Origin of the sequence: Roseibium sediminis (genome assembly GCF_008711325.1) — a bacterium.
Classification (GTDB): Bacteria; Pseudomonadota; Alphaproteobacteria; order Rhizobiales; family Stappiaceae; genus Roseibium; species Roseibium sediminis.
Genome location: NZ_VXDB01000022.1, coordinates 1 through 56,988, shown reverse-complemented (window position 1 = coordinate 56,988; position 56,988 = coordinate 1). Strand labels below are relative to the sequence as shown.

The following is a 56,988-nucleotide window of genomic DNA, read 5'->3' as shown; positions in this document are numbered from 1 at the left end:
CCATCGTGTTCTTGTAGTGCCGCTCCAGGCGAACGGACATCGTGCGCAGGCCTCGCAGCGCCAGATAGACGTCGTCAGGGGCCACATGCACCCCCATCGCGCCGTGCAGGGAGTTCAAGCCCGGCCATGCCTTGGCGCTGGCGGCAATCGTTCCCAGCATGACATCCGAGTGTCCGACAATGTACTTTGTGCCAGCTTGAATGGAGAGGTCGACACCCAGTTCCAGTGGCTTGCAATAGAGCGGGCTTGCCCAGGTGTTGTCCATCAGGACGGTCGCCCCGATTCCCTTCGCTGCATCGGCAATGGCCGGAATATCTTGCATTTCAAAGGTTAGGGACCCGGGGGCCTCGACAAATACTGCCGTCGTGTTGGGACGGAAGAGTGAACGTATGTTCTCGCCAAGCGCCGGGTCGTAATACTCGACAACAACATTCAGATTCGGCAGGACCGTATCGGCAAAATGCCGTGTCGGGCCGTAGGCCGTATCCGGAATAAGGAAATGGTCGCCCGCCTTCAGGCAGGAGAGACAGGCAAGGGCAACAGCGTTGAGACCGGAATTGGCAAGCCGCGAACCGGCTGCTCCCTCAAGCTCGGTGATTGCATTCTCAAGGGCTTCGGTTGTCGGAGTGCCACGGCGCCCGTAGGAATACCGCTGCCCACCTGACGCCATTGTCTCAACGTCCGGATAAAGAACCGTGGATGCATGAACGACGGGTGGATTTACAAACCCGTGGAAGTCACCCGGATCGCGTCCGGTATGGGCCAGAACTGTATCGGGCTGGAGGTTTTTTCCAGACGTTTTTTTCTGCATGAGGTCCATCTTGGCATCAGGAGAGAGGGAAGGGCGGTTAGGCTGTCGAAAGCGGCCAAAGAATAGTCGCCGATTGCCAAACGTCAATCCGGACCATTTTGAAGTTCAGTGCGCCTGTCGGTGGTGCTTCGAGGGTGAGTGTTCTTGGGGTTGTTGTCTGCGCAACAAGATTGCGTTTGTTCCCTTTTTGTGCGGTCATTGATGTCCCCGGAAAAGGGACAGAATGATCAAATAATTCCATTCCCCTTCAGTAACCTCTTGACCCGTCCGCATAAATGCCATCGTATGGGGCCTGTTGGGACGGAGGCCCAATGTCCGGAGGAACCGACCTTTGTATAGGGTCGGACGCAGCCCTGTAAGCGGTGTCAAAACCGGCTGGCGGGGTAGCGTGGAGGACAGAGCCTTGATGTCCCGACACACAAAAACAATGTGGGTAACAATAAAGGCTGCATATCCATGTCGAAAAAATTTCTTCCGCTGGTCCTTGGCGCTGCAATGGGCGTCGCTGCGACGAGCGCATCCGCTGCAACGCTGGACGACGTTAAAGCCAAGGGCTTTGTTCAGTGCGGCGTGAGCCAGGGTCTTCCTGGTTTCTCCAACCCGGATGCACAGGGCAACTGGTCCGGCCTCGACGTTGACTTCTGCCGCGCAATGGCAGCGTCGATCTTCGACGATGCGAACGCTGTAAAGTTCACTCCGCTGTCTGCAAAAGAGCGTTTCACCGCCCTGCAGTCCGGTGAAATCGACGTTCTGTCCCGTAACACCACCTGGACCATGACCCGCGACACGTCGCTGGGCCTGAACTTTGCCGGCGTGAACTACTACGACGGTCAGGGCTTCATGGTTCGCAAGGACCTCGGTGTGACCTCCGCTCTGGAACTTTCCGGCGCTTCCGTCTGCACCAACACCGGTACCACCACCGAGCTGAACGTTGCTGACTATTTCCGTGCGAACAACATGCCGTACGAAATCGTCGCATTCGAAAAGGCTGACGAAGTTGTGGCTGCTTATGACGCAGGTCGTTGCGATGTTTACACCACGGACGCTTCCGGTCTCTATGCTCAGCGCCTGAAGCTGACCAACCCGGGCGACCACATGGTTCTGCCGGAAATCATTTCCAAGGAGCCTCTCGGCCCGGTTGTCCGTCAGGGCGACGATCAGTGGTTCAACATCGCAAAGTGGACCCTGAACGCAATGATCAACGCTGAAGAACTCGGCGTGACCAAGGCAAACGTTGAAGAGATGATGAAGTCCGAAAACCCGGACGTGAAGCGTCTTCTCGGTTCTGAAGGTGCATACGGCGAAGCTCTCGGCCTGTCCAACGACTGGGCACTGCGCATCGTCAAGCACGTTGGCAACTACGGCGAAAGCTTCGATGCAAACGTCGGTCCGGACACTCCGCTCGGTATCGCTCGTGGCGTCAACGCCCTGTGGTCCAAGGGTGGCGTTCTGTACGCTCCGCCGATCCGCTAATCAGCCGAACGGTTAGAATGCTGGGCCTCGGTGACGTTTGTCACCGAGGCTCTAAAAAAGAAGCTCGGGGGCAGGGAGCAGGAAAATGCACCGCCGCCCAAGCTAAATTGAGGGTGGCTGTTTCCGCCGACGGGGAAAACCGCAGAGCAAACATGCGGGTCAAATTTGGGAAACAGCTTGGCTAGCAGCTCAAGCCAGCTTGAAAACTGGCTGGCCCGATAGCTGCAGCAAAATCGGGCGAGGACTTTATGTCAGACACGGCAGACGCGCCACCGCGCGCATCGCTGTTGAATGATCCAAAAGCTCGGGGATTGTTTTATCAGGGCCTCCTGATCGCTATCCTTGTTGCTGTCGGATACTTCATCGTAACAAACACGATCGCCAACCTGGAACGGCAGAACATCTCCTCAGGTTGGGGCTTTCTTGAAAACACAGCTGGCTTCGGCATTATCCAGGCACTGGTTCCCTATGCGGAAACATCCAGTTATGGTCGTGCGATCTATGTCGGATTCCTGAACACGTTGCTCGTTGCGGCAATCGGCATTTTCATCGCCACGATCCTCGGATTCGTGATGGGTATTGCCCGTTTGTCGAACAACTGGGTGATCAATCGGATCGCCTATTGGTATGTCGAGTTCATCCGCAACGTCCCGCTGCTTCTGCAGATCTTCTTCTGGTACTTTGCGGTTCTTCGTGCTGTTCCGGACAAGCGGAGCAAGTGGTCGCTCTTCGACACGTTCCATCTGAACATCGCAGGCCTGCGTGGCCCGGCCCCGATTTACGAACCAGGTTCGGAAGTCATTGGTTGGGCACTGGTTATCGGTTTGATTGCGACTTTTGTGATCAAACGCTGGGCAAAAATCCGGCAGGACGCGACGGGTCAGCAGTTTCCGATGTTCTGGACCGGACTTGGACTGATTGTCGGTTTGCCTGTGCTTGCGTTTTTCGTGATGGGCGGCCCGATCAGTTTGGAATATCCGGTCTTCAACGAAACGGGGCCGATGCTGCGCCGCGGCTTCGAACTTGGTACGGGCTTCAACCTCATCCCCGAGTTCCTTGCACTTACGCTTGCATTGTCGATCTACACGGCCGCCTTCATCGCGGAAATCGTCCGTGCCGGCATCCAGGCGGTGGCTCACGGGCAAACCGAAGCTGCAAATGCGCTTGGATTGAGAAAAGGACCGACATTGCGTCTGGTGATTATCCCGCAGGCAATGCGCGTGATCATCCCGCCGCTGACAAGTCAATACCTGAACCTGACCAAGAACTCCTCGCTGGCTGTGGCCATCGCGTTTCCGGATCTTGTATCCGTTGGCGGTACGGTGCTCAACCAGACCGGTCAGGCCGTCGAGATCATCGCGATCTGGATGATGGTCTACCTGTCACTCAGCCTGCTCACCTCGATGTTCATGAACTGGTACAACCAGCGCATGGCTCTGGTGGAAAGATAAGGAGGCGTGAACATGGCTAATGTTGATATTTTCCAGGTTCGCACGCATGAAGCGCCGCTTCTGCCAGCTCCTGTCTCCACCACCGGCGCCATCGGATGGATGCGTCAGAACCTGTTCTCGTCGGTTGGCAATACCCTGCTGACATTCTTCGGGATGTATCTGGCTTACTCGATCATCATGCCGTTCATCCAGTTTGCGTTTATTGATGCGATCTGGACGGGTGACAATCGTGAGGCCTGCCTTGCGACGGATCCGAACACACATGCCGGTGCCTGCTGGGCTTATGTGAAAGCGTATCTCCCGCAGTTTATCTACGGCCGGTATCCGGAAATGGAACGCTACCGGGTGGATATCGTCTACGCGATGTTCGTCCTCCTGCTGGTGCCATTGCTGATGCCGAGTGCTCCACAAAAGACACTCAATGCCATTCTGTTCCTCGTGGTCTTCCCGATCGTTGCCTATTTTCTGCTGACAGGCCTCGAAATCGGTGACTTCGTGGTGTTCCCGATCGTGGAAACAGCTCAGTGGGGCGGTCTTCTGGTCACTCTGGTGATCGCCGTCACGGGGATCGTGGCATCCTTGCCGTTGGGTATCGCCCTTGCGCTCGGTCGTCGGTCCCAGATGCCGATCATCAAGCTGGTCTCGATCATCTTCATCGAGTTCTGGCGAGGCGTTCCGCTCATCACGGTTCTCTTCATGTCTTCCGTGATGCTGCCACTCTTCCTGCCGGAAGGGGTAACCTTCGACAAGCTTCTGCGCGTCCTCATCGGCGTGACGCTGTTCTCCTCGGCCTACATGGCAGAGGTGGTCCGCGGTGGTTTGCAGGCTATCCCGAAAGGACAGTATGAAGGCGCTATGGCGCTTGGGCTGCGCTTCTGGCCGATGATGTATCTCATCATTCTGCCGCAGGCACTCAAGCTCGTGATCCCGGGCATCGTGAACACCTTCATCGGGCTGTTCAAGGACACGACCCTGGTTCTGATCGTCGGCATGTTCGACCTTCTTGGCCAGATCCAGTCCTCGTTCTCTGACCCGAACTGGTCGACACCGACACAGGGGCACACCGGCTATCTCTTTGCCGCGATCGTGTTCTTCGTGTTCTGCTTCGGCATGTCGCGCTACTCCATCTTCATGGAGAACAAGCTGCACACCGGGCACAAGCGCTAAACGGATTGGCACACCGGGCGCCCCCGAGCGGCGCCCGGTCCCCAGAAAAGACTTCGGAGTTGATACTCATGACAAACGCGACAAACATGGGCGAAGACTACACGCCGGATCGCACGAAAATGCAGATCTCCGACACCGATGTGGCTGTCGAGATCAAGTCGATGAACAAGTGGTATGGTGATTTCCACGTGCTGCGCGACGTGAACCTGAAGGTCATGCGCGGCGAGCGGATCGTCATCTGCGGACCGTCCGGTTCGGGCAAGTCCACCATGATCCGCTGCATCAACCGGCTGGAAGAACATCAGGCCGGTCAGATCATCGTCGATGGCATCGAACTGACTGATGACCTGAAGAAGATCGATGAAATCCGCCGGGAAGTGGGCATGTGCTTCCAGCACTTCAACCTGTTCCCGCACCTGACCATTCTGGAAAACTGCACGCTGGCGCCGATCTGGGTTCGCAAGATGCCCAAGAAGCAGGCCGAGGAAATCGCGATGCACTATCTGGAGCGCGTGAAGATCCCTGAGCAGGCCCTGAAATATCCGGGTCAGCTTTCCGGTGGCCAGCAGCAGCGTGTGGCGATTGCCCGCTCGCTCTGCATGAACCCGAAGATCATGCTGTTCGATGAGCCGACCTCTGCTCTCGATCCGGAAATGATCAAGGAAGTTCTGGACGTTATGGTCGGTCTCGCCGAAGAAGGCATGACCATGCTTTGCGTGACGCACGAAATGGGCTTCGCCCGCAAGGTCGCCAACCGCGTGATCTTCATGGACGCAGGCCAGATCGTCGAGCAGAACGAGCCGGAGCCGTTCTTCACCAATCCGCAGCACGAGCGCACCAAGCTCTTCCTCAGCCAGATCCTGCATCACTGAGGACATGCGCCCGCCGAAACGTCCCGGGATTGTTCGGCGGGGTGCGTCCCTATGTGCGGCTATCTTGCTGCTGATCGTCTTGGCAATTGGCCTTGGAACACTCGTTCCAAGGCCTTTTCCGTCAGGCGATACCCAAAGGGCCGAAGGCGAACGGCGGCGGATACTCGTCCTATCCAATCCGATCCATACGGACATTGCCTTGCCAGCGGATTCGGACGTCCTTTCTGCGTTCGGTTTCGTATCCGCAGGTGGACTTGATCTGGACTTCCCGGGTGTTGAATGGATCGTGTTCGGATGGGGAGGGCGTTCGTTCTATCTCGAAACGCGTACCTGGGACGACTTGAAATTCGGCCCGGTATTCGCTGCGTTGACGGTGGACCAATCAGTCATGCATGTAGAGCGAGCAGGGGCGATTTCTGAAGACCGGCCTTCAGTCCAGGCCATAGATCTCTCACCTGAAGAATTCCGCAAACTGGTCGCAGGGATTGCGGCAACTTTCCAGAAAAGCCCGGATGGCATGGCCTCAGCAATCGAGGGTGCAGCCTATCATGAGCACGATGCCTTCTTTCCCGCGAACGGCACCTTCAATGCGTTCCTGGGATGCAACATCTGGACGGCCGCACGCCTGCGCGATGCCGGATTGACAACCGGAACATGGACGCCTCTTCCGGTATTTCTGGACTGGTCCCTGTCTCTTCATAACGAAGGTTCAGGGCAGGCCGACAAGTAGCAGAAACCTCAATTGGCCTGAAACTGCTGCTTGAGTTCCTGAAGGGGCGCGGCGTCCGGATTATGGCCAAGGGCCTGCTGAAGGGCGAATTGGGCACCACCCATGTCACCCGTCGCCAACAGCGTCCTGATCAGGAACGTCCACGCATCGACCATCTGCGGATCGAGAACCGTGACCTCCCGAAAGGCAGATATGGCGGCACGTGTATTGCGCAAGGTGAGGGCGGTTCCCCCTAGGACCATATGCGTTTCGGGAAAATCGGACTTGGCGGCGAGGGAAGCCTGCCACTCGCCGGTTCCCTTGCGAACATCTGCCAGCGCCGCTTCGTTCAGCGGGGACAATCGGGTGCCGATGATTTGGCGCGCGGCGGCAATGCGCACGGCCTTCATCGGATCGCCAAGCGCCCCAACCAGCACAGCGAGACGCTCAGCTTCTGGCAGTTTCCCCGCAAGCGCCACTGCAGCTTCGCGCACAACTGGATGTTCATCATCTACAAGAGCGGCGGCACGCGTCAGAATGTCGACGGATTGTTCGCGGGCCAGCAATTCCAGGGCAGTTGCCCTGACAATGGCCGGGTAGGTCTTTGTCGATGCAAGGGCAAACAGGTCTTCCCCCATTCTGCCTGGTTCATTGCGGGCTGCGGAAAACACATCGCCATAATGCGCACCACGATGAACGCTGTCCGGGTATCTCCGTTCGATCTCGGCAGCGGCCCATTCGGCTGTCTGATCCTTGTGACAATCCGTACAGGCGTTCGGAGTTCCGATCCGCACCGAAATGTCCGACCTTGGAACGCGGAACGAATGATCGCGGCGACCATCAACGCCCATATATGTGCGTTCGATCATGTGACACGATTTGCAGTCTGAACCGGGTTCGCCGGGAGTGTGGAAGTGGTGGGACGGATCGTCATACTCGCGCTTTGCAAGCGTCGGAAATTCCGGGTTGCCAGCGGGCGAGTGGCATTGGGTACAAATGCCGTTGCCTTCGGCTTTCAGTGTCGTGCCATGCGGATTATGGCAGTCGGAGCAAGTGACCCCTTTGGCATACATCTTTGACTGCAAAAACGAGCCATATACATAGACCTCGTCCAGTATCTGTCCGTCAGGATGATACAGCCCCTCCCGCAACAGGCTCAGGCGATAGCTGTCATGATACGGTGTGCCCGGCAATGGATTGCCCTCGCCAAACGGCTCCCGGCGTGAATGACACCCCGCGCATTGCTGCATCTCGGTCTCGGCAGACCCTTCCGCGAAACTGAGGAGCAGTCCCTTCTCGTCGGTGCCCGGAAAGGGACTTTGAGCAGTTGACTCTCCGCGCTCAGCCCAGACCACATGGGCTTCTCCCGGACCGTGGCAGGCTTCGCATCCAACGCCGATCTCCGCCTGGGTGCTGGAATAGGTCCGGGTCCGTGGGCTGTAGTTCTTCTGGTAGTCCGTGGCATGGCATTCTGCGCAGCGGCCATTCCAGTTCTTGTAAGGTCCCGTCCAGTGAAAGGCGTCTTCAGGCGGAAGAAGCTGGTCCGGGTAAAGGTGGTACCACTCCTTCTTCATCACATCCCAGACGATATCGAACGATTGCAGGCGTCCGCCATCCGTCTTGACGAGATATTGTTGAAGCGGGGTGAACCCGGCGACGCCGACGATCTTGAGCACTTTCGGTCCATTCACGACATCGCTTGTCTCAACGAAATAGGAACCGTCTTTTTTAAAAAAGCGGCTTGTGCGTCCGTTACGGGTGAAAGTGCTGTTGTCGAAATCCGCTTCAACGGTTGTTTCGCTCGGTTCGGTCCAGGCTTTGGCGTGGTGCGAAGTCTTCCAGTCCGCCACTTCATCGACGTGGCATTGGGCACATACTTGCGTTCCCACATAGGCTGGGGAGGCCGTAGCCGGAGTGAGACCCATTGGGAAACCGGCAAGGTATCCAATCGCAACTGTGAACAGAATTGGAAGTCTCATACATTGTTTCCGGGGTTGAGCGGCGGCAGGTCGCTGCGGGATCGATGTCCGGCGTCTGTCTTCAAGCGCCGCTTACGCAAGACCTGAAGGTGCTCTTTCAATTCGCGCCACGCGTCATCGCTGACTTTTTTAGTGGCTTTGCCATAGAGTGACTGGCCAATACGAGCGAGGGAGACTTCCACGGCCTGTGATTGTTGTTGGGCAGGTATATGGCCGGAGCGGTCATCCCACAAGGCAAGGGCCTTCAGGGCCCGGTCAAGGTCTTGAGCGGAAACTGCACGCAGCACCGTCTTGAAGGCATAGTCCTCCGAGGCGTGCCATTTCTCGCGCGCGGCATCCAGTCGTTCGCGCCAGTCGGGATAAAAGTGAACGCCCAGCCGGATGAGCGTTGACAGCCCCAAAAGGACGCCAAAGGCTTTAAAGACGATATTGCGAATGTCGTCTCTCTTTGACGCAGGAGGCGGCACTTCGCCGCGAACCGTCAGTTCAAAGCCGTCCAAGCTTGTCTGTTCGACTTCGCCGGTTTTGAGATTGTACCATTTGATGGTGACGGGCGGTGCCTGAAACCGGCCTCCATGGCTCGGAACATAGGTGAGGGTTTCCTCCCGCGTTCCGGAAAGGACGCCGCGATTATCGCTTTCCGACAGCACCGGTTCCCTGGCATAAACGGAGAGACCTTCCTGTTCGGGCACGGTCAGGATCGACGGCAAGAACATGGGTGAAACACCGCCAACCTTGGCAATGACCTTTCGGCTTACGGCATCACCAGGAGACAGGGTGTCCGGCGTCCCGTCAATGATCTGTTCAAGCGACAGGCTCTCTGCGGCAATGAAGGGAACGACATCCCGCGCGTTGTCAGGGATAAGGCCGGAAAAGCGAACCTCTTCCGTTTCCAGAGAGAACGGGATCGGAGCGCGGGTATCAGGGTCGGCATAAGTCAGGGAAATCGGCTGCGCAGGGATCACAAACTGACCGCCGGTCATCGGATAGAGCCGGTAAGCCCTGCTGACCCCGGACCAGGTTTCGCCATCAACCCTTTCGCTAACCGAGGTCGAAGCTCGCGAGGGCAGGCGAACCAGCACATTTGGCACTTCGAAGCTTGGAAAGACCGGCGGTTGGGGCATCCATGTCGGGACCAGAACCGTGATGCGTAGCGTCAATGGTTGGCCGGGAATGGCCGTTGTCTCCGTGAACTCTGTCCGAACGATCGGCTTGGACGGCACATCGGCATAGCCGGTCTGAGGCAGGAAACTATAAAAAACGAACAACAGAAAAACATGGCGCAAGAATATCAATCTCCGCTCCCCCTTGCGGCTTCCAGGGCAAATCTGGACCTCAGGAAATCGGACGTGCGCGTGTCCACGGTGCGCATCCACTGGTCCGCAGTTTCGGGAAGAACTTCGCCACTCCCGTGCTCCCGCGTTGTTTCTGCGCCCTTGGCCGCCTCGTTGTCGTAAACAACGTCGTCAGCGCCAATTCCCTTCTCCTCACCAGTATCGGATTGTTCGCGCACCCGCTCAATATAAATGACGATGTGTTTGGCAAGTTCCAGGTTATAGGCGGCATCAGGGTAATCGGGATCGCGATCAAGGGCCTTTTCAAAGGCGCGCACACCGTCGCGATAGGCCCTGGAGCGCATATGGGCAACACCTTCGGCAAAGGCAGCATCGGCGGAGGGAAGAGTGGCATAGACCTTGGCTGCTTCTTCGTATTTGCCTGCCCGCGCAAGAGCATGCCCCCGCCACATCGGGTCATCGAACAGATCTGCAGCCTTCGCAAACTCCTTGGCATCATAGGCAAGGCGGCCTTGTTGGTCCGGTGTCAGGAACCAGTCCTTCCAGCCGTCCGCCCGAGCTTCGCGACTTCCCGCAGAGGCGCTCATCAAGACCAGCAAAAGCGACAGGCGGAGGACCCATCCGCGCCGGAACCAGAACAGCATCAACGCAGCTGCAGGCCAGGCAAGAATCCAGCCCTTGTCATCCCATGCTTGCCGGTTGTCCTGATTGAGTTCATCGCGGAACTGGGCTGCAATGCGCCGCTCGATTACGGTGAGATCAGAAGCGTCTGGCGATAGCTGAACGACCGTCGCTCCGGGGACCTGCTCAAGCACGCTGTTTGGCTGCCCGTCGGGTTTGGCGACGAGGAATACAGCCTCTTTGCCAGTTTCTTCCAGATATTGGCGAAAGGCTGGCAGGTCAGCGCTGTCAAAGTCATCGAGAACAAACAGCACAGAGCCGCGCACGTCGCTGGTGTCGAGGGTCTCCCGAGCAAGTTTCAGCGCAGCAGTAGCGTTGCTACCGTTCGTTGGCATGATGGCGGGGGCAAGCCCTTCAAGGAACGGTTTCACCACCGCAGGGTCTTCCGTGAGGGGGACCACTCGGTGGGTGGTGCCCGCATAGGCAATGAGGGCGGTTCTCGCTCCGGCCCGGCGGTCCAGCAGGTCGAGGATCTTGTGTTTGGCGCGTTCCAGCCGCGAGGGAGCAAGATCAGTTCGCTCCATGCTGCTGGAGACCTTCAGGGCAATGGCAAGTGGAGCAGTATCAGAGACAAGCGGATTTGGAATTCGAGACCATGTCGGCCCGGCTGCAGCAACGAAAAGCAGGATCAGAACCACTGCTACACCGTCAATTGGCTGGAAGCGTCGCTGCCGGTTTTGTCCAACCATCAATGCCTGGGCCAGATGCGGCGCGATTTCCCGTGGTTCATGGCCGGTTGACCGGTTGCTGTGGTTGCGGGAAATCCACCAGACGAGCAGAACAGGAGCAATCAGGAAGAGTGGCCACAAGCGTATGAACTGAAAATTCGCCAGATTATCAAACAGAAGGTTCATGCGGCTTGCCTCCTGTTCGCCCACAAGAGAGTACCTGCCAAACCGAGAAATCCGAGGCAGGCGGCAAGAGCGAGCAGAATATGACCAAGCGGTTCGCGCGGTCGAAAACTCAGCGTCTCCACGGTCCTTGGCGTCAGCTCCTCGATCCGGTCGTAGACTTCGGTAAGCCCGGTCTCATCCGAAGCCAGAAACGAGCTGCCGCCAGTCCTGTTTGCAATTTCGCTCAAGGTCTTGGTGTCAACGCGCAAGTCTCCGTTTGCCTGCGGGTCTCCTACGGCGATGGTATGGATTTCAACGCCATTGTTTCCGGCAATCGCGGCAGCGTTGATGGGTGTCATTCGGCTGCCTGTGTCCGCACCATCGGACAGGACGATAAGGAGCCGTTGGTCGATCTCGCTTGCCTGAAACATGCGGATGGACAGGCCGATGGCATCGCCGATGACCGTATGGGGTCCGGCCATGCCGACCTGAACTTCATCCATCAGGGCGCGGACCGTCGCAAGGTCTTCCGTAAAGGGGGACTGGATGAAGGCACGTGAGCCGAAGACGACAAGCGCTATCCGGTCGCCCTCGCGTTCTTCAATAAATTTGCCGACGACGCGCTTGACCACTTCAAGCCGTTGCAATCGTTCTCCGTCGGCGCTGGACATGTCGTGTTCGTCCATTGAACCGGAAATGTCGATGGCAAGGACAACGTCTCGGGCAGACTTCTCGATTTCAATCGGCTCGCCAACGCGTTCCGGGCGGGCAAGCGCGAGTACCACCAATCCCCAGATGAGCGCAGCAAGCAGCATTTGCAGACGGCCTCTGGAGAGAACAACGGAACCAGCCCGTGGCTGAACTCCGGCAGATTCAGCGAGTTTCAGGAAAAACGGCGAGCGAAGGGCTTTGACTTCCTGCCGTTGTGGACGAACGAGGAAGTGAACCAAAAGCGGTAGCGGAAGCAGCAATAGGGCCCAGGGAAAAGCGAAATCGATCATAAGCTACCTCGCTCGTCATGACGAGGGCCGGTTTTGTGCGTTCTGATCCATGTCAGAACCAGAGCAGTGGCGTTCGGGTCTGAGTTTGCCTTCTGATAGGGTGCCACTGTCAGGATGCTGCCCGAACCGCTGGAAAAACCGGTTCCACCATAGCTCTTGTCGAGAAATGCCAGCCAGTCTGCCCCGTGAAGGCGTGCCACCTCGGTGCGAGGATAGGCGGCGAGGGCTGTACGGCGGAGAATTTCTGCAAGCCGTGCCGGGTCATCATTACACTGCGCAACTTCGCTCAAGGCCTGGCGTCTGTAGGCATTCGCCCTGTAGCGCGCATAGGCATTCCAGAGCATCCAACCTGCCAATGCAAGCAACACGGCCCCAACCACGAGCCAGCCGACAGTTTGCGGAAAGAGGGACACGGGCTGCGGTTCAGGTACAGGCTTCAGGAGCCCGAGCAAGCCGACAAGATCAAGGCCTGACAGATCCTCGGTCAACGTCTGCCTCCCTCATGACCAAGAAGCCGCCTTATCTGCGGCAGCGTCTCTTCTCCTGCACTCAGCGGCATGATCGACAGACGGCATTCCTTCTGCCAATTCAAGAACTCGTCTAATCGACCTCTGGAAAAGGCCTCAAGCCCAAGCTTGATCTGGTCGCGGGCGGTATCAAGTTCTGCCTGTTGCTCTCCGTCCGACACCGTGACCTTCAGGTTCGCTGGCAGTACATGGGCGACCGGATCAGTCACAGGACACATGATCACATCATTGTGGCGGGCAATTCCCGAGACCAGCCTTTTGGTGTCTGCGTCAATGCCGTCAAAGTCGCTGATCAGGAATATCAGGTGATCCCGGCGCGCAAGCCTTGCGACCGCCCGCAGTGGTTCATTGAGCAGCATCGGTCGCGAGTTGGGCGCATTGGCATGCAGTCTTGAATTTGCGGTTTCCAGAGCCTTGAGCAGGCGATCCAGCGCCATTCTGCTGCGCTGGGGGCGGATCTCCGCGACATGATCATCACCAAAGACAATTCCACCAACACGGTCCCCCTGATCCAGTATCCGGAAGGCGGCAAGGGCAGCGGCTTCCGCCGCAGTAACCGATTTCATGGCATGCTGAGTGCCGAAGAACATCGACATGCGCTGGTCGACCACCAAGAGAGCAGGGCGGTCCCGTTCTTCCGTATAGACGCGGATATGCGGTGTTCCGGTGCGCGCCGTAACTTTCCAGTCAATCGTGCGGGTGTCGTCACCGGGCAGATAGTTCCGCAGTTCCTCGAAATTCAGCCCGCGTCCACGCAGCCGGGAGGCATGGCGTCCGTTGAGCACGCTGGCAGCGGGTTGGCGCGGTAAAAAGGAGAGGTGACGGGCAGCGTTTTCAAGAGAGCGAAGGTGTTCAAGGGTGACATGCACGCGCGGATCCGTTGCAGGCTCCGGTGAGGCCTGTTTCTCAAGCCCGGTTCTGGCTCTGGCTCTGCGGTCTTGCATGGCGTTCCCCGGCAGGCAGTGTAATCAGGTCAGCGAAACCTGACGCAGAATTTCCTCTGTCACTCCATCGGCCGACAAACCGTCACCCTGTGCCTCGTAGCTCAGGGTGATCCTGTGACGAAGGACATCGGGAACAATTGCCTGAACATCCTGCGGGTCGACATAGTCGCGCCCGCGCAGCCAGGCGTGGGTACGTCCACATTTGTCGAGCGCAATGGATGCACGCGGGCTTGCGCCGATATCGATCCAGCGGGCCAGGTTCGGCGAGTAGGCCTCCGGCGTTCGCGTCGCGTAGACGAGATCTGCCATATAGCGTTCCATCGCCTCGGAGACATGAATGGCGGCTATTTCCCGTCGGGCGTTGAATATCGTTTCCTGGGAAATCGGGTCCGGGCGTTGGGATTTTGTTGCGGTGTCGGTCTCGTTCTTGGGTGTATGGGCGGCGGCTTCCTCATTTCGCACAAGGCGGATGACTTCAACCTCATCCTCGATCGGCGGATAGCTGATGAGGACATGCATCAGGAAACGGTCCATCTGTGCCTCCGGCAGCGGATAGGTGCCTTCTTGCTCCACCGGGTTCTGGGTCGCCATCACCATGAAGAGTGGTTCCATCTTGTGCGTTTGTCCGGCAACCGTGACCTGTCGCTCTTCCATGGCCTCCAGCAGGGCAGCCTGAACCTTTGCCGGGGCCCGGTTGATTTCGTCGGCAAGCACGAGATTGGCAAAGATCGGGCCGGGCTCGAAGCGAAAGCTCCCCGAGCCGTCCACCTGATGGTAGACCTCTGTGCCTGTTACATCCGAGGGCAGAAGGTCGGGCGTGAACTGGATTCGGCTGAACTTGGCATCAAGATTTTTGGCCATGGCCTTGATCGCCCGTGTCTTGGCAAGACCAGGCAGACCTTCGACGAGCAGATTGCCGTTCGCCAGAAGCCCGATGATGAGTCGTTCGACAACGCTTTCCTGCCCGATGATGGATTGCCCGATGCGGCTTTTCAGTTCGCCGATCAGTGCATGTGCTTCTGTCGTCATCTGACGTTCCGATCTACTGGTCAGTCCTGCGCAGCCTGATCCGGCAGGCTGCGCTGCAATAGGGAGTTCAAAACGGACGCCTGCGGACCCCAATGGTGGTAGCAGGCGGGTCGAAAAGGGTTCAGTCGCCGGTTGCTTCGCTCAACACCTGACCACGAGCGCCGCTTGGAGCCTTGATCCGGAGGTAGGCGGAAATGGTGGGAGCCAGGTCGACAGTCTCGACACGTCTGCTGATCCGTTGAGCTTCGATGCCACGGCCAACCAGAATGATCGGCACATGGGTATCGTAGGTCCAGGGGGAGCCATGCGCGCCGGCAACCGTCAAGCCATCCATGTCGCCAATGAACCAGTGCGGCTCGAAGACGACATAGATGTCGCCTGATCTTGAGGCATGGAAATTCGCGAGAACCGCATCGGCAACCGGTGTTCTGGCAATGTCGCCGTTTCTAAGGTCGTCGCTCGACAAGGCGAATGCGATCCCCGGTAACTGTTGCAGCTCTTCAGCAACTCTGCGAGCGACGAGCGTTTTATCGAGCCCGTTCGCAGTGATGACCTCATCGTCGAGATAAACGTAAGGGTTGGAGAAGCTCTTCACGAGCTTTTCGGCAATCCCGAATTCTGCCCGCAATCTTGCAATGCTCGGCTGCAGGTCAACGACGTCAAAATCGAAATAATGGGCGTCTATTCCAATGGATCGCAAATAGCCGGGAACTTCTGCTGCACCGTGGTCAGCCGACAGAACGACCAAAGTGTTCTCAAGGCCGATCTTCTGATCGACGTAAGTTAGAAAGTCGGTCAGCGTGTCATCCAAATGGCGCAGATTGTCCTCGGTTTCCAGGCTGGACGGGCCGAAGATGTGGCCGACATAATCGGTCGATGAAAAGCTCACCGCCAGATAATCCGTTATACTATCTTCGCCAATGCCCTCTGCTGCGATCAATTCCTTTGCAAAGGATGCGGTCAGCGAATCTCCCGCAGGGCCAAGCGTCAGCCTCGTTGTGAAGTATTTGTCGTCTGCGGCTCCATAGGGATGGGGAAACACACGGCCATAGCCCGGAAAGTCGGTTTCCCACTCCATGTCGTCCATCGAGCGGAAGCGATAGGTTTCAACCGGGTCGGCGAGTGACCACGTCGTTCCGCCATAGGCCGATACGTGGCCAGCGGTATTCCAGCCGTCGACCCACGCCGGATAGGCATCCATGTAGTAACTCGAACTGATGAAACGCCCCTCGCTCTTGGAGAACCAATAGGCGGTCCCGACATGGCCTGCCATGGATATGGCGCCTCGGTCCTTGATCGATACGCCAAATATCTTGGCTACCTGTCCAATCCCGATAGCTATCTCGTCGGACAGTGTTGATGACAGGATGGCGTTGGGCGAGCGTCCGTCCGTTGTGGCGGCCCTTTGGGTGGGGTCAAGTTCGGTTGACTTGTCTACACCACCGGCTCCAACGAGCGGAAAATCTGCATCCTGAACATTGTAGTTCGGTGCGCCGGTCTTTCGGTCAAACCAGATATTCGCCACCATACCGTGAACCGCCGGGTCAGTCCCGGTGGCAAGCGTTGTATGTCCGACAATGGTTTCGGTGTTGGCGTGGCGGTGGTGGGCATTCGTGTAGAACGCACCGTTTTCCATCAAAAGGCGGAAGCCAGATGGTCCGAAGTGCCGTGCATTTCGATCCAGAAGGTCGCCACGCAGCTGGTCTACCGTGATCTGAAGAACGAGTTTTGGCTTCGGATGCTCGACGACGTCAGCCAATGCCATATGTGTCGAACCGAAAAGCGCAATACACGCAAGGCTCCGTGCTACCGGCTTCTGCATGGATGCCGTGCTCCCTGAATAACAAAAACAAAACATGGAAGTGATGCGGCGGGAGAGCCCGCCGCATCGACGTCATCAATTGGACGACGGATTGTTCTGCAGCGTCTCAAGAACCTGATTCAGGTTGAAGCTGCCCGGTGCCTGACGCGGCGGGAACTCCTGATAGGTCGCAAGGTGACGAGCGACATAATCAACGGCCGGCAGGACGAGGAAGGCCCGGTCGAAACGCCACATGTCGTAGTTGGACGATTCGATGTCTGCACGCTCGAACGGATCACCGCGCATGTCGAACAGTTTCGGCAAGCGAAGGGTCACCAGCGGCTCCTGCCAAACGTTGAAGCCGATTGCGCGCTGCTCCATGAAGACCATCTTCCAGCGGTCGTAGCGAAGGTTCGCCAGCTGACCGTCGTCGGTCCAGTAGAAGAACTCCTTGCGCGGAGCTTCGTCGGTTTCACCCTTGAAATACGGCATCAGGTTGTAGCCATCGAGGTGAACCTTGTAGTTCCGGCCAATGGCTTCATGACCTGTCAGCAGCTTTTCCTTGATATCGGGTTCGCCGGCGGCAGCCAGAAGGGTCGGAAGCATGTCCTCGTGGGAAAACACGTCGTTATAGATCGTTCCCGGCTCGATCACACCCGGCCACTTGATGAGCGTGGGAACGCGATAGCCGCCGTCCCAGTTGGAGTTTTTCTCGTTGCGGAACGGCGTGGTGCCGCCATCCGGCCAGGAGAATACTTCCGCGCCATTGTCGGAGGAGTACATGATGATCGTGTTGTCGGCGATGCCCAGCTCGTCAAGCTTGTCGAGAATCTGACCAACGTGACCGTCGTGTTCCACCATGCCATCTGCGTAGATGCCAAGGCCGGTAACTCCATCGGATTCCGGCTTGAGGTGGGTATTCACATGCATGCGGGTGGCGTTCCACCAAAGGAAGAACGGCTTGTCGGACGCCGTGGCGCGTTCCATGAAGTCTATGGCACCCGCGGTGATTTCCTCATCAACGGTTTCCATGCGCTTCTTGGTCAGCGGACCGGTATCCTCGATGGAACCGTCAGCGCTCGACTTGATCACGCCACGCGGGCCAAAACGCTCGCGGAATTCGGCGCTCTTCGGGTAATCCGGGTGCTCCGGCTCTTCCTCGGCATTCAGATGATAGAGGTTTCCGAAGAACTCATCAAAGCCGTGGTTGGTCGGCAGATGCTCATCCAGATCGCCCAGATGGTTTTTGCCGTATTGTCCCGTCATGTAGCCGTGGTTCTTGAGGAGGCCGGCAATGGTGGGGTCCAGTTCGGACAAACCTTCCTTGGCGCCTGGCAGGCCAACCTTGAGCAGGCCGGTACGGAACGGGCTCTGGCCCGTAATGAAGGCTGCACGACCTGCGGTGCAACTTTGCTGGCCATACCAGTCGGTAAACAGCGCACCTTCAGATGCAATACGGTCGATGTTTGGGGTTCTGTACCCCATCATGCCGCGGTTATAGGCGCTGGCGTTGGCCCAGCCCACATCGTCACCCCAAATGACGAGGATGTTTGGTTTGTCGGCGGCAAAGCCGCTGCCAACCATGAGTAGAGTTCCCAAGGCAGCGCCGGCGAGTGTTCGCCCGACGAATGTGCTGGCCTAGGATAAGGCCTTCCAATGCATACCATGACTCCCAATGGTCAAATTAAAAAACAGAACGGCGAAAACTTAGAATAGTTGGTTGGGGGCGTCCATCTGAATTGCATAAATAGTACGGGATGGTGCCAATGTTCATGTTGAATTGTCATTATATGCAATTTTTCGGAAAAATAGCGATGTAAATTCTGGCGATAAGACCTGTTGTGGTTGGTGAAAATAGCAATGCGCAAAGTAGTGTAGAGTGTTGTGGGGATTTTGTCTTGAAATTGATTAAAAACGGAGGCAAGGTCTGACAGGTATCATCAATTGAATGCGGCGATCGTCAGCTGGATAACAATCCAGATCAATGTACGTATAGGTAGAAATGCCTCTGCGAGCTCTCGATGACAACAATGGCTTGGTGCAGGTTTTTGAATTTTCTTGCGCATCTCTCAGGTTGTAGACTGCCTCGCATCTTGAACAGATGAAGCGCGTACTGTCAGCCGGGTCCTGTCAATCGCACCGAGGTATAGGGCTTGCCATAAGGATGCCGTCTTTCCCGACGTAATCTGCATATGGAAAGGCCGTTGCCTATTTTTCGAAAACAAGCAGGATCGGGTTTCAAGTCTATGGAAAAAGGTGTTTTCAGCTGGGTTGCAGTACCTGCCGTTTTGGCAGTAGTCGGGTTCGCAATGGCGCTCCCTAATGCGCAAGCGGCGCAACGGGCTCCAGTGGTACTCATCGGATCGTGGCAAGCCACGGAAATCGGCGGGTCCCCGGCGAACGGTGCCGTCGATTCGAATCTGACGGTCGAAAACGACGGAAGTGTTTTCGGGTCTGCCGGCTGCAATCGTGTGATGGGCAGACTGAAGGGAGACCGGGAAAAGGTCAGCTTTGCCCCCCTGGCCACAACGAAGAAACTGTGCCCGGAAGATGTGATGAAGCAGGAGCAGGCCTTCCTTGCTGCCTTGGGTGCGGCAAAGGCCTATGTGGCCAACAAGGTGTCGCTTGAGCTGATGGATGACCATGGCAAGGTTCTGGTCAAAATGACCCGTCAGTAAGACGCGAAAAGCTACGCTAACGTAACGCCGCCAGATTTCTGGCGGCGTTTTTTAATGTCGTTACGACGCCGGTCCGGTATCGATCGGCGTGTCACTGCGGCCGCCCCATTCGCTCCAGGAACCGTCGTAAAGCCGAAGGTTTTTGGCACCGATCATTGTCAGGCCAAGCGTCAGAACGGCAGCGGTGACACCCGAGCCGCAGGAGGTGATCACCGGCTGTTCCGGATCTATTCCCGCATCCTTCATCAGGGCTGCGATCTGGTCAGCAGGCTTTATGGTCCCGTCTTCTTGCATCAGCATGTTGAAGGGCAGATTGCGAGCGCCCGGCATGTGACCGGAGCGCATGCCGGCGCGGGGCTCGGGATCTGCGCCGGTAAAGCGACCAGCCGGGCGTGCATCGAGGATCTGCGCGCTGCCCGATTGCACGACCTTCATGACGTCATCGATATCGGCCAGGGCAAGGTTATTCAACCGGGCGGTAAAATGCCGCTCCGGGCGTCGCACAGGCAGATCTTCCAACGGACGTTCTTCGGCTTTCCACTTGCGCATTCCGCCGTCCAGAATGAAGACGTCCTCCACGCCCATGACCCGGAACATCCACCAGACGCGCGGCGCGGAAAACAGTCCTATCCCGTCATAGACAACGATCCGCTGACCATCGCCGATGCCAAGCCGACGCATCTTGGAGGCAAAGACATGAGGAGCGGGTAGGGTGTGCGGCAGTCCTGACGACGGATCGCTGACATCGTCAATATCGAAGCGAATGGCACCGGGAATATGGCCTTCCATATATTCTGCGTCCGCATTTCGTCCCATCTGCGGCAGATACCAAGAGGCATCGACAACAACGAGATCAGGAGCCGATAGATTGGCTGCCAGCCAGTCCGTGGAAACGATGGGTGAGGGTGCAGTCATCAGGTCTCGCCTTCCTTCAGTCCGTGAAGTTTGTGCCAGTCATCTATGGAATGCTCCGGATACTGGTCAAAATGTTTGTGATTTTCGCCGTCCGGGACGTCCACCCACTCGGCCTTGGATGCGAGCATCAGATGGACCGTTTCCGGGGTCTTGGGTAACGGGGTGTCGATGGCGGCAGCAAGCGGGTGAATCAGGTCAGGCCAGCGCGGGTCCCATAACCACAGATGCGAGCCGCAATTGCCGCAAAAGTGTCGCTCTGCCGGGCTCTCCTTGCCATCAGTGATGGCGTGATAGAGCTTTTTGCGGCCATGAGGGTCTTCAAATTCAAGAGACCCAGCGTCGGCCATCAGATTGATTGCATATCCACCGGCACCCGTCGTCTTACGACAGATGGAGCAGTAGCAGCGGTTGAAGGGATAATAGGTCTTGCTGTCCAGCGAAAACCTTATCGAGCCGCAATGGCAACTTCCTGACAGGCGCATGTGTTTCCCTCAGTTTGCGAGTCGGCCCTCAGTCTGCTAGCCGGATACGTACCCGCCGGTTCTGCTTGCCCTTTTTCCCGGTCTTGCCGAGTTCCAGCGCTCCGATCTCCGAAGTTCTTGAAACGTGCGTTCCGCCACAGGGCTGCAGATCGACATCGCCGCCGATCCGCACAAGGCGAACCTTGCCCGAGCCCCTTGGCGGTTGCACCGACATGGTCTTCACCAGACCGGGATTGGCGTCCAATTCTTCATCGGTGATCCATTCGGTTGTCACTTCATGGTCGCCGGCAACAAGGTCTGACAGTTTTGCCAGCACCGCATCCTTGTCGAGCGTCTCGTCGCCCATATCAAAATCAAGGCGTCCTTCGGGATCCCCAATTTGGCCGCCTGTGACGGGGTAGGGCAAGGCGACGGAAAGGAGGTGCAAGGCTGTATGCATGCGCATTAGGCGATAGCGACGTTTCCAGTCCAGATGTGCGGTAACTGCGGTCCCCGCGGACGGGAGGACGCCGCCCTCTGCAGCAACATGGACGATCCGGGTGCGGTCCTCGTCATAGACCGTCGTTGCAATCGCGATTTGATCGCCGTTTTCAAGTTCAAGAAACCCCGAGTCGCCCGGTTGCCCGCCGCCAGACGCATAGAAAATCGTCCGATCAAGAATGATCCCGCCGCGTTCGTTCACCTCAACCACGTGTGCCTCGCAGGTTCGCAAATAGGCGTCATCGCGAAAGAGAGTGGTCGTCATCTGCGGGGCTCCGAACAGTCAAGTTTGGGCCACTTGAACAGGTCAGACGCGGTCGTGCAAGGGCGCGCGATGCGGAAATGTTCGGATGTTTCAATTTGCGATGGCGCGGGCAGCCAGCAGCTTTACGGCAAAAGTCCCCATGATCCCCGCAAAGGCCCAGTCAAAGGCACGCATCGCCTTGGGCGAAGACTTCATGGCTTTTTGAAAGGCGCTCGCACCGAGGACAAGCGCAATGCCGATCGGAATGCTGAGGACCACGAAATAAAAGCCAAGAAACAGCAGTTTGCCCGCCGCGTCAGGATCGGACATGGAAATGAACTGCGGCAGGAAGGTCACGAAAAACAGCACCACCTTTGGGTTCAGCATGTTGGTCGTCAACGCCTGCCCGAACACCGCCGCAAGCGGTGCCCGAACCACCTTCGTTTCCTCCAGATTGAGCGCAGAGCCATGGCGGATAGCCTGAATGCCGAGCCAGACCAGATAACCGGCCCCCAAGAGCTTGAGCGCGAAGAAGGCGGTCGGCGAAGCGGCGAGAAGGGCGGAAATGCCAACGGCCGCCAGAATGGAGTGGAGTATGCACCCGGTCAGCGCACCTGCGACACACACCAGCCCTGCCAATCGCCCAAGCGTCAGGGTCTTGCCAAGAAACAGCGTCATGTCCGGACCGGGAGTGATGATCAGAACGAGGGCCGCAGCGGTAAAGGTGAGCAGAACGCCGATATCTGGAACGAACGACATGGAAGCTCCACAGAGGGAAGATCGAATAGGAAAACTGTCAGCTGGATAGGCTTATTGCGTGATTGGCGCAATAGTCCGCCGCCAAGTCAAATCACTTCGCTTTTCACATCGAAATCAAGGGGCACTCAAAGGATGGGCGAGAACAGGCTCGCGCCTTGTGCCAGAACGCGGAAGGCATAACTGCGGTTCTCCAGATCATCGGGACCTGTTTGACGTGCGCCCTGAAAATCCTTTTCCAGCATGGCTCGGACATTCTCCACCATGCGCGGGTGGGTGAACCACAGCGTGATTTCGAAGTTGATGCGGAAGGACCGGTTGTCGAAGTTGACGGTCCCGATCGAGCAGAGCTCATCATCAACCAGTGTGATCTTCTGGTGCAGGAAACCGTCCATATAGCGGAACACCTTGACGCCGCGATTGACCATCAAGTCCGCATGGGAGTGGCTGGCGAGCCAAACGGTCCAATGGTCGGCTTTCTCCGGCAACAGGATGCGCACGTCGACCCCGCGCATGGCCGCAGCATAAAGGGCCGTTTGCACATCGATGGAGGGCACGAAATAGGGCGTTGCGATCCATAGGCGCTGCCGGGCGCGCGCCGCTGCCTCGGCAAAGGCAATGGAGCACTCTTCCAGTTCATCCGCCGGGCCGGTTGGCATCACAAGAACAGGTTCGTCCCCCGGCCGTTCAAGCCCGTGTCCACTTGGAAGCTTGAGTTCAGTGCCATTTGCCCAAAGCCAGTCTTCAGAAAACGAGAGCGCGCAGGCCATGGCCGCCGGACCCGAGACCTTCACATGGGTGTCCCGCCAGTGACCGAATTTCCTTGATTTTCCAACATACTGGTCGGAGACGTTGTGACCGCCGACCCAGGTGTGTTCGAAATCCGTGACCACGATCTTCCGGTGGTTGCGGTAGTTCAGTCGCATTGGTCCGAGCAAACGCAGGTAGCGGTGGTTTTCGTTGAAACCGGTCACCTTCACACCCGCCGCTTTCAGCCGGTTCACATAGCGATGGGTGAGCGTTCGGCTGCCAACATCGTCGTAGAGAAGGTAGACCTCAACGCCGGCCTGAGCCCGTTCGACGAGGGCATCGGCAAGGCGGTTGCCAAGTTCATCGTCCGCGATTGTGAAGAACTGAACCAGCACGGATTTCTGTGCCGCAGAAATCCCGGCAATGATCGAGTTGAACGTCTCCGGCCCGTCGATCAGAAGCTCGCACTTGTTACCCGCCAGAAAGGGAAGGCTGGCAATGCGCGAAAGAACCTTCCAGTCTTCTGTTTCGTGCTGGTCGGCCAGTTGCATGTCGTCTGCGCGGCGGCTGCGCTGCAACCGGCCCAGCCTGTGCTGGATATGGGTGTAGTCGGAGAAAGCCTTCCAGCCGAAGACGAAATAGAGTGGGACAGTGACATAGGGAATGAAGAACAGGGACAGCAGCCATGCAATCGTACCCTGGGACGTCCTGCTGTTCATGATCTCGCGGACGGCGCAAATGGCTGCCGTGACATAAATGGCGAGGAAAACCAGGGCTACGAGGCCAAGGTTGTTCGCCATCATGTCCAGAAAGGTCGCATCCTGAATGACCGTGCGAAACAACGAACGCCCGGGCAGAAGGTCGTCAGGCCCGGGCACCGGTTGGACAGTCATGATCGCAAGGTCCTGCTCAGGCGAATGGCGCTTTCAGCGTCGTTTTACGCTCCAGCCATGCCGGAACCGGCAGGTCCTTGGACCGCAGGAATTCCGGATTGTACAGCTTCGACTGATAGCGTGTTCCGTGGTCGCACAGGATGGTCACAATCGTATGGCCGGGGCCCATTTCCTTTGCAAGACGCCGTGCGCCAGCCAGATTGATGGCGGAAGAGCCCCCAAGCAGAATGCCCTCCTTCTCGGCAAGGTCAAACACCAGCGGCAGAGCTTCCTGATCGGATATTGTCCATGCGTGATCCACCTGAGCGGCTTCCACGATAGGCGTGGAACGGGCGAGGCCGATGCCCTCGGACACAGAACCACCCTCACTGGCCTTGGCTTCGCCGGTCGTGAACAGGCTGGTCATGGCTGCCCCGTGCGGATCAGCGCAACCGATGACGACGCCGGGCTTCTTGTCCTTCAGATAGGCAGATACGCCAGACAACGTTCCGCCGGTTCCAACGGCACAAATGAAGCCGTCCACTTTACCACCGGTCTGTTCCAGAATTTCCGGGCCAGTAGTCAAGAGATGGGCCTTGCGGTTGTCCATGTTGTTCCACTGGTCGGCGAAAAGAACGCCGTTCTGCTCGGTTTTTGCCAGATCTTCGGCAAGACGGCGGGCAACATGCTGGTAGTTGTTGGGGTTCTTGAACGGTAGGGCCGGAACTTCCAGAAGCTCTGCGCCACACAGGCGGAGCATGTCCTTCTTTTCCTGGCTCTGTGTTTCCGGAATCACAATGACAGTCCGGTAGCCACGAGCGCTCGCAACCAGCGCCAGACCAATGCCGGTATTTCCGGCTGTGCCCTCGACGATCAGCCCGCCTGGCTGAAGATCACCGCGCTGTTCCGCTTCAAGGATCATCTGCCGACCGGCCCGATCCTTCACCGATTGCCCCGGATTCATGAACTCGGCCTTGCCCAGAATCTCGCAGCCCGTTTCCTCGGACAAAGCATTGAGGCGGATAAGAGGAGTATTTCCGATGGCATCAACGACGGATGTGCGCACAGACATATAATCAAGGGTCCCGATTTGCGTAAGAATTGGTTTCGCAGACGCTAATCGGCCTTTGATCCGGGATCAAGCAGAACCGGGAATGACTCACGCCCTTTGCATTGAAAGTTGCCTTTCTGTTATTCCGTTCCGCATATGGATTGTCGCGGGAATTGAACTAAAATAAAACAAGCGGAAATTTGATCCGGTTTCGTGTGCCTTGCGTATTCGATGTGACAGGAGTTTTCCTGGCAGGCATGGGGAGTGAGCCGGTTGGCTGGAACGAGTGTTGATATGGAACGAAATGTAACGGGGATGGACGAGTTGCTGGCAGGTTACGCCGCAGGCACGCTTGCCGCTCCGGCGCATGCTCTTGTTGGCGCTCATCTCGAGATTTCGGGAAACAACCGAAATTACGTCGCGTGTCTGGAAGCTCTTGGCGGGCATGCGCTTGAAGGTGCCAGCCCTGTAGCCTTTTCCGACCGCGATGCGGCGCTGAGCGCCATCTTTGCGGATGAAGGGATCTCCTTGCCGCGCTCACAAAAGATTGCGACCTCTCCGGAACTTCCGGACAGTCTTCGTTGCATAGTGGGGAACTCTCTGGACAGCCTTCCCTGGAAAACCCTCTTGCCGGGTGTTCGTGAGGTGAAATTCGGTGAGATCGACGGCTGCAACGTCAACCTCCTCTGGGTTCGTCGGGGCAGGGCCATGCCGTCCCACACGCACCATGGAACCGAATTGACGCTCGTCCTCAAAGGCGGGTTCAAGGATGCAGATGGTCATTTCGTTCGCGGCGACATTGCCTTCGCCGATCACGATGTCGACCACAAGCCTGTTGCTGATGATGACGGCGAGGATTGCATCTGCTTTGCGGTGACAGAAGGCCGCTTGCAGTTGACCGGTTTGATGGGACGTCTGATCAACCCCTTTGTTCGGAACTGACCAATCCGGAAGCCCCTGTTTTGTCGTATAGACTACGAACAGAACGGAGGGCCTTGTGTCTCAATTCCCTGATAAGAAAAACGCATTTGTCGCTACACCGGAGCACGGCTGTGCGTGGATCACAGGTGCCAGCTCCGGCATCGGTCATGAGCTGGCGCTGACGCTGGCAAGGTCCGGTTGGACGGTCGCTGTTACGGCGCGGTCGGAAGCTGCCCTCAAGGCCATGGAAACAGCGGTTGGTGAAGCGGATGGCTCATCCTCGGGTCGGATCGAGGCCTTTCCCGGTGACGTCAGCAACGCGGAAGCAATGAAGGCGACGGCTTCTGCGATCGAAAGCAAATGCGGTCCGATCGCCCTGTTGGTGGCCAATGCAGGGATTTACATTTCTCAAGATGGTCTCGACAGCAGCCCGGATGACTGGAAACGGACTTTCGATGTCAATCTCGGCGGGACGGTGAATGTTCTTCTGCCGGTCATTGCGTCGATGAAAGCGAAGGGGCGGGGGCAGATCGGAGTGGTTGCTTCTGTCGCCGGGTATCGCGGCCTACCGACATCCCCCGCCTACGGGGCGACAAAAGCCGGCCTCATCAACATGGCTGAATCGCTGAAATTCGATCTCGACCGAGCAGGAATACGCATTCAGGTCATCAACCCCGGTTTCGTTGACACCCCGGCCACGAAAACAAATCCGTTCTCCATGCCCTATCTGATGACGCCGCAAGAGGCGGCAACCGCGATCATCAAGGGCCTCACCGATCCAAAGGCATTTGAAATTGCGTTTCCCAAACCCTTCGTCCGGCAATTGAAGCTGCTGCGCCTGCTGCCGTATCGGTGGTATTTTAAACTGGTGGCGAAAAACACCGGTTGGGACAAGAAGACATAAGCGAAAAGACAATAAAAAACCGGCCCTTGGGCCGGTTTTATGATTCAATATGTCAGGATTTTGCGTAGACCAGTTGCCGAACGTCTATGTTTCCGGAGCGAAAGCCTGCCTCGCAATAGTGGAAGTAGAATTCCCAAAGGCGCTTGAAGCGATCATCGAAACCGAGTGGCCGGATACGCGGCCAAGCCTCGTGGAACCGTTCACGCCAGTCTGCGAGGGTACGGGCATAGTCTTGGCCGAAAATGCGCTCGGCAGAAAGCGACAGACCTTGCTGACGCCCCATGTCGTTCAGCTTGCCCGGAGGCGGCAGCATGCCACCGGGGAAAATGTGGCGTTGGATGAAGTCCGTCCCGCGCCGGTAGTCTTCGAACATGCTGTCCTGGATCGTGACGATCTGCAGACCGGCGCGCCCTTTCGGCTTCAAACAGGACGCGAGCTTCTCGAAATAGGTCGGCCAGTACCGTTCACCCACCGCTTCGAACATCTCGATTGAGGCAATCCGATCATATCGGCCTGTCTCGTCACGATAGTCCTGAAAGCAGATTTCGATCTTCTCGTTGAGGCCCGCCTTGTGGATCCTCTGGCAGGCAAAATCATATTGTTCGCGCGAAATGGTCAGCGCCTTGACCTTCGCGCCAACTTCCTTGCCGACGAATTCAGCGAAGCCACCCCAACCGCAGCCGATTTCCAGAACACTGTGATGCGGCTGGATATCGGTGTCTTTCACCAGCGCCGCATATTTCGCATGCTGGGCCGCCTCAAGTGACTGCGCGCCTTCCTGATACAGCGCCGAGGAGTAGGTCATCGTCTCGTCCAGCCACTCGCGGTAGAACTGGTTGCCGAGGTCATAGTGAGCAGAGATGTTTCGCTTGGAACCGCGTTTGGTATTGGCGTTCAGCCAATGGCGCAGCGACAGAAGGAACCGCATGATTGGCCGTCCCTTGAGCGCTTCAAGGGTCGCTTCCCGGTTGACGCAGAAGAGTTCCAGAAAGGTCGTGACATCCGGAGAGGACCAGTAGCCTGCGGTATAGGCTTCGCCGACGCCGACGTCGCCCGACTGCACCACCATCTTCGCAAATCGGAAATCGTGGATGGTCAGGTCCGCGTCCGGACCGGCCTGTTCGCCTCTGATCAGATAGCTCTTGCCGTTCGGCAAGCGCACCGTCAAGGACCCGTATTTCAACGACATGATGAGGTTGAGCCCCAGCCGGGCCATGCGCGGCAACCCGGCCAGTTCATGGCGGGCATTGTCGCGGCGAAGCCAAATCGGATGGTGGTGTTCAAAGCTATCAATAACGCTCATTTGCTTATCCGGTCATGATCTGACTGTTGGGCGTGTTTTCGGGCTGAACCTGCCCGGAAACTGATTTTGCTCTGGAGTGGAACTTGATGCGCTTGCTCCAGAGTTTCAGGGCTTCCCAATGGATCGCTGCCATCACCTTCAGCGTGAGCAACGGTATCGAGAAGAAAAGCTTCAGAAACTGGGACGTCTTGAACGGCTGCCGCGTGCCGGAAAATGTCGCCGCCAGAATGGGGCCGTCGCCGTCCGTTTCCAGAATGCGCACGCGAACCTCATCTGCGGGGGGCAGCATCCGGAAATGATAGGTCTGGTTCATGTCCAGGAACGGCGAGACGTAGAAGACCTTGCGTTGGACCTGACGAACTCCTGCGTCGGACATCTCCCCGGCCAGCACCGGGCGAACATAGGTGTGCAGGTCGCCGAACGTGTTGCGGACCTCATAGATGATGGCAATCAGGCGGTCCGATGCATCATGACAGTAATAGACGCTCAGGGGATTGAACACGTAGCCGAGTACCCTCGGGTAGGCGAGCAGCAGAACGCGGGCGGGGGCCTCGATGCCCTCTTTCGCCAAAAGACCGTCTACGTGATCCCTTAACGAACTGCCGTCCCGGAGCCCGTGATCCTTTGCCGAAAAGGAAAACAGGTTGAAGCCTTCGACGGAGAACACCCGGCTTAACCGGTCAGCCTCGTCCAGCCTGTCGAGATCAAGCAGGATATTGAAGACGGAGTAGGTGAAGCGGTGCTCCTTCGGCTTCATTCTGTGATGCATCACCTTGCCAACAAACAGGCTGCCAGCGGCCTGCGGAGGGCGCTGGTTCCGTGTCGGGCATATGGGTGAGCGCTCTGTCATTCGGCAGCTTCCAGAACAGGTGTCGCTTGAACGGTTTCCCACGGGGCGACAGCACCGAGGGCTCGTGCAACCGTCAATCCGGAGCGAATGCCGTCCTCGTGAAAGCCGCTGCCGGACCATGCTCCGCAGAACCAGGTGTTGTTGACGCCTTGTATTTTTTGCAGCTGTTCGCGAGCAGAAAGAGCAGCGGCATCAAATTGCGGGTGGTCATACACAAACTGGGCGAACGTCTTGTCTTCTGCCGGAGGTTCCGCCGGATTGAGGGTTACAAACAGCGGCTTGGCCGGATCTATGCCCTGCAATCGGTTCATCCAGTAGCTGACCGTCACATCTGCGGTCTCTCCGGACTGACTGTCCGCCATGAAGTTCCATGACGACCAGACGCTTTTGCGCTTGGGCATCAGGCGTTCGTCGCGGTGCAGGTAAACCGTATTGGGGCGATAGCGCATTTGCGACAGGAGGCTGTGCTCGTCCTCGCTGGGATCTTCCAGCGCTGTAAGGCTTTGGTCCGTGTGGCTTGCGAGAATGACGTGGTCGAAAGTGTCGACCGACCCGGTGATGTCGCGGATATGGACCTGATTACTCTCGCGCCGAATGCCCACGACTTCCGCGCCTAGGCGCAGCTTTTCGCCGAAAGGCGCCAGCAGTTTGCTGACATAGTTGCGGCTGCCACCCTTGATTGTGCGCCAGACCGGACGGTCGAAATGCATCAGGCGATGATTTTCGAAAAAGGACACAAAACTGGTCGCCGGGTAGGCTTTCATCTCCTCGATCGGGGTAGACCAGATCGCGGCTCCCATGGGCAGGAGATACTGGTTGGCGAACGTCTCCGAGTAGCGATTTTGCGCAAGATAGTCGCCGAGCGACAGATTGCCGAGCGCTCCGGCATGAAGATCAATCGGAGCCTGCTTGTTGAAGCGCAGGATCTCGCGGATCATTTTCAGGAAACTCGGCGAAAGAAGATTGCGGCGCTGCGCAAAAATGGTGCTCAGCGAGCTTCCTGCCCATTCCAGACGGCCATTGTCAGCGGAGAACCCGAAGCTCATGTCACTGGCTTCGGTTTCGACACCCAGATAGTCCAGCATCGCGGTGAAGTTCGGATAGTTCAGCTCATTATAGACAATGAAGCCGGTGTCCACGCTGATCGGTGTGCCGTCATAATCAATGTCTACCGTGGCACTATGCCCGCCAGCGCGTGTGCGCTTTTCATAGATTGTGACATCGTGCTGCGCACTGAGCGATCTGGCTGCAATGTTGCCGGAAATCCCGGCGCCGACGACGGCAATCCGCATGGCAAGTCCCTGTTCTCGTGTTCTCAAGACATATGGGCGCGAAAGTCTCCTTAACTTTCAGGCCTGTACGCTCAACTCGCAACAGATACGCATGGGTTTTGCAGTCAGATCATGGAAAAGTTGTGTGTTTGAGATTTGGGTGGCCACTAAGCAAAAAAAGGCCTGCCGGACGACAGGCCTTTCAGCGCATGGCGTTACAAGATTTGTTTCGCGTAACCGGCCTGATCAGGCCCGTCTGGTCTCGAAGATCCAGCTCCACGCAACCTGCACGCGGCTGGCAGCGGAGGTGAAGAACCCCATGACCGACGCCCAGAGGCTTTCGCCAAAACGGGCCGCTTTCAGCAAGGCCGATTCTTGTGGCGCCTCGTCATTGGTATCCAGAAACTCGATCGAGGTCGCGTTGGCACCTTCCTGAATGATCCGCCGCGATACCGTTCTCGGTGCATCCGTTTCCAGTCGGGCCGTCTCGGTCTTCAGGATCCGGGTTGCCGGGTCGTTTGACTTGACAACAACCGCTCTGCCATCGGGCAGAAGGTGCGTTTCATTCGGGAAGATTTCGGCTTCGTAGATGACTTCGCCGTAAGTGTCGATCAGTTCCACCCAAAGGGCGGGACGACCGTCGTGGGTTTCGATCTCGCCAACCCAGATACTCAATTCTCCGTCTAGCGGAGCGGGCATTATGTCCGTTGTCGCTGCAACGGATACCAGCATGCCATCATAGGGTGAGCGCTCGTTTTCCTGCATGTACTGAAAAGCCGCAGCAAATGTTGGCAGGAACATCAGGCAAGCCGCAGCCAGTCCGGTGGTTTTGATACTCTGGTGCATTTCACGCCTCCCAAGGCCAATACAACCAAGAACCCGGGGCTAAAAAGGCGCGGAAATCGCTCTTAACGGCGTATGTCCGGATGCACTTTGTGGCCTCGGTATCGCCACTATTGCACCACATTTATTACTGTCCGTGTAATTTTTTGGACAATTCCACGTATAATTGTCCTTTCATGCTTAATGTCATTGTCTGATTGTTAAATGTGTCAGTAAAAATTGAAGCAAGGTCTTAAGGGTCAATAATAGTGACGTAGATGTGCTTGGCGGCCATTTCTGACGGAACGAAAAAAGCGCACCCGGAGATCCGGATGCGCCGTCTTGATTGACCGTGAAGCGGCTGAAAGAGGGTCAGTCTCCGTCGGCCACGCCTTCTGCTCTCAGACGTGCCCGCCGAGCCCGATAGGCCGGGAGAACGACCAGCACAACGGCCAGCAGCAGCAGACCAAGGGTCATCGGACGTTCGAGAATGAAGCCGATACCGTCATAAAGCTGCATGGAGCGGGCAAAGTTGTCCTCAAGCATCCGACCGAGAATGAACCCGATCAAAAGTGGCGCGAGGGGATAGTCTGCAAATCTGAGAACCGTTGCGCAGATACCGAAACCAACGAGGATCAGCAGTTCCGTGGAGTTGTTCTGCCCGATATAGGCACCCATCAGCGTGAAGAAGAGGATGAACGGGATCAGATATGTTCTCGGGACCGTCAGAACCTTGGCGATATAGGGGATCAGCGGCAGGTTCAGGATCAGCAGGACCACATTACCGATATACATGGAGATGATCACCGCCCAGAAGATCTCCGGAGCATCGACCATGAGGCGCGGACCCGGTGTCACGTTGAGGGCAATGAGCGCACCGAGAAGGATGGCCGTGGTGCCAGAGCCCGGAATCCCGAGGGTCAGCAGCGGAACAAATGAGCCTGTGCAGGCTGCATTGTTTGCAGCTTCTGGGGCAGCAAGTCCCTTCACAGAGCCCTTGCCGAATTGCTCCTGTTCCTCCTTGGACGCGATGTTGCGTTCAACGGCATAGCCGAGGAAGCTTGCAATCGTCGCGCCGGCGCCGGGCAGAACGCCGATCAGGAAGCCCTGAACCGACTGGCGACCGATTACCGGAGCAATCGACTTGGCCTCTTCACGCGTGATACGCAGGTCCTTGATTTCGCCGCTTGTGCCGGTCTTCGAGCGAGCAGGATCAAGTATGAGGAAGATTGCTTCAGGCAGGGCGAACATAGCCATGGCCAGGGTGATGAAGCCGAAGCCGGACTGAAGGTCCAGAATGCCCATCGTGAAGCGTGGCTGATTGAAGAGCGCCCCTTCACCCACCGTCGCCATGACGAGACCCAGCAGCGTCATCAGCATGGCTTTTGCCACCTGACCGGTTCCGGCAAAGGCGGCGATGGCGGAAAGACCAACCACCATGAGGGCGAAATATTCCGCCGAGTGGAAGAGCAGGGCGACGCTTGCCAGCATCGGTGCAAATACCATCAAAAGCACGGCGCCGATGGTGCCGCCGCTAAAGCTTGCGATGGCGGCAACGGTCAATGCCTTGCCCGCCTTGCCCTGTCGTGTGAGCGGATAACCGTCGAACGAGGTCGCAACGGTGGAAGCAACGCCGGGGGCGTTGATCAGGATGGAGGACGTCGAACCGCCGAAGATCGCGCCGTAATAGACACCAGCCAGCAGGATCAGCGCCGCTGACGGGTCACCAAGGGTGATGGCTACGGGGATCATGATGGCGATGATCGACATCGGCCCAAGCCCCGGTAGCATGCCGATGAATGTGCCGATGAGGCATCCGCCGACAACCATCAGGAGGTTGGTGACGGAAAAGGCGCTGGAAAGACCAAGCAGAATACCTTCAAGCATGTCACGCACCTCCGAGCATGAAGGATGGCCAGGGGCTCAGGAAAATGCCGAGGACTTCCTGGACAAGGTACCAGATGCCGACGGTCGCGATCAGGGCGACCGGGATCATGACATGGTATTTCCGCTCACCGAGCGTATAGAACCCGGCAAGAAGGAAGACCGACGTCGACAAGAGAAAACCGGCAGGTCGCAACAGAAGGGCATAGGCGACCATCAGGCCGAGCAGAAACAGGGCTTGGCCCAGCTTGTAGTCGGTCAGGCGGCGGTAGTTGATTTCGGGTGCCTTCTCCTCTCCCGTGCCCTTTTCAAGGCGAAACAGGATGATGACCGAGGCAATGATGGCAAGGGCGGCTATGACTTTCGGGAAAGTCGACGGCCATATCGGATTGCGCTGCATGAATGGGGGCAGTCCGCCATCCATGGTGAAAAAGGCTGTGTAGCCATAGGCTGCGCAGATTATGAGGATAATCAACGCGATCCAGCGATCAAGCGCCATAGCTCCCCCTCCTGGCGGTTATCGATTTGCATATTCGGATGGCAAAACGCGCCCGACTATGCGGGCGCGTCCGATAGGTTCGTATGGCTTAGAGGAAGCCGAGCTTCTTCATCAGGTCGCCAACCTGCTTTTCCTGGGCTTCAAGGTAGTTCTTGAAGTCGTCGCCGGACTTGTGGATGTTCACCCAGCCGTTACGTGCGCGAACTTCTTCCCACTCGGGAGTGTCGTACATTTTCGCAATGGCATCCTGATAGGCAGACACCTTGTCGGCGGAGAGACCCGGTGCGCCGAAGAAACCACGCCAGTTCACGAACTCGGTGTTGAGGCCCTGTTCCTTCATGGTCGGTGCATCCGGATAAGCCGGAACGCGGTCACCAGAGGTGACGCCGATGATCTTGACTTCACCCGCATTGGCAAGGTCGATTGCTTCGGAGAAGCCGGTGGAGAGAGCCGCGATTTCGCCGGAAAGCAGACCGGCCATGGCCTTTCCGCCAGCATCATACGGAATGTACTTGAAGGCGGTCGGATCTTCGCCGGCAGCTTCCATGGCCATGGCTGCAACCAGATGGTCCATGCCGCCCGGAACAGAGCCGCCGCCAATGGCGACCTTGGACGGGTCGGCCTTGTAGGCAGCGACCAGGTCGGTCATGTTGTTGATCGGGCTGTCCTTGCCAACCACGATAGCAGCATAGTCGCCGATCGTACCTGCAATGAGTGTCAGGTCACGGAAGCTCTGCGGGAAAACACCGGTCAGCGAGCGGATGATGATCGGGGTGGAGTTCACCATCAACGTGTTGTCGAGGCTCTGGGCGTTCTCGATCATGTAGGCAATGGCCTTGCCGCCGCCGCCGCCGGACATGTTTTCGTAGGAAGCAGTTCCAACGAGTCCAGCCTTGGTGAGGGCTTCACCGGTTCCGCGAGCGGTTCCGTCCCAACCACCACCGGCACCGCCGGGAATGATGAAGTGGATTTCGTCCACGACCTTGTCCGCAGCGGACACAAAAGTCGGGTAGGCGAGAGTAAGTGCTGCAGCTGCAGCGATGAAGGTACGGCGACCCAGGTTCAAGGGCATCTTTTTTCCTCCCAATTGACAGGGGTGGTTGGAACCAACCAAGAATAGCGAACCTGAACCAGTAAGCTGACACAAACCTGACACGGGCGCACATAAATGCGTTTTTTGCTGATAGAGGACAACGTCGAACTGGGGCGCGCCATTGTCGAGCGTCTTAGCCTCGATGGCCACGTGGTCGACCAGGCCGAGAGTCTGGCGGACGCGCGTGACCATTGTGCGACCGCAGACTATGACCTCATCCTGCTGGATATCATGCTGCCGGACGGAGACGGGAGGACGTTCCTGGCGGAACACCGGGCACGCGAAAATGCAACGCCGGTTATCGTTCTCACCGCCCGATCCGAGGTTTCGGACCGTGTCGGCGTGCTCGATCTTGGCGCGGACGACTATATCGTGAAGCCCTTCGACTTTGCGGAGTTCGAGGCCAGGTGTCGCGCCGTGCTGCGCCGAAGGGGCGGTGTGGCAGGAAATCGCGTGACACGTGGGGATTTGACCTTCGATACGCTTGCCGGAACCTTGCATGTCGGCGGCGATGACATACAGCTCAGAAACCGGGAACTGAGACTGTTCGAAATCTTTGTGAATTCACCCGGTCAGATCTTTTCCAAATCCAAGCTCGTTGATCGTCTATTCTCGTATGACGAGGATGTTTCGGAAAATGCGATCGAGGTTTATGTGGGCCGACTGCGTAAACATCTGACTCGATCCTCGGCCAATATCGTGACCGTGCGCGGGCTCGGCTACAAGCTGGAAGTCTGATGGCACCACAGGTTCACATCAAGGGATCGATCCGTCGGCATCTCATCACCATGCTGCTGATTGGCGCGGCCTTGCTCGCGGTGCTGCTGTATTTCGTTGTGCAGTCGGTTGCGCGCCAGATCGCGCAGGAGAGCCAGGATAATATTCTGGCAGCCTCGGCGACGGCGATTCTCGACAACGCAGCGGTTATCGACGGGGAGATCATGATCGACTTGCCATATTCCGCATTCTCCATGTTGGGAGACGTATCGGATGAGCGGGTCTACTATGCCATTCGCCTGAACGACGAATTTCTCTCCGGTTATGAGGACCTGACCCCGATCCGGTCAAACGGGCGATCCCCGAGAACCTTTGGGTCCATGGATTTTCGCGGCGAGGAAATTCGCACGGCCTCGCTGCAGCGACCGATTTTCCTTGGAGCAAAATCGGGAACTCTGGACGTGACTGTTGCGCAGACGATGGATGGGCAACGCAAGAAGCTTGCGCGCTTTTCGCTGATGTCCCTGATGATCGGTTTCAGCTTCTTCCTGTTGACCGCGCTTCTTGCCGCTGTGGCTGCCCGCAGTGCGACGCGCCCGATGCATCGGTTGGCGGCATCGGTATCGCGGCGCGGGCCCGGGGATCTGCGGCCAGTGGAAGCCCCGGTGCCCGCCGAAATGGCACCATTGGTCTCGTCGCTGAACAGTTTCATGCAACGTCTCAAACATTCGCTGGCAGAATCGGAAGAGTTCATTGCCGAGGCGGCTCACCGGGTTCGCACACCGCTCGCAGTTGTTCGCACGCGGGCAGAAACAACCCTTCGGCGGGTCGAAAAGCCGGAAAACCGACAGACGGTGCGGGAGATGATCCGCGCCATTGATGAAAGCTCCCGGTCGGCAGGGCAGCTGCTCGATCATGCCATGGTGACTTTCCGTGCAGATCATCTGGAGCCGAAGGACATAGATTTGCCAGCCCTCGTGATCGATCTGGTAGAGAGCCTGAAGCCGCTGTCGGAACTGAGGGATGTCGAGCTCAAGGTAGGGGCGCTGGAGCCGTCGCAGATCGCTGGAGACGGCATTCTCATCCAGAACGCTGTTCGCAACGTGATCGACAACGCCATTAAATACTGCGGGCAGGAGGGGCGTGTTGACGTTTCCGTCTTGCGGCAGGGGGAGCACGTCCAGCTGGTTGTTGAGGACAACGGCCCCGGCTTTCCCGATGATCCGGAGCAGAACCTTCTCAAGCGGTATGCGCGCGGCGAAAATGTCGCCGGCATTGTCGGGTCCGGCCTCGGATTGACCATCGTCGATCAGGTTGTCCGCGCCCATGGCGGAACGCTCGACTATTCAAACAAGACCGGAGGCGGGGCGTGCGTCACCTTATCCTTTCCCTCTTGCTGAGCCTTGTGCTCGTTCCTGTCGCCAAAGGGTTCGAAATCGAGGAGCAGTCGCGGTTTGGGCCCGGTGAAACGACGAACGTATTGAGGGTTCTGTCGACCGCCGATCTTGCGTTTATTCGGCCGATGCTTCTGCCATTTCTGTCAAAATATCCCGATGTTGCAGTCGAATACACGGTGGCCTCCTCGTCGGAGGTCATGAAAGCGGTCTTCGATGAATCCCAGTCCTACGATCTGGTCATTTCCAGTGCGATGGACCTGCAGACCAAACTGGCAAATGACGGGTTGGCGCTGAGTTACACATCGCAGGCCACGCAAAGCCTGCCCGATTGGGCGAATTGGGGCGACCAGATCTTCGCCTTCACCCAGGAACCTGCCGCAATGGTGCTCTCCAACAAGGCTTTCGAGGGGCTGGAGTTGCCGCGAACCCGGCAGGAGCTTTTGTCCGTTCTGCGTCAGTATCCGGAGCTTTTTGATGGAAAGGTGGGGACCTACGATGTCCGTCAGTCAGGTCTGGGATATCTCTTTGCAACGCAGGACGCCAGAACATCGGAAACATACTGGCGCCTGTCGGAGGTCATGGGGCTGTTGAATGTGCGGCTCTATACATCATCGGCAACCATGATTGATGCGGTTGTGACCGGAGAGCTGGCCATCGCCTACAATGTGCTTGGCAGCTACGCGATGAACAGGGCGGACAAGACCGCCTTCACGATTGTCCTGCCGTCCGATTTCACGACCGTCATGCTGCGCACGGCACTCATCCCGGTAACCGCCAAGCGGACGGATCTTGCAGGCAGGTTCATCGATCATCTCATCGAGCGCACAAATGAGGCCGGGCCGTCATTGCTCCAGCTTGGCAGTGCGGACGATCAGGTGGACGAGAACAGTCTGCGCCGCATTCGTCTCGGGCCGGGACTGCTGGTCTATCTGGACAAGTTCAAGAACCGCAGTTTCGTCAACGAATGGGAAAGCGCCATCCTGCAGGAGTAGCGGCCCTTTTACGCGTCATCGTCAATCGGGTTCGGTCCGGTATAGGTCCAGCGATAGGCGGGCGGGGTAGGCCCCTTGTTGCGCCCGCCCTGGTTCATCTGTTCCCACGCGTGGGCGATGACACCGACCGAGCGGGACAGACAAAATAGGCCGCGTGCAAGGGGCGGCGCAAAACCCAGTTCCGCATAGATGACAGCCGTTGCGCCATCTATATTCATCGGCACCGGTTTGCCCTTGCGCGTGTTGAGGGTCTTTTGAATGGCGCGGCCAATATCGGCAAATTGCCCTGAAACGATTCCCTCGCTCGCCGCCTCATCAACCAGCCGAAGAAGGCGTGGGGCTCTGGGATCCTCCGGTTTGTGAAACCGGTGGCCAAATCCGGGAACAAACTTGCTCCGCTCGTTCTGCCAAAGATCGATCATGCGCGGAGTTGCCTCCTCAAGGGGCGCACCGTCCTCGCAGGCATCAATGATCATGTGGTAGAGCTCGACGGCCTGTTCTCCCGCTCCCCCGTGAACATCATCAAGCATGTTGACCGCAGAGGCCATTGCGCCATTGAGGCCAAGTCCGCACGTGACCGCCATGCGGGCCGCAGCGATGGACGGAGCCTGTGGACCGTGATCCACGGCTGCCACCAGAGCGGCTTCCAGCAATCTTGCTTCCGGTTCGCTCGGCAAACTGCCGCGTGTCATCAGCCAGATCATCTGGGGAAACGAAACCGAGCCGATCAGCTGTTCGATCGGCATGCCGCGAAAGCGGATCTGTCCGGGCGCCATGTCGATGATCGAGGTCGACCACCAGTCGGAGACGTCGTTCTTCTCGCCGCTCATATTGCACCGTCTTCCTTCAGTTTCCGAAGCGCGTCGGAATCGATTCCAAGGTCCGACCAGATCTTATCATTGTGCTCGCCAAGCTGTGGGGGCGGGTTCTCGACATTTGGAGCCTTGCCATCCACCTTGAAGCCGGTCGTCACGACATCAATGTCTCGCCCGACGCCCGGAACATTATCAAAATGCGCGAGGAACCCGCGATCCGCCACCTGCGGAGTGGAGAGAACTTCCGGTACCGTGAGCACAGCGCCAGAGGGGACGCCGATCCGGTTGAGCTCCTTTTCCCAGTCACGTGCGGGCTTGGCCTTGAGCGCGGTTTCAAGCTCGCCCTTCAGGGCAAGGCGATTGGCTTTCCGATCTTCCCGCGTCTTGAAGTCCGCCCGTTGGCGCAAGGCGGATAGACCAAGATGATCGGTCAGGAGAACCCACTGTTCATCCTTGTTGGCCGCAATGTTGATCAAACCATCTGCTGTCTGGAAAGTGCCGGACGGAGCCGAGGTCGGGTTCTCGTTCCCATGTGCGCTTGGTTCAACACCTGCAATCAGGTGATTGGAGACAACCCAGCCCATGGTCGCCAGAACCGATTCCAGCATCGAGACATCCAGAAAGGCGCCCCGCGGACGCGCATTCAGCTGCGCGGCAATGGCAAAGGCGGCCGTCATGCCGCCAACCGTGTCGGCAATCGGATACCCAACGCGCAAGGGCGCGCTGTCCCGGTCACCCGTAATCGACATGACGCCAGATGCGCCCTGAATGATCTGGTCATAGGCTGGCCGGTGGACCCACGGACCGTCCTGCCCAAAGCCTGAAATCGCGCAGTAGATCAGGTCCGGTCTGATTTTTCCGAGGGCCTCATAACCAACACCCAGCCGATCCATGACGCCGGGTCGGAAATTCTCGACCAGAACATCGGCTGTCGCGACCAGCTTTTCAAACAGCGCCTTGCCATCCGGGTTCTTCAGATTGACGGTGACAGACTTCTTGCCGGCGTTCTGCGCCAGAAAGGAAACGCCCATGTTCCTCTTATTGAGATCAGGATCGGCACCAAGCTGTCGCGCCAGATCGCCACGACCAACGGCTTCCACCTTGATGACCTCAGCACCCATATGGACGAGCTGATGGCAAGCAAAGGGTCCGGCCAAAACATTGGTCAGGTCAAGAACACGGATTCCGGAGAGCGGCTTGGGCATGAATTCTCTCTTCGCGGCGAATGCTGCGGCAAAAGGGAAGAATAAAGCGCCGCGTCAGTTCATTGACGTCGCCCAGCTTGGTGAAATTGTCAAATGAGGTGGGATCAAGCGCACATGCCAAAAAATCAAGCGCTGAGAACATTGCAGCCCATGCGGATGTATTTGGATTTTTTGGGAAAAGAGTGGCTCCCTGAGTAGGACTCGAACCTACGACCCAGCGATTAACAGTCGCTTGCTCTACCAACTGAGCTATCAGGGATCAGCCATGTGAGGTCGGTGCGTCACCGCCCCCGTCGATGGAGATGCGTATAACAAACGCTTTGCCGGTTTGCCAAGCCCCCATTTGATTTTTTTGCGACAAATGATGAATCGAAGTGTGGATTGTGGAAAACCATAAAAGTTTCAGAGTGTTAATAAATTGGGGTTTGGCAACAAACCTGCGGCCTCTGCATCCTTAGAGCCGTGCTTCAGATGAGCGCGGAGCAGCACTTTGTTTTCTCAAGCTGTATAAACCGGCCTGTCGAAGTTTCTTGTCGAGGATGCAGACTCCCTATAGACAGTGGTCATCACGGTTTTTCGGGTTTTTGATCCGGAAATGAAACGGGAATTCGGTGAGGGGCTTTGCCCTCCAAATCCGAAGCTGCCCCCGCAACTGTTGGCGGTGAGCGGCCCTGAATAACCACTGGCACCTTGAGTGGGGCTGGGAAGGAACAGGAGCCGTATTGACCCGCAAGCCAGGAGACCGGCCGTGAGACACGAAACTCTTTGGGGCGCTGTCGGGCGGACGGCGGAAAGGGCAAGGCGAATGCATCTCAAGCTGGCATGTCCGGCAATTCGGGTGAAACCTGCAAGGGGAAGGCCCGCATGACCGGAACCTTCAAGTTGACGCTCGTGTTCGGCGGCGCGCGATCGGGCAAGAGCCGGTTCGCCGAAGGACTGTGTTTCAGGTCCGGACTTGAGCGCGTCTACCTCGCCACCAGTGTACCCTTTGATGATGAAATGAAATCGCGTGTGAGCGCGCACAAGCATCAGCGCGGCGATGGCTGGCGGACGATCGAGGAAGACCTTCAGATCAGCCGCGTGCTGGCCGAAGAGGCTGCGCCAAACCGTGTCATTCTCGTCGATTGCCTCACAGTCTGGCTGACCAATCTGCTGTATGTCGAGAAAGACGTTGCGGCAGAAACAGCGCGATTGGTCGAGGTCATATCAAAACTGAAAGGCCCCTGCGTCTTTGTGTCGAACGAGGTCGGGCACGGGATCGTGCCGGAAAACCGCCTTGCGAGGGCGTTTCGCGACATGCAGGGCCGCCTCAATCAGGATATCGCCGAAGCTTGCGCTCAGGTCGTCCTTGTGGCGGCAGGCCAACCAATTCTTGTAAAACCGCGTCGGGAACCGGAGATAACTCTATGAAAACGGGACAAAAAATCCCTGCAACAATCGTGACCGGATTTCTTGGTGCCGGCAAAACGACCCTCATTCGCAATCTTCTGCAGAACGCGGATGGCAAGCGGATCGCTCTGATCGTCAATGAGTTTGGCGACATGGGCTTTGACGGGTCTCTGGTGAATGGCTGCGCTGATCCCGATTGCGCTGCAGAGGAAGTGGTCGAGCTGACCAATGGCTGCATTTGCTGCACGGTGGCAGATGACTTCCTGCCGACAATGGAAATGCTGCTGTCACGCGACAATCCGCCGGAGCACATCGTGATCGAGACCTCCGGCCTTGCCTTGCCGCAGCCGCTGGTTCGTGCGTTCACCTGGCCCTCCGTGAAACCGAAGGTCACCGTGGATGGCGTGGTGACTGTCCTTGATGCGGCTGCCCTTGCCGAAGGCCGGATCGCGATGGATGAGGCCGCTCTGGAAGCCCAGCGTGCAGCAGACGAAGCGCTGGATCACGAAAGCCCGGTCGAGGAGCTCTTCGAGGATCAGCTGCGCTGCGCCGATCTTGTCGTACTCAACAAGGTTGATCTTGTGTCCGCTGAAAAGCTTGCCGAGGTGCAGGCCCGGATTTCGAAGGACCTGCGCGCAAACGTTCACATGGTCGTCTCCGAAAAGGGCAAGCTGCCGATCGAGGTTCTTCTGGGCCGCGCGTCCGAGGCGGAAAATGACATGGCTTCTCGCCATGAACATCACCACCATCATGACGATCACGATCACGATCACGATCACGATCACGATCACGACCACGACCACGACCATGACCATGACCATGAAGATCATCATCACGACCATCATCATGATCACCACCACCATGATGACTTCGAAAGCCACGTGCTTCCCGTTGGCGCCTTTGCCAGCCTCAAAGACGCAGAAGCGCGGGTTCTGGAGGCCATGGGGCAAAAGGGTGTCCTGCGCATCAAGGGCTCTGTCTCGATTGAAGGCAAGTCAGCGCCGGCCATGGTTCAGGCGGTCGGTCCGCGCGTGGAAACGTGGTTCGCCGCGGGAACGGAATCAGCTGGACGTCTGGTTGTCATCGGCTTGAAAGGCATGGAGCTCACCGCAATTGGCGCCATTCTCGGCGTTCTACGGGAAGCGGCCTGATCCGGCATGCATATTCTCGCCAGCCAGACGCGGCGGATCGACGATGGCGGGGATGCTGTCGATCTTGGACAGTCGCCCGCCGACCTGATCTTTCTGTCCGCCGCTGACACGGAGCTTGGAAGCCTGGCCACGGCGCAAGCACGATTGCTTGGCGGCGGCAACAAGGATGCTGCGAGCCTTCGGCTGGCAAGCATCATGGCGCTCCAGCACCCGTATTCCGTCGACCTTTATGCCGATCAGACGGTGAAGGGCGCGCGGCTTGTGATCCTGCGGCTCTTGGGCGGCGCGGCTTACTGGCAGTACGGGGTGGAGCGTCTGGAAGAAGAGGCGCGGGCCGGGGATGTCCATCTCGCTGTCATGCCGGGGGATGATAAATGGGACCCGGACCTTGCCAGCCGTTCAACGATCGACATTGATGCGGTCCATCGCCTCTGGCGCTATCTGGTTGAAGGGGGCACGGAAAATTACGCCAACGCACTGCTCTTTGCCGCTCATCTTTTGGGTAAGGCCGAGGAGCCGGCTCATCCCGTTCCCTTGCCACGCGCCGGTATTTACCTGCCGGGGCATTCGTTGCCGGATCTGGAGGCACTGAAGGCCAGCTGGAAGCATCCGGATGCGCCAGTCGCTGCCATCGTCTTTTACCGCGCATTGGTTCAAGGCGCACAGACCCCGCCGGTGGATGCGCTCATTGACGGCCTCGCAACTGCGGGCGTCAATGCGCTGCCCGTGTTCGTATCCAGCCTGAAGGAAGCCGAGAGCATCGGAGTACTCTCCAGCCTGTTTGACGGCGCAAGGCCCGATGTGGTGATCAACGCCACCGCCTTTGCCGTGTCAAAGGCCGGCGCTCCGCATGCCGGAACGCCACTTGATGCGCCGGGGAAGCCGGTTCTGCAGGTGGTGTTTTCCTCCTCTTCCAAAGAAGGCTGGGAAGAAAGCGATCAAGGTCTGTCGATCCGCGATCTGGCGATGCATGTCGTCTTGCCTGAAGTGGATGGGCGCATTCTGTCGCGCGCGATTTCCTTCAAGGAGGAAGGTGCGTTCGACGAGGCAACCCAGTCCACACCTGTTCGCTTTGTGCCTGTTCCGGATCGGGTTGCTTTCGTGGCGGAGCTGGCTGCCAATTGGGCGCGCCTTGGTCAAAAGCCTGTTTCTGAGAAAAAAACTGCGCTCATCATGGCCAACTATCCGAACAAGGATGGCCGGATGGCAAATGGCGTCGGTCTGGATACTCCCGCATCCTGCACCGCCTTGCTTGCCTCCATGGCAGCTGCCGGATACGTGGTTGGCGATGCGCCCGCAAACTCCGCCGACCTGATGGCGCAGATCGGGCAGGGGGTAACCAATGCACTATCCGGCAGAGACGAGCGCAAGACCTGGCAATCCCTTTCGGTGTCCGACTATGTGACAGCTTTCGCGAAATTGCCTGTCTCTGTGCAGGAGGCGGTTGTCGAGCGCTGGGGCGCTCCAGATACAGATCCTTTTGTAAGCGAAGGTGAATTCCGTCTCGCGCTGCATTCCTATGGCAATCAGGTGGTCGGAATACAGCCTGCACGCGGTTACAATATCGACCCGAAGGAAACCTATCACGATCCTGATCTGGTTCCGCCACACAACTATTTTGCCTTCTATATCTGGCTGCGCGATCACTTCGCGGCCGATGCGGTGATCCATCTCGGCAAGCACGGCAATCTGGAATGGCTTCCGGGCAAGGCCCTTGCGCTTTCTGAAGGCTGCTTTCCCGAAGCGGTTCTCGGGCCAACGCCGAACATCTATCCGTTTATCGTCAACGACCCCGGTGAAGGAGCGCAGGCCAAACGGCGCACGTCTGCGGTCATCGTCGATCACCTGACACCGCCGCTCACCCGGGCGGAAAGTCATGGGGTCTCAGGCGAACTCGAAACCCTGTTGGATGAATATTACCTCGCCAGCGGTGTTGATCCTCGCCGCCTAAAGGCGCTGACGCAGGATATTCTCGCGCTCGCCAGCCAGCACGGTCTCGACAAGGATATCGGTCTGACTGCCGATATGAACGAAGACACGCGCCTTGCCCGGCTGGATGCGCATCTGTGTGACCTGAAAGAGCTGCAGATCCGGGACGGCTTGCACATTCTGGGTGAGAGTCCGCAGGGCGGGTTGCTGACCGATCTTCTGGTCGCCCTTGTTCGCGTTCCGCGCGGCAAGGAGCCTCATCAGGAAAGTCTGCACAGGGCGTTGGCGCGGGATCTATTTGGTTCGTCGGATGTAGCCAATTCCCGCCCCCCTTGTGGGGGAGAGTCAGGGAGGGGGGTAAATGAACCCTCGTCCCGAATGGATCTTGAGACTACCCCCACCGCTAACCCCTCCCCACAAGGCGGAGGGGAACAGATCGGATTTGATCCTCTGGATTGTGATTATTCTGCTGACTGGAGCGGGCCAAAACCTGACGTGTTGCAAGAGCTTTCGGGCGATCCATGGCGGTCGAATGGTGACACTGTCGAGCGGCTTGAACTGCTCGCGCAAAATCTGATCGCAGGCGACATTGTTGCGCCGGATAATTGGCGCTGCACCAGAGCAGTCCTTGGTGACGTGCAAGCCTCCCTCAAGCCCGCCGTTGTCAGCTGCGGTGCCGAGGAGACAAAGGCGGTTCTGACTGCCTTGAATGGCGGTTTTGTTGCACCTGGTCCGTCTGGTGCGCCAAGCCGCGGACGTCCGGACGTGTTGCCGACGGGAAAGAATTTCTATTCCGTCGATGTGCGCGCTGTTCCAACAGAGACAGCCTGGCGTCTTGGGCAGAAGTCCGCGCAACTGGTCGCAGAGCGGTATTTTCAGGATGAAGGCGAATGGCCCAGCGCGTTGGTCTTGACCTGCTGGGGCACGGCCAACATGCGCACGGGCGGCGATGACATTGCGCAGGCGCTGGCGCTGATCGGTGCAAGACCAGTTTGGGAACCTGGCTCAGGCCGTGTCACCGGTTTCGAGATCATGAGCCTTGCAGAGCTCGGGCGGCCGCGTATCGATGTCACCTTGCGCGTCTCTGGTTTCTTCCGTGATGCCTTTCCGCACCAGATGGATCTTTTCGACAGTGCTGTACGGGCCGTGGCGCAGCTTTCAGAGCCCGACGAGGCCAATCCGATTGCCGCGCGTGTTCGGCAGGAAAAGGCAAGACTGGTTGCCGAAGGCATCTCTGAAACCGATGCCGCATTGCGGGTCGGCTTTCGGGTGTTCGGCTCAAAGCCCGGCGCCTATGGTGCGGGTCTTCAGGCCCTGATCGATGAAGGTATCTGGGAAGAGCGAGGCGATTTTGCCGAGGCGTTCCTGACATGGGGCGGTTACGCCTATGGCGGCGGTGCTGCCGGAACCGCGTCCCGTGAGGAGCTAGAGACCCGTTTGGGTGTGGTCGATGCAGTGTTGCACAATCAGGACAACCGCGAGCACGATCTTCTTGATAGCGACGATTATTACCAGTTCGAAGGCGGATTGGCGGCGACTGTGGAGACGCTGAAAGGCGAGGCACCGCGCGTCTATCACAATGATCATTCGCGGCCCGAGCGCCCGGTTGTCCGGACCCTTTCAGAAGAGATCGGGCGCGTCGTGCGCGGCCGTGCGGCCAATCCCAAATGGATTGCGGGCGTCATGCGCCATGGCTACAAGGGCGCGTTCGAAATCGCCGCAACGCTCGATTATCTCTTTGCCTTTTCGGCAACGACGCGCGCCGTCGGGGACCACCATTTTGATCAGCTGTTCGAAGCCTATCTGGAAAATACCGAGGTGCGGGCGTTTCTGCAGGAGGCCAATCCGGCGGCCTATGGCGAGATTCTCGACAGGTTTGCCGAAGCGCTGAGGCGTGACCTCTGGACACCGCGGCGCAACTCGACACATGCTCAGCTTGAAGATTTGAAGACAGCCTTTTCGGGGAGGACATCATAAATGACGGACAAGGTGACGGATGGCATGACCGAAGAGGAACTGAACGAACGCCATGCGGAAAAGATGCGCAAGAAAAAGGCCGCGCGCGACAAGATCATGGCCACCAAGACCATCGAAAAGGGTCTGGTGATCGTTCACACCGGCAAGGGTAAGGGCAAGTCGACTGCAGGGTTTGGCATGGTGTTCCGCTCGCTCGGCCATGGCCACAAGGTCGGCGTGGTGCAATTCGTGAAGGGACGCATCGAAACGGGCGAGCGCATGGCGCTGGACCGCTTTTCCGATCTCGTCACCATCAAACGCATGGGCGAAGGCTTCACCTGGGAAACGCAGGATCGCCAGCGCGACATCGATGCGGCCAATCAGGCCTGGGATGCCGCCAAGGAGATGATCAAATCCGGCGAATACCGGCTGATCCTGTGTGACGAGCTGAACATTGTCCTGCGCTACGACTATCTGGACATTGCCGACGTGGTGGATTTCCTGAAAAACGAGAAGCCGGAAGATGTTCACGTTGTCATTACGGGTCGCAACGCCAAGGACGAGCTGATCGAGATCGCAGACCTTGTTACCGACATGACCCAGATCAAACACCCGTTCCGCTCCGGCGTGAAGCCGCAGGAAGGTATCGAGTTCTAGGACAAAGCCACGAATGCCGTTCACGATCATGCGTGCCAACAGCACGGACGCTTATGAAATCGCCGATCTCCTGCGCCGTTCGATTGTCGAGCTGTGCACCAGGGACCATGATGGCGACCCGGCGCGATACGAGCCCTGGCTCGCCAACAAGACGCCAGACTGGGTGGAAAAGTGGATCGAAGGGCCGGGCCGGGTTTTTACCGCCCATGATCCGCAACGGATTATCGGCGTTGCCATGGCCTCTCCGGATGGGGAGGTCTTGCTGAACTATGTGCTTCCCGATGTTCGGTTCACCGGCGTCAGCAAAGCGTTGATGCGGACTGTCGAAAGCTATTTTCAGGACAATGGACTGGATGAAGCGCGGCTCAGGTCCACAGCGACTGCAGCTCGCTTCTATCAGCGTCTCGGCTATGTGGAGAGTGGTGAGAGCGTCACGCGCAAGGATATGGAATTCTCCTGGCTGAAAAAGGCGCTCTAGGGATGGGACCGGCGCGGAAGGCACCAGCTGTGATGATCCAGGGCACTGGCTCCAATGTCGGCAAGAGCCTGATCGTGGCTGGTCTTTGTCGCCTCTTCGCAAACCGCGGACTGAACGTCCGTCCCTTCAAGCCGCAGAACATGTCCAACAATGCCGCCGTGACATCGGATGGCGGGGAAATCGGCCGGGCTCAGGCTCTGCAGGCCATGGGCTGTCGCACACCTTTGACCGTGCACATGAACCCTGTCCTGCTGAAACCGGAAACCGATACCGGCGCGCAGGTCATCGTCCAGGGCAAGCGGTTTGGCACCATGCGGGCGCGGGAATACGGCAAGCACAAGGCCGAGTTGCTGCCCAAGGTGCTGGACAGCTTTGAAATGCTGCGAGCAGAAGCCGATCTGGTGCTGGTGGAGGGGGCCGGTAGTCCGGCAGAAATCAACCTGAGAGCAGGCGACATTGCCAATATGGGCTTTGCCGAAGCGGCCGACCTGCCGGTCATCCTGTGCGGCGATATCGACCGCGGCGGCGTCATTGCCTCTGTTGTCGGAACCCATGCAGTTCTGGAACCCGAGGAGCAGGCCCGGATCAAGGGGTTCTTCATCAACCGGTTTCGCGGTGATGTTTCCTTGTTTGATGATGGCATGCGCGAAATCGAAACCCGCACTGGCTGGAAGGGGCTGGGGGTGGTGCCGTGGTTTGCCGATGCCGGAAAGCTGCCTGCGGAAGATGCGCTTGATCTGGCCAGGGGCGAGGGAGACGGGGCGATCAAGATCGTCGTGCCGGTGATTTCCCGGATCGCCAATTTTGATGATCTCGACCCCTTGCGCATGGAACCCGGCGTGACGCTGGAACTGGTCCAGCCCGGTTCGCCTTTGCCGCTTGATGCCGATCTGGTGCTACTGCCCGGATCCAAGTCTACCATTGGCGATCTGGAATTCTTCCGGGCTCAGGGCTGGGACATCGATCTCATCGCGCATCATCGGCGCGGCGGTCACATCCTTGGCGTTTGCGGCGGTTACCAGATGCTCGGAAAGACGATTTCCGACCCTGATGGCATTGAAGGCAAGGCGGGCACTGTCGAGGGCCTTGGGTTTTTGGATGTCGAAACCGTTCTGACGGCGGATAAATCGCTCGTTCAGGCAACCGGCAAGCACTTGCCAAGTGGCGCGCCAGTCAGCGGATATGAAATTCACATCGGTCGGACAACAGGGATGGATTGCGCCCGCCCTGCGTTTCATTTGCGCGAAGACGGTGGACGGCCCAAGCTTGACGGCGCCATGTCAAAAGATGGCCGAGTTGTCGGAACCTACCTGCACGGTCTTTTCACGGATGATGGCTTCCGCAAGGCCTATCTCTCCGGATTTGGTGCAGTATCCGATCTTGCCTATGACGCAAGGATAGATGCGGTGCTGGATGACCTTGCAAGTCATCTGGAAAAGGCGCTTGATGTTGATGCCGTGCTGGAGATTGCCAGCGCACGCTAGACCCCGTGTTCCAAGGATATTTCATGCCGTTTGCATTGCTGCTGGTCAGGCTGTTTTTCGTTTATATTCTCTATCATCTGTCGTTTTTCCTGCCCTTCGCCATATCTTCGTCCGGGCAGGCTGGTTCAGAAATATCCCAAGTCGCTTTCCTGATCATTTTGGTGGTGGTCCTTGGCTTTTGCGTCACCGGCATTCTGTTTCCGAAACTCGCGCTGTTTCGGATTGAGTTTCAGGACGGTGGCGGAACTGGTGACCGAAATCTGGTAGAGCAGATACAAATCGTCGGCATCTCGCTGCTGGGGCTCTATTTTGTCCTGATTTCGGCGCGTGAATTGCTCACATGGGCCAACACCATTTTGATCCTCGGGCGGACCATGGGCACCGCCGATGCTTTCGCCCAATGGCTCGAACGCGAGCTTCCGCAGATCCTGTCCGCTGCCGTTATGGTGGTAATTGGTATTTTGCTGATGGTTGGCCCCGGCGCGGTTTCACGGCTCGTGACGTTCCTGCGCAACTGGCGACCTGCAACGAACAGTCGTTAAATTTAGCAATTCTTTTATTTGGACGCCGATGAATATTTGGCGTATGCGAAAATCATGGCGAATATGGATACATTACCGGCTCAAAACTCTGCGGCAGTGGGCATCAGTTTCATGCTGGTGACAGTGTTGGCCTTTTCGGTCAATGACGTTTTGATCAAGCAATTGTCGGGTGGCTATCCGCTGCACGAGATGGTGTTCATTCGCTCGGTGATCGGCCTGTTGTTCTCTCTGCCCATCGTTTATCTGGAGGGCGGCTTTCATTTGCTGAAAACCCGCCGGATTGGAATGCTTCTGTTGCAGGGTTGTTTTCTTGTCTGCGCAAACCTGTTGTTCTTCATGGCCATTGCTATGTTGCCGCTTGCAGAAGCAACCGCGCTCTTCTTCATCGCTCCCTTGCTGATCACGCTATTATCTGTGCCACTTTTGGGCGAACGGGTGGGCCTGTTTCGCCTAGGGGCCGTTCTGGTCGGCTTTGTCGGCGTTGTCATCATGCTGCGCCCTTGGGAAGGAGGGGGCGTTGAAGGACGTTGGGTATTGTTGCTCCCCTTGCTGGCCGCCGTTTCCTATGCCCTTCGCCAGATCATGACGCGGCGGCTTGGTCTGTTGATCAAGGCGTCGGTTCTGGCCGTCTATATCCAGTTGGCTTTCCTTCTTGTTTCGCTAGCCTTTTTCATCTTTGCCGGTGACGGGCGGTATGCTGTGGGAACAGAGGATCCGATGCTGAAATTCTTGCTTCGGGAATGGATCTGGCCGGTTGGAAACGATGTTTACCTCTTCGGGCTGCTTGGACTGTGTTCGGGGATAGCCGGGTACAGTGTCAGCAAGGCCTACAGCTCGGCAGATGCAGCCGTCCTAGCCCCATTTGAGTATCTAGGTATGCCGCTCGCCATCTTGTTCGGCTGGATGTTCTGGTCGGAATTACCGGATACCACGGGCTCTATCGGAATTGTCCTGATCGTGGCAGGCGGGTTGCTGGTCTTCCTGCGCGAACAACAACTCAGCCGCCGCACGTCCCGCACGAAGCGGGTTTGATACCAGTTGGATTATTACCAGTAAGCCTCGCCCGAACCGTTTATAATGGCAGGTCTACCGTAAGGTAACTTCGTCAGCTATGGTTGGAATGGTTCAAGTGCGCACGCTTTTGAACCCGAACAACTGGTAGCTGGGCGGATGGGACATGCTTGCGCCACCGAAAAACATGCGTTCCGAGTTTGAGACGCTGGCCGATTCCGCTCTGCGGAATTCGGGTATGGATAGCGTGGGCCTCTACAGGTTCACGGCAGACCGCAAGTTTGATTGCGGTGTCATCCGCGGTATGCCTGACACGTTTGTGCGCCGGTATGAAGTCAGCGGAATTCCGGTCGATCCGGTGCTTGCGGACCTTCTGGAGACCGGTCTGCCATCCTCCACAGAAACGCTGCTCGGCGATCGCTGGGAAAAGAGCATTCTTTTCAAACGGGTGTCGGGCGAATTCGGTCTGACAGGTTTTGCCGCATTGCCGCTTTATGATGCCTCCAGGCTTTCTGGCGTGCTCTATCTTGGTGCGCTTACCCAGGCCACAAAGGCCAAATTGTCCTTTCGGGGTATAGCGGAACTGAGCATTCAGGCATCGGCGCTTTCCACGGCCCTCATTCGACTGCCGAAACAGCATCATGCCTTGACGTCTCGCCAGAACGAAGTTGCACGGCTGGCCTCGGCCGGACTTTCCAATCGTGAAATTGCCGAAGAGCTGCACACCGGGGAAGCCGCGGTGCGCAAACATCTGAAAGCCCTGAACAGGATATTCGGTACAACCAGCCGCGGCGCAATGGCCGCCCGCTGGAGGCAGGATCTCGAATTGGGCTAGCCGTAATTGACCTAGCCGTATTCCGCCGTCAAAGGTCCCCGTTCGGGGACTTCTACACCGCCCTGTGATCTCTCATTCTTCCGGCTGTTTTCAAACAGGGGAGGAAAACATGGTGAAAGTTGCAGCTGTTCAGGCCGCGCCCGTGTGGATGGATGCCAAAGGCACGCTTGAAAAGACACTGACGATCATTGAGGACGCAGCCGGCAAGGGCGTGCAGTTGGTCGCGTTCGGAGAAGTCTGGCTGCCGGGATACCCGTTCACGATCTGGCTACAGGCGCCAATGGTCGCCATGGATGTGGTCATGAAGCATCGGGTGAATGCGATCACACTCGATGGCCCTGAAATGGCCGCGATATGCGAGGCTGCCAGAGTTCACCGGATCTGGGTCATGATGGGTTTTGCTGAGCGGGACCGGGGCAGCATCTACTGCTCGCAAGCCCTCATCGACGACCGTGGCGAGATCGTCCTGTCACGCAGAAAACTGAGACCCACCCATATGGAGCGCACCGTGTGGGGCGAGGGACCGGCAACGGATATCAAGGTGGTGGACACACCTTTCGGCAAGGTTGGCGGTCTGTGCTGTTGGGAAAACATCCAGCCAGTCAATCGTCAGGGCATGTATCAGCTGGGTGAACAGATACACGTTGCCTGCTGGCCGTCCTTCGGCATGTTCAAGGGCATGCGGCAGGCCTATGCCCTTTCAGCCGAGGCAAACATGGCAGAAAGCCAGAGCTATGCCTTGCAAGGCGGCTGCTTCGTGATTGCTCCAAATTCTGTGATTTCGGAGGAAAGCCTAGAGGCGATCACCATGGGCAATCCGGACCTGCGGAATATCGTCTTTGCCGGAGGTGGTTCTGCCGCAATCTTTGGCCCCGACGGTTACAGGCTGACCGATCCGATCCCCGATACGGAAGAAGGATTGGCAATAGCAGAGATTGATCTTGCCATGATCGAAGGCGCGAAGGTCTTTGCCGATCCTGCCGGGCATTATTTCCGCCCCGATGTAACTCGGCTCGTTCTTGAGGCCTTTGCCGGACCTGCAGAGGAACGGTCGGTGGATCAGCTTGAGGAGGCCTTGTGATGTCTTTCTACACGACCTCCCAACGTTCGTTGCAGGAGCAGTTTGGAACAAGAAAACTGGCGGACACGGTGGAACAGGCAATCGTCTGGGACGTTGTAGAAGGTCCCGCTCAAGCTTTTATCGAAAGTCGCGATTTCTTCTTTCTGTCAACAGTCGACGGCGTAGGCCGTCCGACCGTCAGCTACAAGGGTGGCCCTATCGGCATTGTTCATGTGAAAGGCCCAAAGACGCTGCTCTTTCCTGCCTACGATGGCAACGGGATGTTCAAGAGCCTTGGAAACATCGCCGACACGGGCAAGGTCGGCATGTTGTTCATAGATTTTGAAACGCCAAACAGGGTGCGGGTGCAGGGCCAAGCACGTCTGGTGCGGCAAGGGTCTGAGCTGGATCTTTACCCTGGAGCATTTGCTGTTGTGGAAGTAGAGGTAGAACACTGCTTCCTGAACTGTGCCCGCTATGTTCATCGCTACAACCGCGTGGAAGCCAGTCCCTATGTTCCTGACGCTTGCGGAGATCAACCCCATCCGAGCTGGAAGCGGATAGACTTTGTTCAGGGCTCTCTTGGAGCCGACGACCGCGAACGAACGCAATCGGCCGGAGGTGAAATCACCATGGAGGACTACATGGATCACCTGATTGCCGGCAAGTCCTGAACAACAAACACAGAGCTCCGGAGTTTCGATGAACCCCGGAGCTTTAGGTGACAGATGCAACAACGAGAACTGTTAGGGTCATGACGGCCCATGCCCCCCAGATGACCACAAGGGCATCGGAGATGTCGCTGGCATTTGCATCCCTTCGACCCGTTTCATTCAGGTAAGGGTCATTCACGCTATAGCCAGGATAGACACGGGGTCCTGCAAGGGAGAGGCCGAGCGCGCCTGCCATGGCAGCTTCCGGCCAGCCCGCATTCGGAGAGCGATGTTTGCTTGCGTCGTTGATGATGCATTTTAAGCTGCGGACAGAAGAGCCACGCGCCATTGGGGCAGCAAGTGCAATGAGCAGGCCGGAGAGACGAGAGGCGGGCAGATTGACCAGATCGTCAAATCGCGCAGAAGCCCACCCGAATGCGCCGTGTCTTTCCGTCTTGTGCCCGATCATGCTGTCAGCAGTGTTGATCGCCTTGTAGGCGAGAAGACCGGGAAGACCGAGAACGGCAAACCAGAAGGCGGGAGCGACAATTCCGTCGGAGAAGTTTTCAGAACAGGATTCGATGGCTGCTCTGGAAACACCGGCTTCATCCAGCTGGTTTGGGTCACGTCCGACAATCATCGAAACCGCCTTGCGTCCCGCCTCAAGACCGCCGTCCCTCAGTCCATTTCGAACAGCTGCAACGTGAACGGAAAGGCTGCGCTGGGCAATGAAGATGGCAGCGACAATGATTGTCAGAACATCGCCGAAGGGGCGTGCGGAGAACTCTGCCTGAAGGGCTGCACCAAGGCCAAGTCCGCCACCGGCCAACAGGATCAGCACCAGTACGCCGTTGCGCTTTCTGGTCGTTGCCGGTGCCGCCTCATCATTCAGCTTGTTGTCCAGAAACGAGATGACCTTACCGATCAGGACGATCGGATGTGGCAAGCGGCGCCAGAGCCAGTCCGGGTCACCGATCAGCGCATCCAGAAGCAATGCCGCGATAAGCAGCCACAAGGCATTTTCATAAATCAGCATGGGAACTGGTTAGGCGGCTTTGAAGGCCTGTGCAAGCGCCTTTGACAGACGGTCCATGTTCTCCCTGGAGCCCGGCAGACCGAAGCGGATCCATGTTGGGGCATAGTCGAAGATGCGGGTCCAGATGTGCTGGCGCGCGAGAGCGGTGTGGAGGCCTGCCGCATCCCGGGTTGCGGCGAGCGCAAAGAGCGGGGTGCCCCCAAAGACGGTCAGATAATTCTCTGAAAGGCAAATGCTCAGATCTGCCATTTCATCCGAAAGTTGACGCCCCATGCGAACCTGCCAGTTGTCGTCGGCCAAAGCCTTTGCGCCAATTTCCAGCGCTGGGCCCGAAACCGGCCAACTGTCCAGATGAGCGGAGGCCTTGCGCACCAGGTCCGGCTGTCCGGCCAGAAACCCGAGGCGGACACCCGCCAGTCCAAAGAACTTGCCGAAGGATCGCAGAACCAACACCGGCTCATCCTTCACATGGGGCAGAATGCTCGCGCCCGGCATCACCTCGGCAAAGGCCTCGTCAACAATCAGGCAGCCGCCACGCTCCTTCAGTATCCGGGCAATCTCCAGAAGGCTTTTGACATCAACCAATCGTCCATCGGGATTGTTCGGGTTCACCACGACCACGATGCGGGCATTCGAGGGCAGGGCATAGACGCTCGATAGTTCAACCACCGTGCGCCCTGAACGGATCCACGCATCCTTGTGGCTTGTGTAGGTCGGGACGGCGATACCGACATCGCCTTCTGGCAACAGGGAGGGGAGAAGCGAGATAAGCGCCTGTGTTCCAGAGGCTGCTGCAAGACCAAGATGATCCGGAACCCGGTAGGCATGCCTTGCATGGGTCAGAAGGCGGTCGAGATCAGCCTGTGTCGGCAGCCGTGTCCACAGATCAGGAGAAGAAAGATCGGGAAGCGGATAGGCGTGGGGATTGATCCCGGTGGACAGGTCCAGCCAGTCTTCTGCCTTCCCGCCAAACCGCTCCATCGCTGCGGAAAGGTCACCGCCATGCTTCATGACTTGCTCCAGATTACTACAGAATCATACCCGGGCAACAATCGCCCAAACCCTGATCTAGCGGATAATTCGGCGCAGAGTATAGGCAGGAACGGCAAGCTCTTTTGCAAGGGCGACCATTGGTGCCTAAAGCACACCCGATTCCCATTGGCGCTGGGCGGGGCGACTGTCGTCTTGACAATTATTCATGGCAAGATCAAAAGAGAACAAAAGAAGAACATATTGTATGTGCAGGAAACGCAGCCATGACGGCCCCACGCCGAACCCGATCTCCACTGGATTTTGACCAGAAGCAGGTGCTTGAGAAACTTCACATGGCACGGGAGATCCTCGTGGAGGCAAGACGATCCATGCGGCCGAAATCGGGTCTCGCGCGGGCAACCGATGCGGTCATCGGCGAAATCGACGAGTTTGCGCTTGTGATGACGGGGGACAGGAACTTCTTCCACGCCAAATCACATGCAGGTCTGGCAGGGCCAAAACCGGAGAAAATTGATTGATTTTCAGGGAAGAGGTGGAGGCCCCGACCGGAGTTGCTGAGTTGTGTAATTTCAATTGGTTAGAGCGGAAGTGGGACGGTGGCCGGGTTGTTGGATTTCAATAGCTTACGTTTTGGCGTGTCCCACTTTTTTGGCTGTAAGAAGGCGTTCGGAGCCTGTTTCTGCTAGCTTTCTGCGGTTGGCGGCGCGGGTGTATCTTTGAGCTTGGCGGATGTTGGTCCAGCCGAACATTGAAAGCAGTTCGTTTGCTGTTGCCCCGTTTTCGGCAGCTATGACTGCGTCTGCCTTGCGGATGCCGTGAGAGGAACAGTGAGGCAGGCCTGCTTCGTCGAACCACTTGCGCATTCTGTTTCCCAATCCCTTGGTCGAGAACGGCTTGCCGAATTCTGTAACAAGGAAAGCAAGGGTGCCGGATTCGGCGGTGGCCAGCGCTTCTTCCAGAGGCGGTAAAACCGGCATATCGATCGGGACAGGCTCTTCGCTGTTGGTGTCCTTGGCTGGTGTGATGCGGAAAAAGCGGATCCTCTCGGCGCTTCCAGATGCCTTGTCCACAACAATATCGCGCCAGTAAAGATGTTGTCTGCCGAACACTGCGGCATCGGAAACCCGAAGACCCGTATAGCGAAAAATGCAGTAGGCGAGATAAGCTTTTGTGCCAAGCGGATGGTGGTCGACAAACCGCTGCAGCTCGTCATCCGTCAGCGTGTGGTGGCCGGTGGAGCTTGATTTGAACTTTCTGACCCGGTCTGCAGGGTTGTGGGTGACAAGCTCTTCTTCGATCGCCCATTGGAACAAGGCCGAAAGTGCCTTTATGCGATGATTGGCGGCTTCGGGAGTGTCCCTCTTCAGATCCCGAAGCAGGGACACATGGGACTTTTGCAGTCCAGCGGCACTCATGTGCCTGAGGGGCGTGCCAGACTGGCTCAGGCAGGTTTCATCCGCGATCGAATTCAGCACACGCCTTTTCTGGTTTCTTGTGCTTCTGGCCAATTGCGCGCGCCGCAAATACTCCTCGACCAGCCAGCCGAATGACCCTTTTCTCTTGGCTTCCTTTCGCTCAGGAGCTGCCTCCAGTCTTGAATAGGGGATACCCAAGCGGGCGCATGCCAACTCCTGATGAAATTCGTCGGTGTCGAATGGCTGGCGTAAGCGGATTTTTGGTTGGCCTGCCTTTCGATAGTAGTAGCGCAGGTTCCCGTGGCGGTCCTTGTCGGCGACAACCCCTTTGGGGTGTTTGGCGGGCATGAGCGTGGCTCAGACGAAATCGTTAGCGGGCTTCAAGGCGGCGGCGGGTGGTTCTGCAGCCGCCGCAAACTGGCCGCCCGAATGTGGCAGCTGATCAAAGTAGTCGTCGAGCTCCCTTATGTCCCAGACCATCCGGTTTCTGGCCAACCGCGCAGGCGGCATCAACTCGTTTTCGACCAGCTTGTCGAAAGTCGTTACACCGACCCCGACATAGTGAGCCGCCTGGTTCCTGTTCAGGCCCCGTTGCGGCCCAGAAAAAGCTAGTTCGTGTCGGTTTGTGGCCATTGGAACAGATCTCTTCAACATGGGTGGCGCTATGCCCGCCGGGTTCGACTTTTTCTGAATTGGAGCCGCCCTTGCCGGTGTTCCGGCTTAAGGGCGGCAAAGCGCGCGATGGGGCGTGCTAATGAACGTTCCTGCCGGTTTGGCTAGGAAAAGGGCCTCTGCGCTTCAGGGGGGAGCGCAGAGGCCAGGTGTGACCCGTTCCGCCCGAAACATGTGCCGGGGAGACGGAGGGCACATGGCTGTTGATTTTCACTGAGAACTGACCCGGTGGCCCCATAAATTGTCACTGAGA

At 57.6% G+C, this 56,988-nt stretch carries 52 protein-coding genes, 1 tRNA gene and 1 riboswitch (1 of these 54 only partly in view); of the genes, 23 read left to right on the top strand and 30 right to left on the bottom strand.

The window, feature by feature from the left end; translation table 11 throughout:
• Positions 1–820, bottom strand: the 5' portion of a protein-coding gene (metC, locus tag F0155_RS18720; protein WP_150526084.1) for a cystathionine beta-lyase. It extends 368 nt beyond the left edge of the window; 820 of the gene's 1,188 nt are visible here — the first part of the coding sequence; its start codon is at positions 818–820; its stop codon lies off the left edge, out of view.
• Positions 821–1,267: 447 nt separating this feature from the next.
• On the opposite strand from metC, the gene F0155_RS18715 reads away from it, so the two are divergent.
• The 5 genes from F0155_RS18715 (at position 1,268) to F0155_RS18695 (ending at position 6,504) form a co-directional block, all read left to right on the top strand.
• Positions 1,268–2,284 (top strand): amino acid ABC transporter substrate-binding protein, encoded by a 1,017-nt coding sequence (locus tag F0155_RS18715; protein WP_150526083.1) that lies wholly within the window; start codon positions 1,268–1,270, stop codon positions 2,282–2,284.
• A 248-nt stretch (positions 2,285–2,532) separates the two neighbouring features.
• Positions 2,533–3,735, top strand: a complete 1,203-nt coding sequence (locus F0155_RS18710) for an amino acid ABC transporter permease (protein ID WP_150526082.1) — start codon at positions 2,533–2,535, stop codon at positions 3,733–3,735.
• A gap of 12 nt (positions 3,736–3,747) precedes the next feature.
• Positions 3,748–4,902: an amino acid ABC transporter permease gene (locus F0155_RS18705; protein WP_150526081.1), complete on the top strand. Its 1,155-nt coding sequence runs from the start codon at positions 3,748–3,750 to the stop codon at positions 4,900–4,902.
• Positions 4,903–4,970: 68 nt separating this feature from the next.
• Positions 4,971–5,774 (top strand): amino acid ABC transporter ATP-binding protein, encoded by an 804-nt coding sequence (locus F0155_RS18700; protein ID WP_280177012.1) that lies wholly within the window; start codon positions 4,971–4,973, stop codon positions 5,772–5,774.
• A gap of 64 nt (positions 5,775–5,838) precedes the next feature.
• Positions 5,839–6,504, top strand: a complete 666-nt coding sequence (locus F0155_RS18695; RefSeq protein ID WP_244303548.1) for a TIGR02117 family protein — start codon at positions 5,839–5,841, stop codon at positions 6,502–6,504.
• An 8-nt stretch (positions 6,505–6,512) separates the two neighbouring features.
• On the opposite strand, the gene F0155_RS18690 is transcribed toward F0155_RS18695, so the two are convergent.
• The 9 genes from F0155_RS18690 to F0155_RS18650 all read right to left on the bottom strand — a co-directional run bounded on the left by F0155_RS18690 (position 6,513) and on the right by F0155_RS18650 (position 18,157).
• Entirely contained in the window at positions 6,513–8,462 is a 1,950-nt protein-coding gene (locus F0155_RS18690; protein ID WP_150526079.1) for a multiheme c-type cytochrome, read from the bottom strand.
• Entirely contained in the window at positions 8,459–9,748 is a 1,290-nt protein-coding gene (locus F0155_RS18685) for a BatD family protein (protein WP_161599839.1), read from the bottom strand. Before F0155_RS18685 ends, F0155_RS18690 begins: the two co-directional genes overlap by 4 nt.
• Positions 9,749–9,753: 5 nt before the next feature.
• Positions 9,754–11,292, bottom strand: coding sequence for a VWA domain-containing protein (locus F0155_RS18680; protein WP_150526077.1), 1,539 nt, complete (start codon positions 11,290–11,292; stop codon positions 9,754–9,756).
• Positions 11,289–12,272, bottom strand: a complete 984-nt coding sequence (locus F0155_RS18675; RefSeq protein WP_150526076.1) for a VWA domain-containing protein — start codon at positions 12,270–12,272, stop codon at positions 11,289–11,291. The genes F0155_RS18680 and F0155_RS18675 overlap by 4 nt, the downstream gene beginning before the upstream one ends.
• Positions 12,269–12,760, bottom strand: coding sequence for a DUF4381 domain-containing protein (locus tag F0155_RS18670; protein ID WP_150526075.1), 492 nt, complete (start codon positions 12,758–12,760; stop codon positions 12,269–12,271). Before F0155_RS18670 ends, F0155_RS18675 begins: the two co-directional genes overlap by 4 nt.
• On the bottom strand, positions 12,757–13,743 hold the full coding sequence (locus F0155_RS18665) for a DUF58 domain-containing protein (RefSeq protein WP_150526074.1): 987 nt from the start codon (positions 13,741–13,743) through the stop codon (positions 12,757–12,759). The genes F0155_RS18670 and F0155_RS18665 overlap by 4 nt, the downstream gene beginning before the upstream one ends.
• Positions 13,744–13,767: 24 nt before the next feature.
• Entirely contained in the window at positions 13,768–14,772 is a 1,005-nt protein-coding gene (locus tag F0155_RS18660; RefSeq protein WP_150526073.1) for an AAA family ATPase, read from the bottom strand.
• A gap of 121 nt (positions 14,773–14,893) precedes the next feature.
• A complete protein-coding gene (locus F0155_RS18655; RefSeq protein ID WP_150526072.1) occupies positions 14,894–16,594 on the bottom strand; it encodes an alkaline phosphatase family protein in 1,701 nt (566 codons plus the stop codon).
• 75 nt (positions 16,595–16,669) lie between these two features.
• Entirely contained in the window at positions 16,670–18,157 is a 1,488-nt protein-coding gene (locus tag F0155_RS18650) for an arylsulfatase (RefSeq protein WP_150526071.1), read from the bottom strand.
• Positions 18,158–18,882: 725 nt separating this feature from the next.
• On the opposite strand from F0155_RS18650, the gene F0155_RS18645 reads away from it, so the two are divergent.
• Positions 18,883–19,251, top strand: coding sequence for an META domain-containing protein (locus F0155_RS18645; RefSeq protein WP_161599838.1), 369 nt, complete (start codon positions 18,883–18,885; stop codon positions 19,249–19,251).
• Between the two features lie 60 nt (positions 19,252–19,311).
• On the opposite strand, the gene sseA is transcribed toward F0155_RS18645, so the two are convergent.
• The 6 genes from sseA to F0155_RS18615 all read right to left on the bottom strand — a co-directional run bounded on the left by sseA (position 19,312) and on the right by F0155_RS18615 (position 24,822).
• Complete coding sequence (gene sseA, locus F0155_RS18640; protein WP_150526069.1) at positions 19,312–20,166, bottom strand: 3-mercaptopyruvate sulfurtransferase; 855 nt, start codon at positions 20,164–20,166, stop codon at positions 19,312–19,314.
• Positions 20,166–20,648 carry a GFA family protein gene (locus F0155_RS18635; protein WP_150526068.1) on the bottom strand — a complete coding sequence of 161 codons (483 nt, stop codon included), beginning with the start codon at positions 20,646–20,648 and terminating at the stop codon, positions 20,166–20,168. The genes sseA and F0155_RS18635 overlap by 1 nt, the downstream gene beginning before the upstream one ends.
• A gap of 28 nt (positions 20,649–20,676) precedes the next feature.
• Positions 20,677–21,393, bottom strand: coding sequence for an alanyl-tRNA editing protein (locus tag F0155_RS18630; RefSeq protein ID WP_150526067.1), 717 nt, complete (start codon positions 21,391–21,393; stop codon positions 20,677–20,679).
• Positions 21,394–21,483: 90 nt separating this feature from the next.
• On the bottom strand, positions 21,484–22,131 hold the full coding sequence (locus tag F0155_RS18625; protein ID WP_150526066.1) for a LysE family translocator: 648 nt from the start codon (positions 22,129–22,131) through the stop codon (positions 21,484–21,486).
• Positions 22,132–22,256: 125 nt separating this feature from the next.
• On the bottom strand, positions 22,257–23,771 hold the full coding sequence (gene cls / locus F0155_RS18620; protein ID WP_150526065.1) for a cardiolipin synthase: 1,515 nt from the start codon (positions 23,769–23,771) through the stop codon (positions 22,257–22,259).
• Positions 23,772–23,787: 16 nt separating this feature from the next.
• Entirely contained in the window at positions 23,788–24,822 is a 1,035-nt protein-coding gene (locus tag F0155_RS18615; RefSeq protein WP_150526064.1) for a cysteine synthase A, read from the bottom strand.
• Positions 24,823–25,095: 273 nt separating this feature from the next.
• Here F0155_RS18615 and F0155_RS18610 point away from each other — a divergent pair, with 273 nt between their 5' ends.
• On the top strand, positions 25,096–25,743 hold the full coding sequence (locus tag F0155_RS18610) for a ChrR family anti-sigma-E factor (RefSeq protein ID WP_150526063.1): 648 nt from the start codon (positions 25,096–25,098) through the stop codon (positions 25,741–25,743).
• Between the two features lie 55 nt (positions 25,744–25,798).
• Positions 25,799–26,626 (top strand): SDR family NAD(P)-dependent oxidoreductase, encoded by an 828-nt coding sequence (locus tag F0155_RS18605; protein ID WP_150526062.1) that lies wholly within the window; start codon positions 25,799–25,801, stop codon positions 26,624–26,626.
• A gap of 52 nt (positions 26,627–26,678) precedes the next feature.
• Here F0155_RS18605 and F0155_RS18600 read toward each other — a convergent pair whose 3' ends face one another.
• The 7 genes from F0155_RS18600 to F0155_RS18570 form a co-directional block, all read right to left on the bottom strand.
• Positions 26,679–27,929, bottom strand: a complete 1,251-nt coding sequence (locus F0155_RS18600; RefSeq protein ID WP_150526061.1) for an SAM-dependent methyltransferase — start codon at positions 27,927–27,929, stop codon at positions 26,679–26,681.
• A 4-nt stretch (positions 27,930–27,933) separates the two neighbouring features.
• Complete coding sequence (locus tag F0155_RS18595; protein ID WP_150526060.1) at positions 27,934–28,779, bottom strand: DUF1365 domain-containing protein; 846 nt, start codon at positions 28,777–28,779, stop codon at positions 27,934–27,936.
• Entirely contained in the window at positions 28,776–30,071 is a 1,296-nt protein-coding gene (locus F0155_RS18590) for an NAD(P)/FAD-dependent oxidoreductase (protein ID WP_150526059.1), read from the bottom strand. Before F0155_RS18590 ends, F0155_RS18595 begins: the two co-directional genes overlap by 4 nt.
• A 225-nt stretch (positions 30,072–30,296) precedes the next feature.
• Entirely contained in the window at positions 30,297–30,896 is a 600-nt protein-coding gene (locus tag F0155_RS18585; RefSeq protein ID WP_150526058.1) for a hypothetical protein, read from the bottom strand.
• A gap of 348 nt (positions 30,897–31,244) precedes the next feature.
• Positions 31,245–32,759: a tripartite tricarboxylate transporter permease gene (locus F0155_RS18580; RefSeq protein WP_150526057.1), complete on the bottom strand. Its 1,515-nt coding sequence runs from the start codon at positions 32,757–32,759 to the stop codon at positions 31,245–31,247.
• Between the two features lies 1 nt (position 32,760).
• The gene (locus F0155_RS18575) at positions 32,761–33,255 is read right to left on the bottom strand and encodes a tripartite tricarboxylate transporter TctB family protein (RefSeq protein ID WP_150526056.1); all 495 of its coding nucleotides are present in this window, start codon (positions 33,253–33,255) and stop codon (positions 32,761–32,763) included.
• Between the two features lie 88 nt (positions 33,256–33,343).
• The gene (locus tag F0155_RS18570; protein WP_150526055.1) at positions 33,344–34,327 is read right to left on the bottom strand and encodes a tripartite tricarboxylate transporter substrate binding protein; all 984 of its coding nucleotides are present in this window, start codon (positions 34,325–34,327) and stop codon (positions 33,344–33,346) included.
• A 96-nt stretch (positions 34,328–34,423) separates the two neighbouring features.
• Between F0155_RS18570 and F0155_RS18565 the strand changes: the two genes are divergently transcribed.
• From F0155_RS18565 to F0155_RS18555, 3 genes are read left to right on the top strand one after another with little or no spacing between them, the layout of a single operon-like run.
• A complete protein-coding gene (locus F0155_RS18565) occupies positions 34,424–35,086 on the top strand; it encodes a response regulator transcription factor (RefSeq protein ID WP_150526054.1) in 663 nt (220 codons plus the stop codon).
• A complete protein-coding gene (locus tag F0155_RS18560; protein WP_150526053.1) occupies positions 35,086–36,465 on the top strand; it encodes a sensor histidine kinase in 1,380 nt (459 codons plus the stop codon). The genes F0155_RS18565 and F0155_RS18560 overlap by 1 nt, the downstream gene beginning before the upstream one ends.
• Entirely contained in the window at positions 36,435–37,454 is a 1,020-nt protein-coding gene (locus tag F0155_RS18555) for an ABC transporter substrate-binding protein (RefSeq protein WP_150526052.1), read from the top strand. The genes F0155_RS18560 and F0155_RS18555 overlap by 31 nt, the downstream gene beginning before the upstream one ends.
• 8 nt (positions 37,455–37,462) lie before the next feature.
• Here F0155_RS18555 and F0155_RS18550 read toward each other — a convergent pair whose 3' ends face one another.
• From F0155_RS18550 to F0155_RS18540, 3 genes are all read right to left on the bottom strand, one after another.
• A complete protein-coding gene (locus tag F0155_RS18550) occupies positions 37,463–38,284 on the bottom strand; it encodes a citryl-CoA lyase (protein ID WP_150526051.1) in 822 nt (273 codons plus the stop codon).
• On the bottom strand, positions 38,281–39,474 hold the full coding sequence (locus F0155_RS18545) for a CaiB/BaiF CoA transferase family protein (protein WP_150526050.1): 1,194 nt from the start codon (positions 39,472–39,474) through the stop codon (positions 38,281–38,283). Before F0155_RS18545 ends, F0155_RS18550 begins: the two co-directional genes overlap by 4 nt.
• Before the next feature lie 183 nt (positions 39,475–39,657).
• Positions 39,658–39,733, bottom strand: a tRNA-Asn gene (locus F0155_RS18540).
• A gap of 293 nt (positions 39,734–40,026) precedes the next feature.
• Positions 40,027–40,239, top strand: a riboswitch (cobalamin riboswitch).
• 99 nt (positions 40,240–40,338) lie between these two features.
• On the opposite strand from F0155_RS18540, the gene cobU reads away from it, so the two are divergent.
• The 11 genes from cobU to F0155_RS18485 all read left to right on the top strand — a co-directional run bounded on the left by cobU (position 40,339) and on the right by F0155_RS18485 (position 52,640).
• Positions 40,339–40,884 (top strand): bifunctional adenosylcobinamide kinase/adenosylcobinamide-phosphate guanylyltransferase, encoded by a 546-nt coding sequence (gene cobU, locus F0155_RS18535; protein WP_150526049.1) that lies wholly within the window; start codon positions 40,339–40,341, stop codon positions 40,882–40,884.
• On the top strand, positions 40,881–42,014 hold the full coding sequence (gene cobW / locus F0155_RS18530) for a cobalamin biosynthesis protein CobW (RefSeq protein ID WP_150526048.1): 1,134 nt from the start codon (positions 40,881–40,883) through the stop codon (positions 42,012–42,014). Before cobU ends, cobW begins: the two co-directional genes overlap by 4 nt.
• A gap of 6 nt (positions 42,015–42,020) precedes the next feature.
• Positions 42,021–45,920 carry a cobaltochelatase subunit CobN gene (gene cobN / locus F0155_RS18525; RefSeq protein WP_150526047.1) on the top strand — a complete coding sequence of 1,300 codons (3,900 nt, stop codon included), beginning with the start codon at positions 42,021–42,023 and terminating at the stop codon, positions 45,918–45,920.
• Entirely contained in the window at positions 45,921–46,556 is a 636-nt protein-coding gene (cobO, locus tag F0155_RS18520) for a cob(I)yrinic acid a,c-diamide adenosyltransferase (RefSeq protein WP_150526046.1), read from the top strand.
• 13 nt (positions 46,557–46,569) lie between these two features.
• Positions 46,570–47,034: a GNAT family N-acetyltransferase gene (locus F0155_RS18515; RefSeq protein ID WP_150526045.1), complete on the top strand. Its 465-nt coding sequence runs from the start codon at positions 46,570–46,572 to the stop codon at positions 47,032–47,034.
• A 2-nt stretch (positions 47,035–47,036) separates the two neighbouring features.
• Complete coding sequence (locus F0155_RS18510) at positions 47,037–48,518, top strand: cobyric acid synthase (RefSeq protein WP_150526044.1); 1,482 nt, start codon at positions 47,037–47,039, stop codon at positions 48,516–48,518.
• Between the two features lie 23 nt (positions 48,519–48,541).
• Positions 48,542–49,060 carry a hypothetical protein gene (locus F0155_RS18505; RefSeq protein ID WP_150526043.1) on the top strand — a complete coding sequence of 173 codons (519 nt, stop codon included), beginning with the start codon at positions 48,542–48,544 and terminating at the stop codon, positions 49,058–49,060.
• Positions 49,061–49,114: 54 nt separating this feature from the next.
• The gene (locus F0155_RS18500) at positions 49,115–50,092 is read left to right on the top strand and encodes a DMT family transporter (protein ID WP_208999361.1); all 978 of its coding nucleotides are present in this window, start codon (positions 49,115–49,117) and stop codon (positions 50,090–50,092) included.
• A gap of 145 nt (positions 50,093–50,237) precedes the next feature.
• Positions 50,238–50,906 (top strand): response regulator transcription factor, encoded by a 669-nt coding sequence (locus F0155_RS18495; RefSeq protein ID WP_150526042.1) that lies wholly within the window; start codon positions 50,238–50,240, stop codon positions 50,904–50,906.
• A 109-nt stretch (positions 50,907–51,015) separates the two neighbouring features.
• Positions 51,016–51,987 carry a carbon-nitrogen hydrolase family protein gene (locus F0155_RS18490; protein ID WP_150526041.1) on the top strand — a complete coding sequence of 324 codons (972 nt, stop codon included), beginning with the start codon at positions 51,016–51,018 and terminating at the stop codon, positions 51,985–51,987.
• Positions 51,987–52,640 carry a pyridoxamine 5'-phosphate oxidase family protein gene (locus F0155_RS18485; protein ID WP_150526040.1) on the top strand — a complete coding sequence of 218 codons (654 nt, stop codon included), beginning with the start codon at positions 51,987–51,989 and terminating at the stop codon, positions 52,638–52,640. The genes F0155_RS18490 and F0155_RS18485 overlap by 1 nt, the downstream gene beginning before the upstream one ends.
• Before the next feature lie 43 nt (positions 52,641–52,683).
• On the opposite strand, the gene cbiB is transcribed toward F0155_RS18485, so the two are convergent.
• Together cbiB and cobD are read right to left on the bottom strand one after the other, a co-directional pair.
• Positions 52,684–53,655: an adenosylcobinamide-phosphate synthase CbiB gene (gene cbiB / locus F0155_RS18480; RefSeq protein WP_150526039.1), complete on the bottom strand. Its 972-nt coding sequence runs from the start codon at positions 53,653–53,655 to the stop codon at positions 52,684–52,686.
• A 9-nt stretch (positions 53,656–53,664) separates the two neighbouring features.
• Entirely contained in the window at positions 53,665–54,666 is a 1,002-nt protein-coding gene (cobD, locus tag F0155_RS18475; protein ID WP_150526038.1) for a threonine-phosphate decarboxylase CobD, read from the bottom strand.
• A gap of 245 nt (positions 54,667–54,911) precedes the next feature.
• On the opposite strand from cobD, the gene F0155_RS18470 reads away from it, so the two are divergent.
• A complete protein-coding gene (locus F0155_RS18470) occupies positions 54,912–55,166 on the top strand; it encodes a hypothetical protein (RefSeq protein WP_150526037.1) in 255 nt (84 codons plus the stop codon).
• Positions 55,167–55,271: 105 nt separating this feature from the next.
• On the opposite strand, the gene F0155_RS18465 is transcribed toward F0155_RS18470, so the two are convergent.
• Positions 55,272–56,411, bottom strand: coding sequence for a tyrosine-type recombinase/integrase (locus F0155_RS18465; protein WP_150526036.1), 1,140 nt, complete (start codon positions 56,409–56,411; stop codon positions 55,272–55,274).
• A gap of 9 nt (positions 56,412–56,420) precedes the next feature.
• Entirely contained in the window at positions 56,421–56,696 is a 276-nt protein-coding gene (locus tag F0155_RS18460) for a hypothetical protein (RefSeq protein ID WP_192913843.1), read from the bottom strand.
• Positions 56,697–56,988: the final 292 nt, after the last annotated feature.

Coding starts and splice junctions, on each gene's coding strand:
- cobO (WP_150526046.1), top strand. CDS start 45,921: ATGACGGACAAGGTGACGGATGGCATGACCGAAGAGGAACTGAACGAA.
- F0155_RS18665 (WP_150526074.1), bottom strand. CDS start 13,743: ATGCAAGACCGCAGAGCCAGAGCCAGAACCGGGCTTGAGAAACAGGCC.
- F0155_RS18550 (WP_150526051.1), bottom strand. CDS start 38,284: ATGAGCGGCGAGAAGAACGACGTCTCCGACTGGTGGTCGACCTCGATC.
- F0155_RS18570 (WP_150526055.1), bottom strand. CDS start 34,327: ATGCCCTTGAACCTGGGTCGCCGTACCTTCATCGCTGCAGCTGCAGCA.
- cbiB (WP_150526039.1), bottom strand. CDS start 53,655: ATGCTGATTTATGAAAATGCCTTGTGGCTGCTTATCGCGGCATTGCTT.
- F0155_RS18645 (WP_161599838.1), top strand. CDS start 18,883: ATGGCGCTCCCTAATGCGCAAGCGGCGCAACGGGCTCCAGTGGTACTC.
- F0155_RS18500 (WP_208999361.1), top strand. CDS start 49,115: ATGGCGAATATGGATACATTACCGGCTCAAAACTCTGCGGCAGTGGGC.
- F0155_RS18650 (WP_150526071.1), bottom strand. CDS start 18,157: ATGGTTGGCAGCGGCTTTGCCGCCGACAAACCAAACATCCTCGTCATT.
- cobW (WP_150526048.1), top strand. CDS start 40,881: ATGAAAACGGGACAAAAAATCCCTGCAACAATCGTGACCGGATTTCTT.
- sseA (WP_150526069.1), bottom strand. CDS start 20,166: ATGACTGCACCCTCACCCATCGTTTCCACGGACTGGCTGGCAGCCAAT.
- F0155_RS18715 (WP_150526083.1), top strand. CDS start 1,268: ATGTCGAAAAAATTTCTTCCGCTGGTCCTTGGCGCTGCAATGGGCGTC.
- F0155_RS18710 (WP_150526082.1), top strand. CDS start 2,533: ATGTCAGACACGGCAGACGCGCCACCGCGCGCATCGCTGTTGAATGAT.
- F0155_RS18625 (WP_150526066.1), bottom strand. CDS start 22,131: ATGTCGTTCGTTCCAGATATCGGCGTTCTGCTCACCTTTACCGCTGCG.
- F0155_RS18630 (WP_150526067.1), bottom strand. CDS start 21,393: ATGACGACCACTCTCTTTCGCGATGACGCCTATTTGCGAACCTGCGAG.
- cobU (WP_150526049.1), top strand. CDS start 40,339: ATGACCGGAACCTTCAAGTTGACGCTCGTGTTCGGCGGCGCGCGATCG.
- F0155_RS18495 (WP_150526042.1), top strand. CDS start 50,238: ATGCTTGCGCCACCGAAAAACATGCGTTCCGAGTTTGAGACGCTGGCC.
- F0155_RS18635 (WP_150526068.1), bottom strand. CDS start 20,648: ATGCGCCTGTCAGGAAGTTGCCATTGCGGCTCGATAAGGTTTTCGCTG.
- F0155_RS18705 (WP_150526081.1), top strand. CDS start 3,748: ATGGCTAATGTTGATATTTTCCAGGTTCGCACGCATGAAGCGCCGCTT.
- F0155_RS18590 (WP_150526059.1), bottom strand. CDS start 30,071: ATGCGGATTGCCGTCGTCGGCGCCGGGATTTCCGGCAACATTGCAGCC.
- F0155_RS18505 (WP_150526043.1), top strand. CDS start 48,542: ATGCCGTTTGCATTGCTGCTGGTCAGGCTGTTTTTCGTTTATATTCTC.
- F0155_RS18700 (WP_280177012.1), top strand. CDS start 4,971: ATGACAAACGCGACAAACATGGGCGAAGACTACACGCCGGATCGCACG.
- F0155_RS18585 (WP_150526058.1), bottom strand. CDS start 30,896: ATGCACCAGAGTATCAAAACCACCGGACTGGCTGCGGCTTGCCTGATG.
- F0155_RS18615 (WP_150526064.1), bottom strand. CDS start 24,822: ATGTCTGTGCGCACATCCGTCGTTGATGCCATCGGAAATACTCCTCTT.
- F0155_RS18515 (WP_150526045.1), top strand. CDS start 46,570: ATGCCGTTCACGATCATGCGTGCCAACAGCACGGACGCTTATGAAATC.
- F0155_RS18460 (WP_192913843.1), bottom strand. CDS start 56,696: ATGGCCACAAACCGACACGAACTAGCTTTTTCTGGGCCGCAACGGGGC.
- F0155_RS18560 (WP_150526053.1), top strand. CDS start 35,086: ATGGCACCACAGGTTCACATCAAGGGATCGATCCGTCGGCATCTCATC.
- cobD (WP_150526038.1), bottom strand. CDS start 54,666: ATGAAGCATGGCGGTGACCTTTCCGCAGCGATGGAGCGGTTTGGCGGG.
- F0155_RS18595 (WP_150526060.1), bottom strand. CDS start 28,779: ATGACAGAGCGCTCACCCATATGCCCGACACGGAACCAGCGCCCTCCG.
- F0155_RS18600 (WP_150526061.1), bottom strand. CDS start 27,929: ATGAGCGTTATTGATAGCTTTGAACACCACCATCCGATTTGGCTTCGC.
- F0155_RS18485 (WP_150526040.1), top strand. CDS start 51,987: ATGTCTTTCTACACGACCTCCCAACGTTCGTTGCAGGAGCAGTTTGGA.
- F0155_RS18545 (WP_150526050.1), bottom strand. CDS start 39,474: ATGCCCAAGCCGCTCTCCGGAATCCGTGTTCTTGACCTGACCAATGTT.
- F0155_RS18470 (WP_150526037.1), top strand. CDS start 54,912: ATGACGGCCCCACGCCGAACCCGATCTCCACTGGATTTTGACCAGAAG.
- F0155_RS18580 (WP_150526057.1), bottom strand. CDS start 32,759: ATGCTTGAAGGTATTCTGCTTGGTCTTTCCAGCGCCTTTTCCGTCACC.
- F0155_RS18510 (WP_150526044.1), top strand. CDS start 47,037: ATGGGACCGGCGCGGAAGGCACCAGCTGTGATGATCCAGGGCACTGGC.
- F0155_RS18610 (WP_150526063.1), top strand. CDS start 25,096: ATGGAACGAAATGTAACGGGGATGGACGAGTTGCTGGCAGGTTACGCC.
- F0155_RS18490 (WP_150526041.1), top strand. CDS start 51,016: ATGGTGAAAGTTGCAGCTGTTCAGGCCGCGCCCGTGTGGATGGATGCC.
- F0155_RS18660 (WP_150526073.1), bottom strand. CDS start 14,772: ATGACGACAGAAGCACATGCACTGATCGGCGAACTGAAAAGCCGCATC.
- F0155_RS18690 (WP_150526079.1), bottom strand. CDS start 8,462: ATGAGACTTCCAATTCTGTTCACAGTTGCGATTGGATACCTTGCCGGT.
- F0155_RS18575 (WP_150526056.1), bottom strand. CDS start 33,255: ATGGCGCTTGATCGCTGGATCGCGTTGATTATCCTCATAATCTGCGCA.
- F0155_RS18465 (WP_150526036.1), bottom strand. CDS start 56,411: ATGCCCGCCAAACACCCCAAAGGGGTTGTCGCCGACAAGGACCGCCAC.
- F0155_RS18565 (WP_150526054.1), top strand. CDS start 34,424: ATGCGTTTTTTGCTGATAGAGGACAACGTCGAACTGGGGCGCGCCATT.
- F0155_RS18680 (WP_150526077.1), bottom strand. CDS start 11,292: ATGAACCTTCTGTTTGATAATCTGGCGAATTTTCAGTTCATACGCTTG.
- cls (WP_150526065.1), bottom strand. CDS start 23,771: ATGACTGTCCAACCGGTGCCCGGGCCTGACGACCTTCTGCCCGGGCGT.
- cobN (WP_150526047.1), top strand. CDS start 42,021: ATGCATATTCTCGCCAGCCAGACGCGGCGGATCGACGATGGCGGGGAT.
- F0155_RS18675 (WP_150526076.1), bottom strand. CDS start 12,272: ATGATCGATTTCGCTTTTCCCTGGGCCCTATTGCTGCTTCCGCTACCG.
- F0155_RS18655 (WP_150526072.1), bottom strand. CDS start 16,594: ATGCAGAAGCCGGTAGCACGGAGCCTTGCGTGTATTGCGCTTTTCGGT.